The 55493-nt window shown below is 70.8% G+C and carries 58 protein-coding genes (2 of these 58 cut by a window edge); 38 read left to right on the top strand and 20 right to left on the bottom strand.

The features are described from left to right. Nucleotides 1-131, bottom strand: the 5' portion of a protein-coding gene (locus tag OG787_RS41770; protein ID WP_369032617.1) for a Rieske (2Fe-2S) protein. It extends 307 nt beyond the left edge of the window; 131 of the gene's 438 nt are visible here — the first part of the coding sequence; it begins with the start codon at nucleotides 129-131; its stop codon lies off the left edge, out of view. Nucleotides 132-246: 115 nt separating this feature from the next. On the opposite strand from OG787_RS41770, the gene OG787_RS41775 reads away from it, so the two are divergent. From OG787_RS41775 to OG787_RS41805, 7 genes are all read left to right on the top strand, one after another. Continuing rightward, nucleotides 247-1008: a HipA family kinase gene (locus OG787_RS41775; RefSeq protein WP_369032616.1), complete on the top strand. Its 762-nt coding sequence runs from the start codon at nucleotides 247-249 to the stop codon at nucleotides 1006-1008. Further along, complete coding sequence (locus OG787_RS41780) at nucleotides 1005-1388, top strand: DUF3037 domain-containing protein (RefSeq protein ID WP_369032615.1); 384 nt, start codon at nucleotides 1005-1007, stop codon at nucleotides 1386-1388. The genes OG787_RS41775 and OG787_RS41780 overlap by 4 nt, the downstream gene beginning before the upstream one ends. Before the next feature lie 158 nt (nucleotides 1389-1546). After that, nucleotides 1547-2308: a 3-oxoacyl-ACP reductase FabG gene (gene fabG, locus OG787_RS41785; RefSeq protein ID WP_369032614.1), complete on the top strand. Its 762-nt coding sequence runs from the start codon at nucleotides 1547-1549 to the stop codon at nucleotides 2306-2308. Nucleotides 2309-2325: 17 nt separating this feature from the next. Continuing rightward, nucleotides 2326-3084, top strand: a complete 759-nt coding sequence (locus OG787_RS41790) for an SDR family oxidoreductase (RefSeq protein ID WP_369032613.1) — start codon at nucleotides 2326-2328, stop codon at nucleotides 3082-3084. Nucleotides 3085-3452: 368 nt separating this feature from the next. Then, nucleotides 3453-5033 (top strand): ABC transporter substrate-binding protein, encoded by a 1581-nt coding sequence (locus OG787_RS41795; protein ID WP_369032612.1) that lies wholly within the window; start codon nucleotides 3453-3455, stop codon nucleotides 5031-5033. A gap of 103 nt (nucleotides 5034-5136) precedes the next feature. Next, nucleotides 5137-5820: a uracil-DNA glycosylase gene (locus OG787_RS41800; RefSeq protein ID WP_369032611.1), complete on the top strand. Its 684-nt coding sequence runs from the start codon at nucleotides 5137-5139 to the stop codon at nucleotides 5818-5820. 120 nt (nucleotides 5821-5940) lie between these two features. Next, the gene (locus OG787_RS41805; protein WP_369032610.1) at nucleotides 5941-6540 is read left to right on the top strand and encodes a hypothetical protein; all 600 of its coding nucleotides are present in this window, start codon (nucleotides 5941-5943) and stop codon (nucleotides 6538-6540) included. A gap of 92 nt (nucleotides 6541-6632) precedes the next feature. Here OG787_RS41805 and OG787_RS41810 read toward each other — a convergent pair whose 3' ends face one another. Together OG787_RS41810 and OG787_RS41815 are read right to left on the bottom strand one after the other, a co-directional pair. Continuing rightward, nucleotides 6633-7133: a hypothetical protein gene (locus OG787_RS41810; RefSeq protein ID WP_405538765.1), complete on the bottom strand. Its 501-nt coding sequence runs from the start codon at nucleotides 7131-7133 to the stop codon at nucleotides 6633-6635. A 152-nt stretch (nucleotides 7134-7285) separates the two neighbouring features. After that, nucleotides 7286-7807, bottom strand: coding sequence for a DinB family protein (locus OG787_RS41815; RefSeq protein ID WP_369032608.1), 522 nt, complete (start codon nucleotides 7805-7807; stop codon nucleotides 7286-7288). Between the two features lie 99 nt (nucleotides 7808-7906). On the opposite strand from OG787_RS41815, the gene OG787_RS41820 reads away from it, so the two are divergent. Further along, nucleotides 7907-8818 (top strand): Gfo/Idh/MocA family protein, encoded by a 912-nt coding sequence (locus tag OG787_RS41820; RefSeq protein ID WP_405538766.1) that lies wholly within the window; start codon nucleotides 7907-7909, stop codon nucleotides 8816-8818. Here the strand turns inward: OG787_RS41820 and lnt are convergent. Next, on the bottom strand, nucleotides 8736-10310 hold the full coding sequence (gene lnt / locus OG787_RS41825) for an apolipoprotein N-acyltransferase (RefSeq protein WP_369032606.1): 1575 nt from the start codon (nucleotides 10308-10310) through the stop codon (nucleotides 8736-8738). The two genes, OG787_RS41820 and lnt, sit on opposite strands and share 83 nt — an antisense overlap. Nucleotides 10311-10485: 175 nt before the next feature. Beyond that, on the bottom strand, nucleotides 10486-10956 hold the full coding sequence (locus tag OG787_RS41830) for a nuclear transport factor 2 family protein (protein ID WP_369032605.1): 471 nt from the start codon (nucleotides 10954-10956) through the stop codon (nucleotides 10486-10488). Between the two features lie 90 nt (nucleotides 10957-11046). Between OG787_RS41830 and OG787_RS41835 the strand changes: the two genes are divergently transcribed. Together OG787_RS41835 and OG787_RS41840 are read left to right on the top strand one after the other, a co-directional pair. Next, complete coding sequence (locus tag OG787_RS41835; RefSeq protein ID WP_405538767.1) at nucleotides 11047-11694, top strand: DUF4291 domain-containing protein; 648 nt, start codon at nucleotides 11047-11049, stop codon at nucleotides 11692-11694. A gap of 35 nt (nucleotides 11695-11729) precedes the next feature. Beyond that, on the top strand, nucleotides 11730-12473 hold the full coding sequence (locus tag OG787_RS41840; RefSeq protein WP_405538769.1) for an SDR family NAD(P)-dependent oxidoreductase: 744 nt from the start codon (nucleotides 11730-11732) through the stop codon (nucleotides 12471-12473). Between the two features lie 100 nt (nucleotides 12474-12573). Here OG787_RS41840 and OG787_RS41845 read toward each other — a convergent pair whose 3' ends face one another. Together OG787_RS41845 and OG787_RS41850 are read right to left on the bottom strand one after the other, a co-directional pair. Beyond that, on the bottom strand, nucleotides 12574-12753 hold the full coding sequence (locus tag OG787_RS41845) for a hypothetical protein (RefSeq protein WP_369032603.1): 180 nt from the start codon (nucleotides 12751-12753) through the stop codon (nucleotides 12574-12576). A gap of 102 nt (nucleotides 12754-12855) precedes the next feature. Further along, on the bottom strand, nucleotides 12856-13731 hold the full coding sequence (locus OG787_RS41850) for an undecaprenyl-diphosphate phosphatase (RefSeq protein WP_369032602.1): 876 nt from the start codon (nucleotides 13729-13731) through the stop codon (nucleotides 12856-12858). 349 nt (nucleotides 13732-14080) lie between these two features. Here OG787_RS41850 and OG787_RS41855 point away from each other — a divergent pair, with 349 nt between their 5' ends. From OG787_RS41855 to OG787_RS41865, 3 genes are read left to right on the top strand one after another with little or no spacing between them, the layout of a single operon-like run. Then, the gene (locus tag OG787_RS41855) at nucleotides 14081-15301 is read left to right on the top strand and encodes a Gfo/Idh/MocA family protein (protein WP_405538771.1); all 1221 of its coding nucleotides are present in this window, start codon (nucleotides 14081-14083) and stop codon (nucleotides 15299-15301) included. Then, nucleotides 15298-16233 carry a PmoA family protein gene (locus OG787_RS41860; RefSeq protein WP_369032600.1) on the top strand — a complete coding sequence of 312 codons (936 nt, stop codon included), beginning with the start codon at nucleotides 15298-15300 and terminating at the stop codon, nucleotides 16231-16233. Before OG787_RS41855 ends, OG787_RS41860 begins: the two co-directional genes overlap by 4 nt. Continuing rightward, nucleotides 16227-16979: a cupin domain-containing protein gene (locus OG787_RS41865; protein WP_405538772.1), complete on the top strand. Its 753-nt coding sequence runs from the start codon at nucleotides 16227-16229 to the stop codon at nucleotides 16977-16979. Before OG787_RS41860 ends, OG787_RS41865 begins: the two co-directional genes overlap by 7 nt. Before the next feature lie 34 nt (nucleotides 16980-17013). Here OG787_RS41865 and OG787_RS41870 read toward each other — a convergent pair whose 3' ends face one another. Then, nucleotides 17014-17790 (bottom strand): TVP38/TMEM64 family protein, encoded by a 777-nt coding sequence (locus tag OG787_RS41870; protein ID WP_369032598.1) that lies wholly within the window; start codon nucleotides 17788-17790, stop codon nucleotides 17014-17016. Nucleotides 17791-18229: 439 nt separating this feature from the next. Between OG787_RS41870 and tuf the strand changes: the two genes are divergently transcribed. Both tuf and OG787_RS41880 read left to right on the top strand, forming a co-directional pair. Then, complete coding sequence (tuf, locus tag OG787_RS41875) at nucleotides 18230-19399, top strand: elongation factor Tu (RefSeq protein ID WP_369032597.1); 1170 nt, start codon at nucleotides 18230-18232, stop codon at nucleotides 19397-19399. A 99-nt stretch (nucleotides 19400-19498) separates the two neighbouring features. After that, nucleotides 19499-20344: a spermidine synthase gene (locus OG787_RS41880; RefSeq protein WP_369032596.1), complete on the top strand. Its 846-nt coding sequence runs from the start codon at nucleotides 19499-19501 to the stop codon at nucleotides 20342-20344. A gap of 28 nt (nucleotides 20345-20372) precedes the next feature. Here OG787_RS41880 and OG787_RS41885 read toward each other — a convergent pair whose 3' ends face one another. Both OG787_RS41885 and OG787_RS41890 read right to left on the bottom strand, forming a co-directional pair. Continuing rightward, nucleotides 20373-21674 (bottom strand): MFS transporter, encoded by a 1302-nt coding sequence (locus OG787_RS41885; protein ID WP_369032595.1) that lies wholly within the window; start codon nucleotides 21672-21674, stop codon nucleotides 20373-20375. A gap of 201 nt (nucleotides 21675-21875) precedes the next feature. Then, nucleotides 21876-22964, bottom strand: coding sequence for a hypothetical protein (locus OG787_RS41890; protein WP_405538774.1), 1089 nt, complete (start codon nucleotides 22962-22964; stop codon nucleotides 21876-21878). Between the two features lie 86 nt (nucleotides 22965-23050). On the opposite strand from OG787_RS41890, the gene OG787_RS41895 reads away from it, so the two are divergent. Both OG787_RS41895 and OG787_RS41900 read left to right on the top strand, forming a co-directional pair. Next, nucleotides 23051-23488 (top strand): DUF4442 domain-containing protein, encoded by a 438-nt coding sequence (locus OG787_RS41895; protein ID WP_369032640.1) that lies wholly within the window; start codon nucleotides 23051-23053, stop codon nucleotides 23486-23488. Between the two features lie 51 nt (nucleotides 23489-23539). Further along, a complete protein-coding gene (locus OG787_RS41900; protein WP_405538775.1) occupies nucleotides 23540-24202 on the top strand; it encodes a formylglycine-generating enzyme family protein in 663 nt (220 codons plus the stop codon). Nucleotides 24203-24217: 15 nt separating this feature from the next. On the opposite strand, the gene galU is transcribed toward OG787_RS41900, so the two are convergent. Then, nucleotides 24218-25168, bottom strand: a complete 951-nt coding sequence (gene galU, locus OG787_RS41905) for a UTP--glucose-1-phosphate uridylyltransferase GalU (RefSeq protein WP_405538776.1) — start codon at nucleotides 25166-25168, stop codon at nucleotides 24218-24220. Nucleotides 25169-25702: 534 nt separating this feature from the next. Between galU and OG787_RS41910 the strand changes: the two genes are divergently transcribed. From OG787_RS41910 to OG787_RS41920, 3 genes are all read left to right on the top strand, one after another. Continuing rightward, entirely contained in the window at nucleotides 25703-27610 is a 1908-nt protein-coding gene (locus OG787_RS41910) for an RICIN domain-containing protein (protein ID WP_405538778.1), read from the top strand. Between the two features lie 68 nt (nucleotides 27611-27678). Further along, nucleotides 27679-29301, top strand: a complete 1623-nt coding sequence (locus OG787_RS41915; RefSeq protein ID WP_405538779.1) for a carboxylesterase/lipase family protein — start codon at nucleotides 27679-27681, stop codon at nucleotides 29299-29301. Between the two features lie 54 nt (nucleotides 29302-29355). Further along, entirely contained in the window at nucleotides 29356-30006 is a 651-nt protein-coding gene (locus tag OG787_RS41920) for a DedA family protein (RefSeq protein ID WP_405538781.1), read from the top strand. 60 nt (nucleotides 30007-30066) lie between these two features. Here the strand turns inward: OG787_RS41920 and OG787_RS41925 are convergent, their stop codons facing one another. Then, nucleotides 30067-30594, bottom strand: coding sequence for a gamma carbonic anhydrase family protein (locus OG787_RS41925; protein ID WP_369032588.1), 528 nt, complete (start codon nucleotides 30592-30594; stop codon nucleotides 30067-30069). A 107-nt stretch (nucleotides 30595-30701) separates the two neighbouring features. Here OG787_RS41925 and OG787_RS41930 point away from each other — a divergent pair, with 107 nt between their 5' ends. After that, nucleotides 30702-31469, top strand: coding sequence for an acyltransferase (locus OG787_RS41930; RefSeq protein ID WP_369032587.1), 768 nt, complete (start codon nucleotides 30702-30704; stop codon nucleotides 31467-31469). Nucleotides 31470-31558: 89 nt separating this feature from the next. Here the strand turns inward: OG787_RS41930 and OG787_RS41935 are convergent, their stop codons facing one another. After that, nucleotides 31559-32416, bottom strand: coding sequence for an EamA family transporter (locus OG787_RS41935; protein ID WP_369032586.1), 858 nt, complete (start codon nucleotides 32414-32416; stop codon nucleotides 31559-31561). 143 nt (nucleotides 32417-32559) lie between these two features. On the opposite strand from OG787_RS41935, the gene OG787_RS41940 reads away from it, so the two are divergent. Continuing rightward, nucleotides 32560-33132: an XRE family transcriptional regulator gene (locus OG787_RS41940; RefSeq protein WP_369032585.1), complete on the top strand. Its 573-nt coding sequence runs from the start codon at nucleotides 32560-32562 to the stop codon at nucleotides 33130-33132. Nucleotides 33133-33175: 43 nt separating this feature from the next. Next, nucleotides 33176-33739 (top strand): YbaK/EbsC family protein, encoded by a 564-nt coding sequence (locus OG787_RS41945; RefSeq protein WP_405538783.1) that lies wholly within the window; start codon nucleotides 33176-33178, stop codon nucleotides 33737-33739. 28 nt (nucleotides 33740-33767) lie between these two features. Here OG787_RS41945 and OG787_RS41950 read toward each other — a convergent pair whose 3' ends face one another. After that, complete coding sequence (locus OG787_RS41950; RefSeq protein ID WP_405538785.1) at nucleotides 33768-35003, bottom strand: 4-hydroxybenzoate 3-monooxygenase; 1236 nt, start codon at nucleotides 35001-35003, stop codon at nucleotides 33768-33770. A 148-nt stretch (nucleotides 35004-35151) separates the two neighbouring features. Here OG787_RS41950 and OG787_RS41955 point away from each other — a divergent pair, with 148 nt between their 5' ends. Both OG787_RS41955 and OG787_RS41960 read left to right on the top strand, forming a co-directional pair. Continuing rightward, nucleotides 35152-36618 carry an alginate lyase family protein gene (locus OG787_RS41955; RefSeq protein ID WP_405540742.1) on the top strand — a complete coding sequence of 489 codons (1467 nt, stop codon included), beginning with the start codon at nucleotides 35152-35154 and terminating at the stop codon, nucleotides 36616-36618. Between the two features lie 217 nt (nucleotides 36619-36835). Next, on the top strand, nucleotides 36836-37351 hold the full coding sequence (locus OG787_RS41960) for an SgcJ/EcaC family oxidoreductase (RefSeq protein WP_369032582.1): 516 nt from the start codon (nucleotides 36836-36838) through the stop codon (nucleotides 37349-37351). A gap of 104 nt (nucleotides 37352-37455) precedes the next feature. On the opposite strand, the gene OG787_RS41965 is transcribed toward OG787_RS41960, so the two are convergent. Genes OG787_RS41965 through OG787_RS41975 form a run of 3 tightly spaced genes read right to left on the bottom strand, consistent with a single transcriptional unit; the run spans nucleotide 37456 to nucleotide 40192 of the window. After that, a complete protein-coding gene (locus OG787_RS41965; protein ID WP_405538786.1) occupies nucleotides 37456-37995 on the bottom strand; it encodes a hypothetical protein in 540 nt (179 codons plus the stop codon). Further along, nucleotides 37992-39503 (bottom strand): ATP-binding protein, encoded by a 1512-nt coding sequence (locus OG787_RS41970; protein WP_405538787.1) that lies wholly within the window; start codon nucleotides 39501-39503, stop codon nucleotides 37992-37994. The genes OG787_RS41965 and OG787_RS41970 overlap by 4 nt, the downstream gene beginning before the upstream one ends. After that, nucleotides 39500-40192, bottom strand: a complete 693-nt coding sequence (locus tag OG787_RS41975) for a response regulator transcription factor (protein ID WP_405538788.1) — start codon at nucleotides 40190-40192, stop codon at nucleotides 39500-39502. The genes OG787_RS41970 and OG787_RS41975 overlap by 4 nt, the downstream gene beginning before the upstream one ends. 187 nt (nucleotides 40193-40379) lie before the next feature. Here OG787_RS41975 and OG787_RS41980 point away from each other — a divergent pair, with 187 nt between their 5' ends. From OG787_RS41980 to OG787_RS41995, 4 genes are read left to right on the top strand one after another with little or no spacing between them, the layout of a single operon-like run. Beyond that, entirely contained in the window at nucleotides 40380-41339 is a 960-nt protein-coding gene (locus OG787_RS41980) for a hypothetical protein (protein ID WP_369032578.1), read from the top strand. After that, entirely contained in the window at nucleotides 41336-42805 is a 1470-nt protein-coding gene (locus tag OG787_RS41985; RefSeq protein WP_405538789.1) for a peptidoglycan-binding protein, read from the top strand. Before OG787_RS41980 ends, OG787_RS41985 begins: the two co-directional genes overlap by 4 nt. Beyond that, complete coding sequence (locus tag OG787_RS41990; protein WP_405538790.1) at nucleotides 42802-43578, top strand: ABC transporter ATP-binding protein; 777 nt, start codon at nucleotides 42802-42804, stop codon at nucleotides 43576-43578. Before OG787_RS41985 ends, OG787_RS41990 begins: the two co-directional genes overlap by 4 nt. Beyond that, nucleotides 43575-44825 carry an ABC transporter permease gene (locus tag OG787_RS41995; protein WP_405538791.1) on the top strand — a complete coding sequence of 417 codons (1251 nt, stop codon included), beginning with the start codon at nucleotides 43575-43577 and terminating at the stop codon, nucleotides 44823-44825. Before OG787_RS41990 ends, OG787_RS41995 begins: the two co-directional genes overlap by 4 nt. A 58-nt stretch (nucleotides 44826-44883) precedes the next feature. On the opposite strand, the gene OG787_RS42000 is transcribed toward OG787_RS41995, so the two are convergent. Further along, on the bottom strand, nucleotides 44884-45741 hold the full coding sequence (locus OG787_RS42000) for a helix-turn-helix transcriptional regulator (protein WP_369032637.1): 858 nt from the start codon (nucleotides 45739-45741) through the stop codon (nucleotides 44884-44886). A gap of 153 nt (nucleotides 45742-45894) precedes the next feature. Between OG787_RS42000 and OG787_RS42005 the strand changes: the two genes are divergently transcribed. After that, complete coding sequence (locus OG787_RS42005; protein WP_369032574.1) at nucleotides 45895-46845, top strand: NADP-dependent oxidoreductase; 951 nt, start codon at nucleotides 45895-45897, stop codon at nucleotides 46843-46845. Nucleotides 46846-47240: 395 nt separating this feature from the next. After that, the gene (locus OG787_RS42010; RefSeq protein ID WP_369032573.1) at nucleotides 47241-48152 is read left to right on the top strand and encodes a hypothetical protein; all 912 of its coding nucleotides are present in this window, start codon (nucleotides 47241-47243) and stop codon (nucleotides 48150-48152) included. Between the two features lie 85 nt (nucleotides 48153-48237). On the opposite strand, the gene OG787_RS42015 is transcribed toward OG787_RS42010, so the two are convergent. Beyond that, nucleotides 48238-48651, bottom strand: a complete 414-nt coding sequence (locus OG787_RS42015; RefSeq protein WP_405538793.1) for a CoA-binding protein — start codon at nucleotides 48649-48651, stop codon at nucleotides 48238-48240. A gap of 138 nt (nucleotides 48652-48789) precedes the next feature. On the opposite strand from OG787_RS42015, the gene mftR reads away from it, so the two are divergent. Continuing rightward, complete coding sequence (gene mftR / locus OG787_RS42020; protein WP_405540744.1) at nucleotides 48790-49431, top strand: mycofactocin system transcriptional regulator; 642 nt, start codon at nucleotides 48790-48792, stop codon at nucleotides 49429-49431. A gap of 242 nt (nucleotides 49432-49673) precedes the next feature. Here the strand turns inward: mftR and mftG are convergent, their stop codons facing one another. Beyond that, nucleotides 49674-51197 (bottom strand): mycofactocin system GMC family oxidoreductase MftG, encoded by a 1524-nt coding sequence (gene mftG / locus OG787_RS42025; protein ID WP_405538794.1) that lies wholly within the window; start codon nucleotides 51195-51197, stop codon nucleotides 49674-49676. 79 nt (nucleotides 51198-51276) lie between these two features. On the opposite strand from mftG, the gene mftA reads away from it, so the two are divergent. The 6 genes from mftA to mftF all read left to right on the top strand — a co-directional run. Then, the gene (gene mftA / locus OG787_RS42030; protein WP_405538795.1) at nucleotides 51277-51414 is read left to right on the top strand and encodes a mycofactocin precursor MftA; all 138 of its coding nucleotides are present in this window, start codon (nucleotides 51277-51279) and stop codon (nucleotides 51412-51414) included. 8 nt (nucleotides 51415-51422) lie between these two features. After that, a complete protein-coding gene (mftB, locus tag OG787_RS42035; protein WP_369032569.1) occupies nucleotides 51423-51719 on the top strand; it encodes a mycofactocin biosynthesis chaperone MftB in 297 nt (98 codons plus the stop codon). Then, complete coding sequence (gene mftC / locus OG787_RS42040; protein ID WP_405538796.1) at nucleotides 51716-52972, top strand: mycofactocin radical SAM maturase; 1257 nt, start codon at nucleotides 51716-51718, stop codon at nucleotides 52970-52972. The genes mftB and mftC overlap by 4 nt, the downstream gene beginning before the upstream one ends. Beyond that, on the top strand, nucleotides 52965-54176 hold the full coding sequence (mftD, locus tag OG787_RS42045) for a pre-mycofactocin synthase MftD (RefSeq protein WP_405538798.1): 1212 nt from the start codon (nucleotides 52965-52967) through the stop codon (nucleotides 54174-54176). The genes mftC and mftD overlap by 8 nt, the downstream gene beginning before the upstream one ends. Nucleotides 54177-54178: 2 nt before the next feature. Beyond that, the gene (gene mftE, locus OG787_RS42050; protein ID WP_405538799.1) at nucleotides 54179-54910 is read left to right on the top strand and encodes a mycofactocin biosynthesis peptidyl-dipeptidase MftE; all 732 of its coding nucleotides are present in this window, start codon (nucleotides 54179-54181) and stop codon (nucleotides 54908-54910) included. A gap of 286 nt (nucleotides 54911-55196) precedes the next feature. Beyond that, nucleotides 55197-55493, top strand: the start of a protein-coding gene (gene mftF, locus OG787_RS42055) for a mycofactocin biosynthesis glycosyltransferase MftF (protein WP_405538800.1). Its footprint extends 1101 nt past the window's final position; 297 of the gene's 1398 nt are visible here — the first part of the coding sequence; it begins with the start codon at nucleotides 55197-55199; its stop codon lies off the right edge, out of view.

A 55493-nucleotide genomic window follows, 5' to 3' on the forward strand; every position in this document is an offset into this window, starting at 1 on the left:
GTGGCGGAGTCGGACGCGTCGTCCTCCGACCCGCACGCGGTCAGCGCGACGGCGAGCCCCGCCGCGCCGGCCGCCGCCATGACCGTACGACGGGCCGGTCCCGATAGGGGCTGAAGCGAGGCGCTGCTCATGCTGGCGTTTCCTTCCGAAGGCGTTTTCAGGATCTGTGCGGAGATACGAACCCCGTGTGCGCGCCGTTCAGGCGCGCGGGCATCCGGCCGGGAACAGCCCCAGTAACCTGGGGCGATGCTCAAGGAAGTCATCGCGACCCGCTACATCACGCCCCTGCGTGAGGGCGGATCGCTGCCGGGACTCGTCGAGGCCGACGATCTCGGGACGTATGTGCTCAAGTTCAGGGGTGCGGGGCAGGGGCGTAAGACGCTCGTCGCCGAGGTCGTCTGTGGTGAGTTGGGGCGGCGGTTGGGGCTGCGGGTGCCGGGGCTGGTGACCGTCGGCCTCGATCCGGTGCTGGGGCTCGGCGAGCCCGATGAGCAGGTGCAGGGGCTGCTCAGGGGGAGCGGTGGCACCAATCTCGGCATGGACTTCCTGTCGGGGGCTCTCGGGTTCGACCCGCTCGCCTTCGAGGTGGGCGCCGAGGAGGCCGGGCGGGTGGTGTGGTTCGACGCGCTCGTCAACAACGTCGACCGGTCCTGGCGCAACCCCAACCTGCTGATGTGGCACGGCCAGTTGTGGCTCATCGACCATGGCGCCACCATGATCTGGCATCACCACTGGCCCGGCGCCCGGGCCTCCGCCGCCAAGCCGTACGACGTCTCCGAGCACGCCCTCGCGCGGTTCGGCCCGGACATCGCCTCGGCCGCCGCCGAACTGGCGCCGCTGGTCACCGAGGAACTGCTCGCCGAGGTGACCGCCGAGATCCCCGACGCCTGGCTCGCGGACGAACCCGGGTTCGACTCGCCGGACGCGCTCCGCCGGGCCTACGCGGAGCCGCTCCTCGCGCGCGCGGCCGTCATCCACGAGCGGATCACCCATGGGGGGAGCGCATGAGCGAGCGGGACGTCTTCGAGTACGCGCTGCTGCGGGTCGTACCGCGGATCGAGCGCGGCGAGTGTTTCAACGCGGGTGTGCTGGTGTACTGCCGCGCCAAGTCCTTCGTCGCCGCGCGGACGCATCTGGACGAGGGCAAGCTGCGGGCGCTGGACCCGGCGGCCGACGTCGACGGTGTACGGGCCGCGCTGCGTGCCGTCGAAGGGGTCTGTACGGGTGGGGTGGCCGCCGGTCAGGCGGCGCAGGACGATGCCGGACGGCGCTTCCGCTGGCTGATCGCCCCGCGCTCCACGGTCGTACAGCCGGGCCCCGTGCACACCGGGCTCACCGCCGATCCACGGGCCGAGGCGGAGCGACTGCTCGACCTGCTGGTCAGGTGATGACAGGCAATGACAGGTAATGGCTCACACCGGCCTGACATGCCGTTGACACGGAGTGTCAGGACTTCTAGCGTCACATGCACCGAAGGTACTAAGCGGTCGCTCACCTGAGGGCGTACCGTGGGCCGCAGGCTTTTCAAGGGCGAGGAGAACCAGCAATGTCCACCACTGAGCAGCGGGTCGCCGTGGTCACGGGCGGTGCGCGTGGCATCGGCGCCGCGACCGCCGTACGACTGGCGGCGGAGGGCCGCGCCGTCGCGGTGATCGACCTCGACGAGGCCGCCTGCAAGGACACCGTCGAGAAGATCACCGCCGCCGGTGGCAGGGCGATCGCCGTCGGCTGCGACGTCTCCGACGAGGCCCAGGTCGCGGCCGCGGTCACGCGCATCGCCGAGGAACTGGGCGGACCCACGATCCTCGTCAACAACGCGGGCGTCCTGCGTGACAACCTGCTCTTCAAGATGAGCGTGTCCGACTGGGACACGGTCATGAACGTGCATCTGCGCGGCGCCTTCCTGATGTCGAGGGCCTGTCAGAAGTACATGGTGGACGCCAAGTTCGGGCGGATCGTCAACCTGTCCTCGTCGTCCGCGCAGGGCAACCGCGGCCAGGTCAACTACTCCGCCGCCAAGGCCGGTCTCCAGGGCTTCACCAAGACCCTCGCCCTCGAACTCGGCAAGTTCGGCGTCACCGCGAACGCCGTCGCCCCCGGCTTCATCGCCACCGACATGACCGCGGCCACCGCCGAGCGCGTCGGCATGGGCTTCGAGGACTTCAAGGCCGCCGCCGCGACCCAGATCCCCGTCCAGCGCGTGGGCAACCCCGACGACATCTCCAACGCGATCGCCTTCTTCACGGGCGAGGCCGCCGGATTCGTCTCCGGCCAGGTGCTGTACGTCGCCGGCGGACCGCTCGACTAGGGCCGGGGGAAACGAACATGAGCACTGTGGAACTCTCGGGCAAGGTCGCCCTCATCACCGGCGCCAGCCGGGGCATCGGCTACGGCATCGCCGAGGCGCTCCTCGCGCGCGGTGACCGGGTCTGCATCACCGGACGCAACGAGGACGCCCTCAAGGAGGCTGTCGAGGCACTCGGTGCCGACCGGGTCATCGGCGTGGCCGGCAAGGCCCACGACGAGGCCCACCAGGCCGTCGCCGTCGAGCGCACCATCGAGGCGTTCGGGCGGATCGACCACCTCGTGAACAACGCCGGTACGAACCCGGTGTTCGGGCCGATCGCCGACCTCGACCTCAACGTGGCGCGCAAGGTCTTCGAGACCAACGTCGTCTCCGCGCTCGGCTTCGCCCAGAAGACCTGGCACGCCTGGCAGAAGGACAACGGCGGCTCGATCGTCAACATCACGTCCGTCGCCGGTCTCTCGGCCTCGCCGTTCATCGGCGCGTACGGCATCAGCAAGGCCGCGATGGACAACCTGACGCGGCAACTCGCGCACGAGTACGCGCCGCGGGTACGGGTCAACTCGATCGCGCCGGCCGTCGTGAAGACGAAGTTCGCGCAGGCCCTGTACGAGGGCCGCGAGGAGGAGGCGGCCGCCGCCTACCCGCTCGGCCGGCTCGGCGTACCCTCGGACATCGGCGGCGCCGCCGCGTTCCTGACCTCGTCGCAGGCCGACTGGATCACCGGCCAGACCCTCGTGGTCGACGGCGGCATCTTCCTCAAGGCCGGAAACAGCTGACGTGGACAACTGACGTAACCGGATCGGTACGAAGTGGGGCGGGCGCTCGTCAGGAGACGGGCGCCCGCTTCGGTTGCCGGTCCACCCGGGCTCGGACGGGTGTTCGTCCCGCCGTCGATTTTTACGTCTGCTTTGCCATTTACCGGAAGATGAGCGGCCAAAAGTCCCTATGTCGACTGACGCAAACTTATGCGCCCCGGCTGACAGAAAAAGCTTCGGTGTCGACGTGCGAGGTCACGCGGTCCGAGCACGGCGTTGTCCGATACGCGCTGATCAAGTGGCCTACCAGGAAGCTGGACCACCTACAGGGGCACTGCGGTATGGTCTGCCGACCGTTGGCTTGGTATGGCAGATCGAGGAGCGTGCACGTGTTCAACCGGAACCGGGGCCTGCGGCAGGTTGCGGCAGCCGCGTCCATATCCATGGTCGCCGGATGCGGAGTCTTCTCCTCCGACTCCTCCGGCGACGGGAAGCCCATCGTGGTGGGGACGACCAGTGAGCCCAGCACACTGGATCCGGCGGCGTCCTGGGACAACTCGTGGGAGCTGTTCCGCAACGTCCACCAGACGCTGCTCAACTTCGACACCGGCGGGTCCGAGCTCAAGCCCGACGCCGCCAAGAGCTGCGAGTTCACCGACAGTTCGAGCACGGTGTACAGCTGCGAGCTGCGCGAGGGCCTGACGTTCTCGGACGGGCACAAGCTGGACGCGAAGGCGGTCAAGTACTCGATCGACCGGATCAAGGCGATCAACGTCAACGGTGGCCCCGCCGGTCTGCTGACCAGCCTCGACCGGATCGAGGTGAAGGGTGACCGCGGGCTCGTCTTCCATCTGAACCAGGCCGACGCGACCTTCCCCTTCGTGCTCTCCACGCCCGCCATGTCGATCGTGGACCCCGAGGACTACCCCGCGAAGGCGCTCCGCGAGGACGGCAAGGTCAGCGGCTCCGGGCCGTACACGCTGGAGTCCTACGACGAGGGCGACAAGGCCGTACTCGTCAGGAACGACAGCTACAAGGGCATCGCGGACCCCAAGAACGACGCCGTCACCATCCAGTACTTCCAGCAGTCGTCCGAGATAGCCGACGCGCTGCGGGAGAAGAAGATCGACGTCATCTACCGCGGTCTCGCCGCCGCGGACGTCGTGGACATCGAGGACAACGAGAAGGAGGAGGGGCTCCAGCTCGTCGAGAACGCCACCACCGAGATCAGCTACCTGGTGTTCAACCCCAAGGACCCGTGGTCCAACAAGCGCTCGGTCCGCAGGGCCATCGCCCAGATCGTCGACCGCCCGGCGCTCGCCCACAACATCTACAAGGACACCGTCGAGCCGCTGTACTCGATGATCCCCAAGGGCCTGGTCGGCCACACCACGGGCTTCTTCGACGACTTCGGCAACCCCAGTGCCGCCAAGGCCAAGCAGATCCTCGTCGCCGACGGCATCACCGAGCGCGTCCCGCTCACGCTCTGGTACACGAGCGACCGCTACGGCTCCCAGACCAAGCCGGCCTTCGAGGAGCTGAAGCGCCAGCTGGAGGCCTCCGGCCTGTTCACCGTCACCCTGGAGAGCCGCCCCTGGAAGACCTACGTGGACGGCTACCAGAAGGGCGAGTACCCGGTGTTCGGGCGCGGCTGGTTCCCCGACTTCCCCGACGCCGACAACTTCATCGCTCCCTTCGTGGGCGAACAGAACGCGCTCGGTACGCCGTACACGTCACCCGAGATCACCGGCCAGCTGCTCCCCGCGTCACGCAAGGAGAGCGACCGCGGGGCCGTGGGCGAGGAGTTCGAGGAGGCCCAGCAGATCCTCCTCGACGACGCCCGACTGCTGCCGCTGTGGCAGGGCAAGCAGCATGTGGCGGCGAACGAGGAGATCGGCGGCGCCGAGGTGTCCATCGACCCGGCGACGATGATGGTGATGTGGGAGCTGTACTGGAAGACCAGCTGGTAGCGGAGCCGACGGTTCGAGTACGGCGGACTTCGGGGCCCGTTGTCAGTGGGCGCCGGTAGGTTCTTCGGTGAGTGGAACACACCGCACATCGGAGGAAGTTCACGTGACCGACATCGCCATGCTGCCCGAGTCCTGGCGCGGCGTCCTGGGTGACGAGCTGCAGCAGCCCTACTTCAAGGAGCTGACCGAGTTCGTCGAGGAGGAGCGCGCACGCGGTCCTGTCTTTCCTCCGCGCGACGAGGTGTTCGCCGCGCTCGACGCGACGCCGTACGACAAGGTGAAGGTCCTGATCCTCGGTCAGGACCCCTACCACGGAGAGGGGCAGGGCCACGGCCTGTGCTTCTCCGTCCGTCCCGGTGTGAAGACCCCGCCCTCGCTCCGCAACATCTACAAGGAGATGAAGGAGGAGCTGGGCACCCCCGTCCCCGACAACGGCTATCTGATGCCGTGGGCCGAGCAGGGCGTGCTGCTGCTCAACGCGGTGCTCACGGTCCGCTCCGGCGAGGCCAACTCGCACAAGGGGAAGGGCTGGGAGAAGTTCACGGACGCGGTGATCCGGTCCGTGGCCGACCGTCCCGACCCGGCGGTCTTCGTCCTGTGGGGCAACTACGCGCAGAAGAAGCTCCCGCTGATCGACGAGGAGCGGCACGTGGTGGTGAAGGGGGCGCACCCCTCGCCGCTGTCGGCGAAGAAGTTCTTCGGCTCGCGTCCGTTCACCCAGATCAACGAGGCGGTCGCCGGCCAGGGGCACGAGCCGATCGACTGGACGATTCCGAACCTGGGCTGATCCGGAAGGGGTGAGGCGGGTCGCCGGGCCGGTGCCGTACCGGCCCGCCTGACCGGGATTGTCAGTGCCTGCCGTTAGCGTCGCCAGGGACAGTGGGCAGCGGACAGGGCGGAGGGCGCGGTGACGGAGCGGCAGGAACAGGTGGTGCCGGACGCCATGATGACCCGGATCGGGCAGGCCGTCATGTTGCATCACGGCGGTGACCGCGAGGAGGCCAGGGGGCGCTTCCTGGGACTGTGGGCGGAGATCGGCGAGGACGGCGACCCGCTGCACCGCTGCACCCTGGCGCACTACATGGCCGACACCCAGGACGACCCCTCGGACGAACTGGCGTGGGACCTGCGGGCGTTGTCGGCGGCCGAGGAGCTGTCGGACGAGCGGGTCGCGAAGGTCGTCCAGCACGAGGGGGCGCTCGCGGTGCGCGCCCTGTACCCCTCACTGCATCTGAACCTCGCCGCTGACTACGTCAAGCTGGACCGCCCCGAGGCCGCCCGCACCCACCTCCGCCGGGCCCGCGGCGCGGCCGACGCCCTGGGCGACGACAGCTACGGCGACGGGGTCAGGGCGGCCATCGGGCGGCTGGAGCTGCGGCTGGGGGAGGGGGGCTCCTCCGGAGGGGCGGGCGGGGGAGCGGGCGGGGGTACGAGCGGCGGATCAGGAGGGAGACCGGGGGGCGGTTCGGGCGGGGACTCGTGGGGGCCGCCGCGACAGCGGCCCTAGGCTCCCCGGCTCAGGCCCGCCCTGAGGCGCCCTCGGCACATCCCCGGCCTGGGCGGCCCCGGCACCTCCCCGCCCTCGGGGCCCCGGACGCCTCAACGCCCGTACGCGTCCTTGCAGATGACCGTCTGAGGGCTGTCCTTGCCCCAGCCGCCGTACTTCCTGCCGAGGGCGCACACGTCCGTGTTCTCGCGTACCGGGCGGGACACGTCGGGGAGTTCGACGCGCGGCTGCGTGTGGCGGCGCTCCGGCTTCGGTGGGCGCTGCTTCGGCTTGGTCTGGCGGGGCGGGGGCGCCGGAGCGGCGGCCGGTGCGGGCGGAGGCGCCGCGGCTGCCGGGCGGTGCGGCTCTTCCGGGGCCCGCGGTGCCCGTACAGCCTGCGTGGGCGTGTGGTCGGGGCCGATCAGTTCCAGTGCCTCCCGGGCCGGCGCCTGCACGATCTGCGGTTCGGCCAGGTTCTCCGGGCGGGGCACCGACGCCTGGGACGGCGCCGGGGGCGGGCCGGGAGCGATCGGGTGCTGGACCGTGACGCAGCCGGAGAGAGCCGTGACAGCCACGGTGACAAGGAGCGTTGCGGTGGTCGTCGTTCGATGCACCCGCGCAACTCTGCTGTGTCCGGCCCGATTCGGAACCCGTGGACCAGCGGAGGATGCCCCACACGGGTGATCTCCGGCCCCGTACGGAGGGTGCGGAGCGGCCCCGGCTGACGTCCGTCACCGCCCCGGGGCGCGCCCGCCGCAGGCCGGGCTCAGTCGCCGATCGCTCCGTCGAGCCGTTCCCGGATCAGGTCGGCGTGGCCGTTGTGGCGGGCGTACTCCTCGATCATGTGGGTGTAGAGCCAGCGCAGATTGAACGGCTCGCCGGTGTGCCGGCTCTTGCCACGGGTCAGCTCGTCCAGGCCGAAGTCCGCGGCGTTGCGCCGGGCGACCTCGATCTCGGCCTGCCAGGTGTCGTACGCCTCCTGCCAGCTGTCCGCCTCGGTGAGATGGAACTCGCCGTCCCGGTCCTCCTCGGTGTAGTAGATCGGCCCCGCGTCGTCGCTCACCAGCACCCTGCGGAACCAGCTCCGCTCCACCTCCGCCATGTGCCGCACCAGGCCCATGAGGGACAGTTCGGAAGGCTCCACCGAGGCGGTTCTGAGCTGGGCGTCGGTCAGGCCCTCGCACTTCCATGCCAGCGTCTGCCGGTGGTACTCCAGCCAGCCCTCCAGCATGGTGCGTTCGTCGGCGTTGAGGGCGGGTTCACTGCGCTGCGTCTGCGGCTCTGTCATGCAGGCATGGTGCCCTGTCTCGACCGCCCCCACCACGCGTTTTCCGGCGCCCGTATGCTTCCGGCAGGACCCCGGCAGGCAACCGCTGAAGGAGACCCCGTGAAGGTCGGCTGCATCGGACTCGGTGACATCGCGCAGAAGGCGTATCTGCCGGTGCTGGGCAGCCGCCCCGACGTCGAACTGCACCTCCAGACCCGCACACCGGAAACGCTCACCCGGGTCGCCGACAGCCTTCACCTCCCCCAGGAGCGGCGCCACACCGACCTGGACGCCCTCCTCGCCCAGGGCCTCGACGCCGCCTTCGTGCACGCGCCGACCGTCGTGCACCCGGAGATCGTGACCAGGCTGCTGGAGGCGGGCGTACCGACGTATGTCGACAAGCCGCTCGCGTACGAACTGGCCGAGTCGGAGCGGCTGGTGGGGCTGGCGGAGGAGCGCGGGGTCTCGCTCGCCGTCGGGTTCAACCGGCGCTTCGCGCCCGGGTACACGCAGTGCGCCGACCATCCGCGCGAGCTGATCCTGATGCAGAAGAACCGCATCGGACTGCCCGAGGAACCCCGCGCGATGATCCTCGACGACTTCATCCATGTCGTGGACACGCTGCGGTTCCTCGTTCCGGGCCCGGTCGACGACGTGACCGTGCGCGCACGCACCGAGGGCGGACTGCTGCACCACGTGGTGCTCCAGCTCGCCGGGGACGGGTTCACCGCGCTCGGGGTGATGAACCGGCTCAGCGGCTCGGCCGAGGAGATCCTCGAGGTGTCCGGGCAGGACACCAAGCGTCAGGTGGTCAACCTCGCCGAGGTGATCGACCACAAGGGCCAGCCGACGGTACGGCGGCGCGGCGACTGGGTGCCGGTGGCACGGCAGCGCGGTATCGAACAGGCGGTGCTCGCCTTCCTCGACGCCGTGCGCGCGGGCAAGGTGCTCAGCGCCCGGGACGCACTGGCGACCCATGAACTGTGCGAGCAGGTGGTACGAGCGGTGCGGGAACGGATCGACGCCGCCTGACCCCGCGTCCGCCCTCGACGCAGCCCAGGAGCAACAGGACGAGCACGGCCGCGTACACCGGCCACGCGCCGAGGCGGACGTACGGCGTGACACCCCGGGCCAGCGGTACGTCGTACACCGCCGCGGTGCTCTCGTCGGTGCCGAGCCAGGAGCCGACTCGCTCGCCGCTCGGGCCGTAGACGGCGGAGACTCCGGTCAGCGTGGCGTGCACCATGGGCCGGCCGGTCTCGGCGGCGCGCAGGGCCGCGATCGAGGCGTGCTGCTCGGGGGCCCAGCTGGACTGGAACGAGGAGGTCGACGACTGGGCGATCAGTACGTCGGCGCCGTCCTTGGCGAGGTTGCGGCTCATGTCCGGGAACGCGGACTCGAAGCAGACCATGGGCCCGACGCGCAGCCCGTCCCCGACGTTCATCACGACCTGCGCGCTGCCGCGCCTGCGGTCCTCGCCCGCCGCCTTGCCGACGGAGGTGGCCCAGCCCAGCAGCGAACGCGCCGGAATGTACTCACCGAAGGGCACGAGTCGCATCTTGTCGTACCGGTCACCGGTGGGGCCGTCGGGACCGACGAGCACCGAACTCTTGTAGATGCCGGGCTGGTCGGAGCGTCGTGCGTCCACGTTGACGAGGATGTCGGTGCCGGTCGTGCGCGAGAGCGCGGCGAGCCGTTGTGCCAGATCGGGCCGGTCGGCGAGGTCGTAGCCGACGCTGCTCTCGCCCCAGACGATCAGATCCACGTCCTGACCGGCCAGCCGGCGGGTGAGCGCCTCCTCGCGCGCGAACCGCTTCTCGGCGCTGCCGGACCCGTCGACGATCCCCGGCTGGACGACCGCGATCCGCACCCGGCCGTCCGCCTCCGGACGCGGTGACCACACCCAGGCCGCGGAGGTCACGGCGGCGGTGGCGACGAGCCCGGCCACCGCCGGGACCCGGGACTCGCGCACCGCGACCAGGACGGCGACCGCGACGTTCACGGCGACCACCAGGAAGCTGAGCAGCCACACCCCGCCGACCGAGGCCAGCCGCAGCGCGGGCGCGACCTGCCACTGGCTGGATCCGATCATGCCCCAGGGCCCGCCCAGCCCCTGCCACGAGCGGACCAGCTCGACCATGAGCCACCCCGAGGGCAGCACGACGAGCGCGGCGGCGATCCGCCCGGCCGGGGGCCGCCCCGCCAGGAACCGGCGTACGAGGACACCCCAGGGCGCCCACAGCGCGCCCAGCAGCGCCGCGATGACGAGCGTGAACACATGCAGGCTCGGCAGCAGCCAGTGATGCACGGCCAGCATGAACCCGAGTCCGCCGAACCAGCCGTCGTACGCGGCCCGTCTGCCGGTCGGCGCGGACCGGACGAGCAGGATCCAGGGCACGAGCGCGACGTACGCGAACCACCACAGGGCCGGCGCGGGGAAGGCGAACATCGGCAGCGCACCGGCCAGCGCGGCGGCGACGGAACGGCGCCACGGGGAGGCGATCCAGTGGCCGGGCAGTTTCATACGGCGCCTCCTACCAGTCGGTTCCCCGGACAACTACCCAGTCGGTTACCCAGCCGGTGGGTCCAGTGTGCGCGGTGGAGACGATCTCGGGCCAGCAGGACTCCGGCCAGGGACGGCGGATTCCTCGTATTGGCGTACGGAAGGTCGCCCGGGGGAGGCGCACGAGGCCGGTCGGTCAGCGTTTCGGCGTGCGCCGCCACTTCTCCTGGACGACCACCTCGCGCAGCCGCCAGCCGTCCCGCGTACGGACCAGCCCGAAGGCGTACCGGCCGCCACAGACGAAGTCGGGGGCGGTGGAGCCGGTTTCGCCGTCCCGGTCGGCGAGGCGCATGGGGTTGATGTAGTCGGCCTGGACGCGGGCGGTGTCGCCGGTGTCCTGCTCCAGTAGGTCGAAGCCGACCCGGCGGTTGACGATCAGATGCTGCCGCATCGGGAACAGCTCCATGCTCTGCGCGAGCCACCCGGCGACCTGCCGGGCCTCGCCCTCGATACCGCCGGCCGAGCGGTAGTCCGCCCGCCCGTCCGGCGCGAACAGTCCCACGTACGCCTCCCAGTCGCCGTCGTCCACCGCCACCGCGTACTCGGTGACGAGTCCGTCCAGGGAGAGCCGGTCCATCACGGTCGCTAGCTCCACACGCTGCGTCATCGGCTCAGTGTTGGGCACGGGGCGGGCGGAGCCAAGACCATCGCGGATATTCGGTGGCCGACGGGCGTGTCCGCCTCCGAAGCTGGTCACGTGAACGATCAGACAGTCGAATTGTCCGACGAGCAGGAATCCACCGCCTCCGCCGAACAGGAACCCAGATTCCGCGTACGCGCCCGTCATACGGCGTCCACGGTGACCGTTTATCAGGCCTACGGCCCGGAGATCGGACTCGCGGCGGCGCGGGACGGCCGGTTTCCGGCGGCGTGGAAGCGGGACCGGATGACATGGATCAAGCCGTCCTTCACCTGGATGATGTACCGCTGCGGCTGGGGCGCGAAGGAGGGCCAGGAGACCGTGCTGGCCGTCGAGATCAGTCGGGAGGGGTTCGTCTGGGCGTTGCGGAACGCGTGCCTTTCGCATTACGTCCCCGGTCTGCATGGGGACCAGGCCGGCTGGAAGCGGCAGCTGAGGCGGGCCTCGGCGCGGGTGCAGTGGGACCCCGAGCGGGATCTCCGGCTCAATCCGCTGCCGTACCGGTCCTTGCAGTTGGGGCTTTCGGGGGAGGCGGCGGCGCGGTACGCCGACGAGTGGATCGTCGGGATCGAGGATGTGACGGCACTCGCCGCCGAAATCCATGGGCTCGTGCGAGCGGGGCAACTGGACCTCGCGGCCGGGTTGTTGCCGGTGGAGCGGCCCTACCCCCTCGACGAGGACGTGCTCGCGCATCTGCGACCGTAGATCCATCGCTCATCGCGGAAGAAGGAGGTACGTCCTTGAGAGGGGCGCTGGTCACCGTGGTCACCGGGGGGAGTCGGGGGATCGGTGCCGCCACCTGTCTGCGGCTCGCGGCGGACGGGCATGACGTCGCCGTGGGGTACGTGCGGGACGTCCGGGCCGCCGAGTCGGTCGCCGAGGGGGTGCGGGCGGCGGGGGTGCGCTGTGTGACCGTCGCGGTGGACACCTCCGTCGAGGCTGATGTGGAGCGGCTGTTCGACACCGTCGAGGAGCGGCTCGGACCCGTCACCGGGCTGGTGAACAACGCCGGGGTCACCGGTCCGTTGGGCAGGCTCGTCGACGCGGAGTCCGCCGATCTGCGGCGCGTCGTGGAGGTCAACCTGCTTGGCACGCTGCTCTGTTCGCGTCGGGCCGCGCGGTCCATGACGGCGCGGGGGACCGGCGTCATCGTGAACGTGTCCTCGGCGGCGGCCACCCTCGGTGCCCCCGGCGAGTACGTCCACTACGCGGCGACCAAGGCGGCCGTCGACGCGCTGACCGTGGGTCTGGCCAAGGAACTCGGTCCGGACGGCATCCGCGTCAACGCGGTGGCCCCGGGCGTCATCGACACCGAGATCCACGCGGCGATGGGCGATCCGGACCGGGCGAAACGCGCGGCCTCGACGATTCCGCTCCGGCGGGCGGGGCTGGCCGAGGAAGTCGCGGCTGCCATCGCCTGGTTGATGTCGCCGGATGCCTCGTACGCGACGGGCGCGGTGCTGCGGGTGTCGGGCGGGCGGTGACGCCGCGTGAGGAGAGCGGGTGGTGGCTCAGAGTCACCGCCGGGCGGCGTACGAGCCTGTCGGGCAGGGCGTCCCGGCCTTCTGGCGTCCGCCCCGGCGGTCATGCCGCCTCGATGACCTCGCCGCGTATCGCCGCCGCCCACCTGACCACCAACAGCTCGTACTCCTCCCGCTCTTGGGCCGAGAGGGAACCGCCCGCGCGGAGCCAGAGCGCACGGATCTGCTCGTTCAACGCGGCAGCGGACCGCACGGAACCAGGGGTCAGGGAGTCGGGGGACATGCGCACCAGCGTAGGGGCAAGGACTGACACTGCGCTACCGGGTGGCTACTGGATCGGTATGTGGTTGGTCACGGTCTCCGGAGTCGTACGGATCGTACGGACTCAGCCCGACGACTCCGCCGCGTGCGGGCTCAGCGCGCCCGTCGCCACCAGGGCGATGATCACGATGCCGAGCGCGATGCGGTAGTACACGAAGGGCATGAACGACTTCGTCGAAATGAACTTCATGAACCATGCGATGACCGCGTATCCGACCGCGAAGGCGATCACCGTCGCGAACGCCGTCGGGCCCCAGGAGACATGGCCGCCCTCCGACGCGTCCTTGAGCTCGAAGACGCCCGAGGCGAGCACGGCCGGCATGGCCAGCAGGAAGGAGTAACGGGCCGCCGCCTCACGGGTGTAGCCCATGAACAGGCCGCCACTGATGGTCGCGCCGGACCGCGAGACACCGGGGACCAGGGCCATCGCCTGGCACAGGCCGTAGATCAGGCCGTCCCGTACGTTCAGGTCCTGGAGTCCCTTGCGCTCCTTGGCCGCCCGGTGCTTCCCGCCGGCCTCGTCGCGGGCCGCGAGCCGGTCGGCGACGCCGATGACGATGCCCATCACGATCAGCATCGTCGCCGTGATCCGAAGGTCGCGGAAAGGGCCCTCGATCTGGTCCTTGAGCGTGACCCCGAGAACGCCGATCGGAATCGAGCCGACGATCACCAGCCAGCCCATCTGCGCGTCGTGGTCGCTGCGCATCGCCTTGTTGGTGAGTGAGCGGAACCACGCGGAAAGGATCCGCCCCACGTCCTTGCGGAAGTAGATCAGCACCGCCGCCTCCGTGCCCAGCTGGGTGATCGCGGTGAAGGCGGCACCCGGGTCCTCCCAGCCGGAGAACGCGGCCGTCAGGCGCAGATGCGCGCTGGAGGAGACGGGGAGGAACTCGGTCAGCCCCTGGACGAGTCCGAGGATGAGGGATTCAAACCAAGACATGAAGTTACGTGGTCCAAGCGCTGATCGTGGAAGGGCCGACGGACACACCGGGCCGCCGTTCGCGAGGCGAAGATCGGCGGAGATCACGTGTGTTGGGGGCAGCCTAGCGGCCTCCGGTGACAGGCCGAGCACAGGGGGCGGGGTCAAGGGTCGGCAAAGGACGGGGTCCGCCCTGCCGCTCGCCCGCGCCATCCACCCCGTGGACACCCCCGTCGTGGTGTTGACCGACCGCTCGGACGGAACATACGTTGCCAACGATGGGAAAGCGCTTGCTGCCCCCGGCGGGTCCGGAGCAGTCACGCGTTGGCCCGCGTCAGTCACCGCGTCCGATGGAGTGCTGAACACGACCATGGCCACACCCGCATCCAGCTCCGACACCACACCCGCCCCACACGGGTCCCCCGCTCCGCTCCCGCCCCTCGCCGGCCGTCGTATCCGGGCCGCGATCGTCGGGGTGGGTGCCATCGGACGGGGGTCGCATCTGACGGCGCTCACCGAGCTGGCCGGCGAGGGCGAGACCGAGGTCGTCGCGGCGGTCGACATCAACGCCGACGCGGTGAAGGCGTTCTGCGCGGAGAGCGGGATCCCGCACGCGTACACCGACCTGGAGCAGATGCTCCGGGAACAGCGCCCCGACCTGGTGACCATCTGTACGCCGCCGACCCTGCACCGCGAGCAGACCGTGGCCGCGCTGCGCGCCGGGGCCTGGGTGTGGTGCGAGAAGCCGCCGGTGCCGACGCTCGCCGACTTCGACGCCATCGAGGCGGAGGAGGGGCTCGGGGGCGGCCCGTACGCCTCGATCGTCTTCCAGCACCGCTTCGGCTCGGCCTCCACCCATGTACGGCGGCTGCTCGCCGAGGGCGCCATGGGCCGGCCGCTCGTGGCGCACTGCCAGACCACCTGGTACCGCGACACCGCCTACTACGCCGTGCCCTGGCGCGGGCGTTGGGCGACGGAGGGCGGCGGCCCGGCCATGGGGCACGGCATCCACCAGATGGACCTGCTCCTCGACCTGCTCGGGCCGTGGAGCGAGGTGCGCGGCATGGCCGGGCGGCTCGTGCACGACGTCGAGACCGAGGACGTCTCCACCGCGCTCGTCCGGTTCGCGAACGGCGCGCTGGCGACCGTCGTCAACAGCGTGCTCAGCCCCGACGAGGTCAGCCGTATCCGCATCGACTGCGAGCGCGCCACCGTCGAACTCACCCATCTGTACGGGCACTCCAACGCCAACTGGACGATCACCCCGGCGCCGGACGTGCCGGAGGCGGAGGTGGCCGCCTGGCGCGACTTCGGGCCGGACGTGCCGAGTTCGCACACCGCGCAGCTGCGTGAACTGGTCGCGAGCATGCGCGCCGGTGAACGGCCGCGCAGCAGCGGCACCGACGGGCGGACCAGCCTGGAGCTGATCACCGCGCTCTACAAGTCCGCGTTCACGGACACGACCGTCAAGGCCGGGGACATCGGCCCGGGTGACCCCTATTACGCGGCGCTGCACGGCGGGGCACCTGGCTGGGCGCCCGCCGAATCGGCCAAGGTGTCCGGATCCGTTACCGAGGAGGCGTCCGCGTGACCACGTCCACCGACCTGCGCATCGTCCACGCGCACGGCGACCGCATCACCGTGACCGAACCCGTCACCGGGGTCGAGCTGTTCAGCTATGTGTACGGGGCCGAGGCCGCCTGGGAGGCGCCGAAGCCGTATCTGCACCCGATGCGGACGCTCGCCGGAAACGTTGTCACCGACTACCGGCCCAACGACCACCGCTGGCACAAGGGCCTCCAGCTGACGGCCTCGCACCTGTCGGGGGCGAACCTGTGGGGCGGCAACACCTATGTGCACGGCGAGGGATATCTGGAGCTTCCCGAGCGCGTCGGCTCGATGGCGCACGTCGGTTTCGACGAGGTCGCCTCGGACGCGGGCCGGGTCGTCATCGCGGAGCGGCTCACCTGGCACCCCTACAGCGGGGAGCTGTGGGCGGAGGAGGAGCGGCGGGTCGAGGTGCACGACGTCGATCCGGCGGCCGGGTCCTGGGCGCTGACCTGGACGAGCGCGATCACCAACCGGCGTGCCGAGCCGCTGCTCTTCGGCAGCCCGACCACCGCCGGGCGTGAGGCGGCGGGCTACACCGGCCTGTTCTGGCGCGGCCCGCGCGCCTTCCGGGACGGGCATGTCCTCGGCCCCGACTCCGAGGGACCCGAGCTGATGGGCGAGCAGGCGCCGTGGCTGGCGTACTCCGGCGAGTTCGACGGCGCCGACGGACACGCCACGCTGGTCTTCGCACACGCGCCCGAGAACGACCACCTGGGAGCCGAAGGCGCCCACCCCGCCCACTGGTTCGTGCGGAACGAGCCGTTCGCCGCCGTCGCCCCCTCCTGGGCCTTCTACGACGAACTGGAACTGGCGCCCGGCGACACCCTCACCCGCCGCTACCGGGTCGTCGTCGCCGACGGGGAGTGGGAGCGGGAGGGCGTCGCCAAGTACCTGGAGGAGCACCCGTGGTGAGCCCGGGGCCGGACGGAACCGGCGGAACGGCCTTCGCCGGGCTGCCGGGCGGCGTCGCCGTCTCGCATCTCTCCGTCTACGACTGGCCGGCCGTCGACGGTGTCTGCGGCGGAACTCCCCATACGCATCTGACCTGTTCGGAGGCGTACGTCGTCACGGGCGGGCGGGGCGCGGTGCAGACGCTCACGACGTCCGGGTACGAGGTGACGCCGCTCGCGCCCGGCACGGTCGCCTGGTTCACGCCGGGCACGATCCACCGGCTGGTCAACGAGGACGAACTGCGCATCACCGTCCTCATGCAGAACAGCGGGCTCCCGGAGGCCGGGGACGCGGTGCTCACGCTGCCGCCGAAGTACCTCGCCGATCCGGAGACGTACGCCGCCGCGACCATGATCCCGGCCGACGCGCCCGTCGCCGAGCAGGAGCGGGTCGCCCGGGCCCGGCGCGACCTCGCCCTTGAGGGGTACCGGGCGCTGCGGGACGCGCGGGGGCCGGAGGCGCTGGCCGCCTTCCACGAGGCCGCCGCCGCTCTCGTACGCCCTCGGCTCGCCGACTGGCGCGAACGCTGGCGGCGCGGTGCGGAGGCGGCGGCCGGTGCGACCGGCGATCAGCTGGACCGGCTGGAGCGGGGCGACACGTCACACCTCGCCGAGGCCGTCGTACGGGCCGAACAGCCTTCGGCGCACGGCAAGTTCGGGATGTGCGGGCGGCTGGACGTGTACGACGTGTACAAGGGCGCCTCTTAAGGGGCGCCCCCAGGGCCTGGGGAGGCTGCGAGGCTCAGTGGCCGCGCAGGTGATGTCGCTTGCGCCAGGCCACCACGGTGCCCAACACGGCCGGTACGGCGATGAAGGCCATCGCGATCAGGAAGGCCGGGGAGGTCGGCGACGAGGCGCGCGCGCCCGCGACGACGTACGCGGCGGTGTTCGGGATCGACCCGAGGGCCGTCGCGATCAGGAACGGCAGCCAGCCCATGCGGGAGACGGCCGCGCAGTAGTTGGCGGCCCAGAAGGGCACCCCGGGGAACAGCCGCGCCGCCATCATCGAGCGGAAGCCGTGCCGGCTGAGCTGGCCGTCCGCCGCCCGGAGCCAGCGGGCGCGCAGCAGCGGGCGCAGCGCGTCCTGGCCCAGGACGCGGCCCAGGCCGAAGGCGGCACCGGCGCCCAGCACCGTGCCCGCGAGCGCCGTGGCGAGGCCCACCTGGGAACCGAACAGCGCGCCCGCCGCGAGATTCAGCAGCGGGCGTGGCACGAACGCCACGGTGCACAGTCCGTACGCCGCTCCGAAGACGACCGCCGCCGCGGCACCGCCGACCTGGGGCGGCCAGCCGTCGGCGAGCAGCCGCTGCGGTTCGAAGAGCAGGACGCACGACGCCGCGGCGCCGAGCAGCGCCACGAGGAGCGACAGCCGCGACCACGGCGAGAGCAGTGCTCTCGTGCAGCGCGCGGCGAGACCACTCGGTGGGGTGACGATGATGACGGCCGGGGAGAGCTCCGTGGCGATGGCCGGGGGAGTGGCCGTGGCGGTGCCCCCAGAGCGGGTGGTGGCATCGAGCATTCGGCGACACTAACCGACGTGTATGTGTGATCGCCGTATGGTTCGTCTCAACGGGGGAACAACGAGGGGAACTCCCGGCGCGCCGAGTGACACGTGCGCCCACACCCTGCGGAAACGGTCCGTCGGTGACATGCGCCACTGGTCCGCGGAGAACCGGCGGAAAACCATTCGACGTGCGGTGACGCGTCGGCGATGATCGGCCTCATGTTCCGGTACGCCTTCCTCCTCGCAGCATCCGCGGTCGCGGATGCCCCGAAGGCTGCCGTCCCGATCATCGTGGCCACCGTCGACGGCGCCCGAAGCTGACCCTTCCCGGATCGTCCGGCGGACCCCGCAGGGGGAGGGTCGGCGAACTTCCCCGGGGTCCCCGTTCCGGCCGCGTTCTCCGCGCCCGGGGCCATCACTGAAGTACCGCAGGCAAAGGCTTCGAGGTACCGCCATGTCCAAGACGGCATACGTCCGCACGAAACCGCATCTCAACATCGGCACGATGGGCCACGTCGACCACGGCAAGACCACCCTGACCGCCGCCATCACCAAGGTGCTCGCCGAGCGCGGCTCCGGCACGTTCGTCCCGTTCGACCGGATCGACCGCGCCCCGGAGGAGGCCGCGCGCGGCATCACCATCAACATCGCGCACGTGGAGTACGAGACCGACACCAGGCACTACGCCCACGTCGACATGCCGGGTCACGCCGACTACGTCAAGAACATGGTCACCGGGGCCGCGCAGCTCGACGGGGCGATCCTCGTCGTCTCCGCGCTCGACGGGATCATGCCGCAGACCGCCGAGCACGTCCTGCTGGCCCGGCAGGTGGGCGTCGACCACATCGTCGTCGCCCTCAACAAGGCCGACGCGGGCGACGAGGAGCTGACCGACCTGGTCGAGCTGGAGGTGCGTGACCTGCTCACCGCGCAGGGGTACGGCGGCGACGCGGTACCCGTCGTACGGGTGTCGGGGCTGAAGGCCCTTGAGGGGGACCCTCGCTGGACTGCCTCGATCGACGCGCTGCTCGACGCCGTGGACACGTATGTGCCCATTCCCGAGCGGTATCTGGACGCGCCGTTCCTGTTGCCCGTCGAGAACGTGCTCACCATCACCGGCCGGGGGACGGTGGTCACGGGTGCGGTCGAGCGGGGCACGGTTCGGGTGGGTGACCGGGTCGAAGTGCTCGGCGCGGGGCTGGAGAGCGTGGTGACGGGGCTGGAGACGTTCGGCAAGCCCATGGAGGAGGCGCAGGCGGGGGACAGTGTGGCGTTGCTGTTGCGTGGGGTGCCGCGGGACTCCGTCCGGCGCGGGCATGTGGTCGCGGCGCCGGGCAGTGTTGTCCCGAGCCGTCGCTTCTCCGCGCAGGTGTACGTGCTGTCGACACGGGAAGGTGGGCGTTCGACGCCCGTCTCCACCGGGTATCGGCCCCAGTTCTACATCCGTACGGCCGATGTGGTCGGGGACGTGGACCTGGGGGAGGTCGCCGTCGCGCGGCCGGGGGAGCGGGTTTCCATGACCGTCGAACTCGGGCGCGAGGTGCCTCTGGAGGCGGGGCTTGGGTTTGCCATCCGTGAGGGTGGGAGGACTGTGGGGGCGGGGACTGTTACCGCCGTCGAGTGAGGGTGGTTTCTGTGCGTGGGGGGCTGCCGGCCGGGTGTGGCTGGTCGCGCAGTTCCCCGCGCCCCTAACGGGGCGCTGTAGTGCGGGCACAATGACGAGGTGACCGAGTCCCTTCCCGTTGCCCGTGCCGTCGATCATGGGTTCGCCAAGCTCATGCCCGACGTCGATCGCGCGCGGGCCTGGTTGCTCACCGTCGATGGGGCTCCTCAGTCGTATGTCGATCTGGATGAGCCGACCTACCTGGAGTTCGAGTACGCGCGGCGGCTTGGGCATGTGCTGGACACCGTTGCCGAGGCGGGGCGGGCGTTGGACGTGGTGCATCTCGGTGGGGGTGCGTTGACGTTGCCCCGGTATGTGGCCGCCTCTCGGCCCGGGTCCCGGCAGGATGTCGTCGAGGCCGATCGGGGGCTGCTCGATCTGGTCGTGGAGCATCTGCCGTTGCCCGTCGGTTCGGGGATCGTCCTGCACGCGGACGATGCCCGGGCCTGGCTCGAAAGTGCCCCCGACGACTCCGCCGATGTGCTTGTCGCCGATGTGTTCGGTGGCTCGCGGGTCCCGGCGCATCTGACGTCCCTCGCGTACGCCGAACAGGCCGAGCGGGTGCTGCGCGGGGACGGGGTCTATCTTGCCAATCTGGCCGATGGCGCGCCCTTCGCCTTTCTGCGGTCCCAACTCGCCACGTTCTCCGCGGTGTTCGAGGAGCTGGCGCTGATCGCCGAGCCGGGTGTGCTGCGGGGACGGCGGTTCGGGAACGCGGTGCTCGTCGCCGCGCATCGGCCTCTCGACGCGGCAGCGCTGGCCCGGCGCGTCGCCTCCGACGCCTTTCCGGCGCGGCTCGAACACGGGCCCGCGCTGAGGGAGTTCATCGGGGGCGCCGCGCCCGTGCGGGACGAGGACGCGGTGCCGTCACCGGAGCCGCCGGAAGGGGCCTTCGGCATCGGCTGACGGTCGGTGGGCCAGGGCGGTGGGCGGATCAGCCGCCGGTGTTCTCCAACTCGCCCTTCACCGGGGCCTCTTGGGCCGTGTCCCGGGTTGTCTTCGAAGTGCGCCGGGTGAGGTTCCGTACGTCCGGTACGCACAGGGCCGCCGCCGTCACCAGCACGACCAGGACCGCGCAGCCCCACAGGGACGCCGTACGGCCGAAGGTGTGTTCCGCCGGGCCCGCCAACGCCATGGCGAGGGGGAGCATCGCGACCGAGCCGAACCAGTCGTACGCGGCGACACGGGAGAGCTTGTCCTCGGGGATCTCCTGGTGCAGCGCGGTCATCCAGCTCACGCCGAACACCTCGATCGTCAGGCCGGTCACGAACATCACCGCGCAGAGCACGGCCACCGGGACCGGAACGGCGAGCGCGGCCGGGGGCAGGGCCAGAGGGAACACGCAGAGCGTGCCGGCGAGGAGCAGACGGCGTGGTTTCCAGCGCATCATCAGCAGGGCCCCGGCGACCGTGCCCGCCCCGAACATGGACAGCGCCAGTCCCCAGGGCCCCGCCCCGCCGAGGCTGTCGCGGGCCACGAGCGGGCCGTAGACCGACTGGGCGGCACCGATCACCGCGTTGGCGACGGCGAACTGGACGACGATCGCCCACAGCCACGTCCGCCCGGAGAACTCCCGCCAGCCCTCGCGCAGATCGGAGAGCATCCCGCCGCCCGGTTCGCGCGCCGGGATGTGACTGACGTCGAGGAAGGAGCGCAGTGCTCCGGCGACCGCGAACGCCGCCGCGTCCACCGCGAGGACCCAGCCGGGCCCCAGTGCGGCGACCATCGCGCCGCCGAGGGCCGCGCCGCCCATCGCCGCGCTCTGCATCGCCATCCGGAACACCGCGAAGGCCCGGGCGGCCTGCTCGCCCTCGACCGAGGACAGCAGCATGCCCTCGGACGCCGGGCCGAAGAACGCGTGCGCGGTGCCGCCGAGCCCGGTCAGGAGCATCATCTGCCACAGCTGTGGCTCGCCGGCCAGGACGAGCACCGCGAACGCCGCCTGCGAGAGGCAGTTGACGGCGTTGGCGGCGACCATCACATGGTGCCGGGGGAGTCGGTCGGCGACCGCGCCGCCGATCAGCAGGAACAGGACCAGCGGCAGTGTCCGTGCCGCCGCCACCAGCCCCACGTCGCCGGCGTCGCCGCCCGCCTCCAGTACGGCGAACGCGGCGGCGACCAGTGCCCCGTTGTTGCCGAGGTTCGTCACACCCGCCGAGGCGGTCAGCAGGATGTAGTTGCGGCCGGCCCAGGAGGGGCGCCGCGGGCGTATGGCGGGGGAGTCGGCGGAGGTCACCGGGCGACTATCGCGGCCCGCCGCCGACTTGCCAATCCGTTTTCCGACCCTTCGCGACCGGGACCGGCCGGTTTCAGCCGGTCACCGGTGCCAGGTCGTGTCCGCCAAGTCCCGTCGTCCGCCCGGAGGGCGGGCCCGGCGGCGTCCGGTGCGTCTGGTGCGTGCATCAGCCGCTGCCGCGGCAGGCCCCAGCCCCGCCCCTCAGGCCCCCGTCGGGTCCCCGTGGAGCCGTACCGTGCTCAGGATCTGCATGATCGTCTTTTCGGGGACCTCGCCGGTGACGCCCGTGGCGCCGTACAGGCTCCACGCCACGTAGTCGCCGGCCGAGTTCTTGAAGCCGAAGGTGATGGCCTTGCCGTCGCTGGCGCACTTGCCGGTCTGCGGTGTGTTCTTCGAGTGGGCCCGCGCGAGGCTGCCCGTGACGCCGGACTTCGTCGTGTACGGCGTCGCCTTCTCGTCGAAGACCAGGCTCTTCCTGTCCGGCTGCGTGTAGCCGCCGTAGACCCACCAGGGCACCTGGTTCAGCGCGACCTCGTCGGCGTTCTTCGCGCCGCTCGCGCCCTTGGTGCCCACGGCCGCCAGCGCGGTGTCCGACGTACGGCCGTCCTTGTCGTCGTCCGACACGCACCACTTCGACTTGTAGTACGCGGGCGCCGACATGGTGATGAGGGGCTTGGCGTCGGTGTCCTCGAAGCCGATCAGCGTGCCCGGCGACTTCACCTCCCACTCCGCCGGTACGTCGAAGGCCGTGCCCCACTTCGGATTCACGACCACCTTCCAGCCCGCGACGGTCGGCTGCTCGGCCTGGGAGTCCCGCGGGTTGTCGTCCGAGGCCGGCGCGGAAGCGGATGCGGAGGCGGACGCCGAATCGGCGGGGTCCGTGGAAGGCGAGGCGGGGGCGGACTGGCTCGACTGCCTGCCCTTGTCGCCCGAACTCGCCGTCTCCTCCTTGTCGCCGCCCAGGACGAGGAACCCGGTCACCCCGGCGGTGATCACGACCGCGGTGGCCGCGACGATCGCGGTGATCTTCGTCCGGTTCCCGCCCCCGTCCCCGCCCGACGGCGGCTGCGGTGTGCCCATCGGCGCCGGAGCGCCCCATCCGGGCTGGGGCTGGGGATAGGGGTTGGGCTGCGGATACCCGGTCTGCTGGTACCCGGGCTGCTGGTACGGGTTCGGCTGTTGATAGCCCGGCTGCTGGTAGGGATTGTGCGGCGGGACCTGCGCGTGCTGCGGACTGTGCGGGTCCTGCGGGTTCTGCTCGCCCCCGGGCGGCTGCTGTTCTGGCCACATGGCCGGTAACGATACGGGGATCGACCCGCCGTATCTGGTCAGAATTGGCTACTCGTGGGTAACATGCGGGCATGAGCGCAGACCAGATGTCGATCGGCGAACTTCTCACCGCCACGGTGCCGATGGTTCGTACGCTGAACCTCGAGTACCTGGAGACCACCCCGGAGAAGGCCGTCCTGGCGCTGCCGGACCAGGGCGAGTACCGCAACCATGTCGGCGGACCGCACGCCGGAGCCATGTTCACGCTCGGCGAGTCGGCCAGCGGCGCGATCGTGCTCGCGGCGTTCGGCGATCAGCTGTCCCGGGCCGTACCGCTGCCCGTCACCGCCGAGATCGCGTTCAAGAAGATCGCGCTCGGCCCGGTCAAGGCCACCGCGACCCTCGGCCGCCCCGCCGCCGAGGTCGTCGCCGAACTCGACGAGGGCAAGCGCCCCGAGTTCCCGGTGACCGTCGCCATCCAGCGCGAGGACGGCGCCGTCACGGGCGAGATGACCGTCATCTGGACCCTGCGCCCGAACAGCTGACGCCCACTCAGAAGTCGTTCGTGGGGCGGTCGTTGATACGATCGGCCGCTCATGGACGCCAGCCCGGAACCCGAGATGATCGCCGTCCCGCCGGGACGCGTGACGCTGTCCGACCGGCGCACACAGCGCAGTTGGCCGGTGGACCTGACCCCTTACCGGCTCGCGGCCTGTCCGGTCACCCGGAGCCGGTACGAGCGGATCGCCGGCCGCCCGCCGAGCACCGCGCCGGGCGACGGACTGCCCGTCGAGAGCGTCTCCTGGCTGGACGCGGTCCGGTTCTGCAACGCGCTCTCCGAGAGTGAGGGACTGGCCCCCGCGTATCGGCTGGACGCCGACGACGTCGCATGGGACACCTCGGCCGACGGATACCGGCTGCCCACCGAGGCCGAGTGGGAACACGCCTGCCGGGCCGGTACGGACGGCGCCCGCTACGGCCCGCTCGACGACATCGCCTGGCATCGCGGCAACTCGGACGGGCGGCTGCGCGCGGTGGGCGGCAGGCAGGCCAACGCGTGGGGCCTGTACGACATGCTGGGCAATGTGTGGGAGTGGTGCTGGGACCTCTACGACCCCGAGGTCTACGGCACCTACCGGGTGCTGCGCGGCGGCGGGTGGTTCGACGAGCACTGGAGCTGCCGGGCCTCGGTACGCCGCCGAAGCCACCCGACCTTCCGTGTCGACGACGTCGGCTTCCGCGTCGCACGGTCCGGCTGAGCCGGCCGGGACCTCTCAGGCCGCGATCCGGTTCCTGCCGTCGTCGTCGGCCACCCGCTCGCTCCCGCCGTCGAGCCCCGCCACGAACTCCTTGAGCCAGGACGCGAATTCGGGGCCCAGGTCCGGGCGGTCGCAGGCCAGGCGGACGACCGTGCGCAGATAGTCCGCCTTGTCGCCGGTGTCGTAGCGGAGGCCGTCGAAGACGACACCGTGGACCGTGTCGCCGGTGGCCAACTCCTGGAGGGCGTCGGTCAGTTGGATCTCACCGCCCCGGCCGGGCGGGGTGCGCTCCAGGACTCCGAAGACGGCCGGGTCCAGGACATAGCGGCCGATGACGGCGTACCGGCTCGGCGCGTTCTCGCTTGACGGCTTCTCCACCAGGCCCGTGACGCGTACGACCCCGTCCTCGTCGGTCGGCTCCACGGCCGCGCAGCCGTAGAGGTGGATCTGCGCCGGGTCGACCTCCATCAGCGCGACCACGCTGCCGCCGTACCGGGCCTGCACGTCCAGCATCGAGGAGAGCAGGGTCTCGCGCGGGTCGATCAGGTCGTCGCCGAGGAGGACCGCGAAGGGCTGGTCGCCCACGTGGTTGCGGGCGCAGAGCACCGCGTGGCCGAGGCCCAGCGGGTCGCCCTGGCGGATGTGGTGGATGTTCGCCAGGCGGGCCGGATCGCGCACCGCGTCAAGCCGCACGGTGTCGCCCTTCGCGGCCAGCGCCTGTTCGAGTTCCGCCGCGTTGTCGAAGTGGTCCTCGATGGCCCGCTTGTGGCGTCCGGTGACCATCAGGATGTCGTCCAGTCCGGCCGCGGCGGCCTCCTCGACGACGTACTGGATGGCGGGCTTGTCGACGACCGGCAGCATCTCCTTCGGTGTCGCCTTCGTCGCGGGGAGGAAGCGGGTGCCGAGACCGGCGGCCGGGACGACCGCCTTGCGGACGGTCCTGGGTGAGGTGTGGGGGACGATCATGCGGCTCATGCTGGCGCACGGGGATGAGAAACCCCCGAAAGAACGGTGGGAGCACCCTGTGGGCCCGCCGTGAGTCGTTCACAGGTCGGCTTCGGTGACCTGCACCTCTGACCGGGCCCGAAGTTGAAGATTGTGTGTGCCATCGGAGCGCTCATGCACACAACTTGGCGCCCATCCGGGTTCGATTTCGAAAGCCGGTGCGGATACCGGTGGTAACACATCTGAATTCTCTTCGTTTTGAACTTCGGTCACTCGAACTCCTTGTTTCCTGTGAGACGGGTGTGCGAGTGTGAGCCTCCTCGCGCGGGGGCGGAGGTCAGACCCCCTTTTCCCGCTCGGGATTACGTGCCGGTCGACCCGAGTCCCACAGGTGACGAGTCGTAGGTACGAACCAATCAGGCACCTGCTTTCCGGTGGATGTGCAATTCGCTCGCGCCGTCCTGCGGCTTGGAAGGAATTGGTTCTGTGCAATCCCCTCACCCACCGCGCCCGCCCTACCCGCCTCGTCCTGGCGCGAGCCCCGGGGAATCCGACATGAACCTCGCCGCGCGACTGCGCGGGCGGGCGGAGGGCGAGAGCGCGTACGCCGTCGCGCTGCTCCTGGCACGGCACTGGCAGGCGACGTACGACTACGCGGCCATCTGCCTCGCGGTCGAGGGGGACCTCGCCACCATGGCGGCCACCTCGGCCTTTCACCGGGTGCTCGGGCGGCTGGAGCGCAGCGAGTCGAATCAGGCCGTGCGGCCCCAACTCCTCGTCGCGGTACGGGAAACGGTCCGGGAGTGGTCCGCCGAGGACGGAATTTCGGTGCTGCTCCCGGAACTCCGCAAAACCACCGGCGCGCGTGGTCTACGCGCGGCGAGAGCCCGGACATCCGAAAAGCGGCAACTCGCCGAGCGGTCATTCGGCGTCCTGCCGAGAGCGGCTCAGTGCCTCCTCTGGCACACCGAGGTCGAGGCCGAGCCCATTTCCGTACCGGCCGGTCTGCTGGGGGTGGACTCCGGAAGCGCTTCGACAGCGCTGGAGCAGGCGCGCGAGCAATTCAGGACCGCACTTGTACACGCGCATCGCGAACTCGCGCCGACGAAGGAATGCCGCTTCTACAACCGTCTCCTGGACGTCCCGATCCGCCGCGGCGGCGCCCTGCTGCCCGATGTCGAACAGCATCTGCTGGCGTGCCGTCACTGCCGGCACGCGGCCGAGCAACTCAGCCATTTCGAGGGCGAACTCGGCACCCTGCTCGCCGAAGCCGTGCTCGGCTGGGGAGCCCGCCGCTATCTCGACTCCCGCCCGGGCCGCGGCGGCCCGGGCGCCTACCCCCGCAAGCAGTCCGGCCGGGGCGGCGGGCGTCCCGGCGGCGGTGGCCGCCATCGCCTCATGGCCCATCTCCCGCTGCCCGACGAGCGGTTCGGCCTTCCGCGGCGGCGCACCCGGGCCGTGGCCGTCGGGGTCGGCGCCCTGTCCCTCGCGCTGCTCGCGACCGTGCTCACCGCCCGGAACTGGTCGGACGAGAACACGGTACCGATGGCCACCTGGGGCGCGGCGAGCGGCTACTCGGCCGACCCGGGATCCGCCTCCCAGGACCCCACCGCCCAGGGACGGGACTCCCAGTCGCCGAGCGACGGCACGCCCTCGGCCTCGGCCGCCGCCTACCCCGGCATGGCCGAACGCGGCAGGCTGCGCCATGTCGCCACGGGCCTGTGCCTGGACATCCGGGGCGGCCGGGTCGTGGCCGGCGCCGGCACCCGGCTGGCCGTGTGCTCGTCCGCCGCGACCCAGCAGTGGTCGTACGAGTACGACGGCCTCCTGCGCAGCCTCGCCGAACCCAGCCTGTGCCTCGACTCGCACGCCGCCGACGGGGATGTCGTCCTCACGGGCTGCGTCGGCGCCGACGCAGCGGACGCCGACGAGGTCCGCTACGACCTCACCGTCCAGGGCGAACTGCTGCCCCGCTGGCGCGAGGAACTGGTCGTCGTGCCCGTCTCGCTCCGCGCCGGCGCGGACGTCGTTGTCAGGACGAGGACCGGGGCGGCGGGGGAGACCTGGACGCTCGACTCCGAGTCGTCCGCGTCCGACGACTCCAGCAAGAAGAGCGAGGGGGCGAAGGACGGCAAGGGCGACAAGGCCGACAAGGACACGAAGGGCGGGGAGTCCGGGCAGCAGGGGCCGAAGTCCGATGCCGGGGAGGGGAGTTCGGGGCCGGCCGGGTCGCCCGCACCTGCCCCCACATCCACGCCTTCGCCCGAGGCCACCTCCGACGAGCAGTTCGAGACCCGCTTCGTCGTGGACGACTGCTGCGACGAGCCCGCCCCGGACCCCGCCCCCGCCACGGCCGCACCGCCGCAGCCGCTGGACGCGGCGGAGCCGGTCGTCGTCGCGGTCGTACAGACGGTCGGCTCGATCACGGGGGCCGTCGGGTCGCTCCTGGGCCCAGGTGATTGACACGAGTCACTGTCGGTCCTAGGTTCCCCGGCGCGATCACCTTCCCCCCACAGAAGGAGCGACGGCCCATGACCCACATCGACTACCGAGGCGAACGGGAACGGGGCGGAGGTGGTCGCGGGCTTCGTCGGCCGGCGGTCGGTCTCCTGGCCGTCGCCGCCCTGCTCGTGACCCCCGTCCCGGCGGCGCAGGCAGCGCCGGGCGGCACCCTCGTCCGTACCGACGCGGGCTGGGTACGAGGCGAAGTCACCGCCGAGGGACGGCAGTTCCTCGGCATCCCGTATGCCGAGCCACCCGTCGGCGCCCTCCGCTGGCGGGCCCCGCGGGCGGTCGAACCGTGGCTAGGGGTGCGTACGGCGGGGGAGTTCGGCAACAGGTGCGTACAGACGTCGAGTTGGGACCCCGGCTACGAGCAGCCGAGCCACACCGAGGACTGCCTCGACCTCAATGTGTACGTCCCACCAGGCGCCGTACGTACTCCCGTGCTGGTCTGGCTGCACGGCGGCGGGCTCACCGCGGGCGCCGGTGAGGACGTCGTGCCGGACACCTTCGCCCGGCGTACCGGCGCGGTCGTCGTGACCGTCAACTACCGCCTCGGAGCCATGGGGTTCCTCGCCACGGACGCCCTCGACGGCGAGGCTCGCGGCGGGGTCTCCGGCAACTTCGGCATGCTCGACCAGCAGGCGGCCCTGCGCTGGGTGCGGGCCAACATCGGTCGTTTCGGGGGCGATCCGGGCCGGGTGACCATCGCCGGTGAGTCGGCCGGCGGCCGTTCGGTGTGCACGCAGCTGGCCTCGCCGACCTCAACGGGCCTGTACCGGGCGGGAATTGTGCAGAGCGGGGCGTACAACGACTGCTCGGCGCGTCCGCACACGTCGGCGACGGCACAGGGCGCGGCCTTCGCCGAGAGGCTCGGCTGCACCGGTGCCGGCGCTCTTGCCTGCCTCCGGTCCAAGTCCGCCGCCGAGGTCCTGGCCGCGCAGGGCGGTTTCGACTGGGCCCCGGTGACCGGCGGGGCCTTCCTGCCCGTGCAGCCCTACGAAGCGTTCGCGAACGGGGCCGCCGCGCGGGTGCCGGTGCTCAACGGCGCCAACCGGGACGAGGGCAGGATGTTCGCCTTCGCCGCCTTCGACGCGAACGGCACCCCGCTCACCGCCGAGCGGTACCCCACGGTCATGCGGGCCGCCTTCGGCGACCGTGCCCTGGAGCGCTACCCGCTGTCGGCCCACCCCTCGCCGAGCATCGCCTACGGCACCGCACAGGGCGACGGACTGTTCGCCTGCCCCGCGCTGCGGCTCGACAGGGTGCTCGCGAAGCGCGGCCCGGTCTACACGTACGAGTTCGCCGACCGGACCTCGCCGCCGTTCGCCTCGCTGCGGAACCTGGGTACGGACTTCGACTTCGGGGCGACCCATGTGAACGAGGTGCAGTACCTCTTCAAGCACTTCGGTCTGGAGTCGCCGTTCGACGCCGAGCAGCGGGTGCTGTCGCGACAGATGGTCGAGTACTGGGGGTCTTTCCTGAGGGGTGGTGTTCCGCGTGCGGAGGGGCAGCCGACGATGCCGGGTCACCCCGGCGTGGTGCTCTCGCTGCGGACAAGTTCGGCGGGTGGGAACGTCCTGAGGGGCGAAGTCGGGCGGGAACACCAGTGCGATCTGTGGGACGCGGAGACGTCTTCGGTGTCACCGTGACCCGGTAGGCTTCGGGCCTACCAGACGTACGACGAGATCGGAAGGACACCGGCGTTGCACGTGCAGGAGTGGCTGGAGACGATCCCGGCGGTCAGTATCTACGCGCTGGTGGGACTGGTCATCGGGCTGGAGAGTCTGGGCATTCCGCTGCCGGGCGAGATCATTCTGGTCTCCGCCGCGCTGCTCGCCTCCCAGCACGGTGAGATCGATCCGTTCGTCCTCGGGGCGTGCGCCAGTGCCGGTGCGATCATCGGTGACTCGATCGGCTATGCGATCGGTCGCAAGGGTGGTCGGCCGTTGCTGGCGTGGCTGGGTGGGAAGTTCCCCCGGCACTTCGGGGAGGGGCACATCGCCACGGCTGAGCGGTCCTTTGAGAAGTGGGGTATGTGGGCCGTCTTCTTCGGGCGGTTCGTTGCCTTGCTGCGGATCTTCGCGGGGCCCCTCGCGGGGGTGCTGCGGATGCCGTACTGGAAGTTCCTGATCGCCAATGTGCTCGGTGGGATCGTTTGGGCGGGTGGGACTACCGCCGTCATCTATTACGTCGGAGTTGTCGCCGAGTCTTGGTTGAAGCGGTTCTCTTGGCTGGGGTTGGTTCTGGCTGTGGTCTTGGGGCTGACTTCGATGTTGGTGCTCAAGCGCAAGGCGAAGAAGATGGGTGCTCCGCGGGAAGCCGAAGTGGAGAGCGCCGTGGGGGCTTCTGAGTGAGTTCGGGCGCGGGCCGTCCGTGGCTTGTCGCGCAGTTCCCCGCGCCCCTGGGTGGGTCGCCTACTCGTGGGTTTCTTTGTGGGCCTTGGCCAGCTGGGCGTAGTGGGTGCCGTTCAGGGTGACTCCCTGTTGCTCTTCCTCCGTCAGTTGCCTGCGGACCTTTGCTGGTACGCCTGCCACCAGTGAACCCGGGGGGATCTGCATGCCCTGGGGGACCAGGGCCTGGGCTGCTACCAGGGAGCCTGTGCCGATCACCGCGCCGTTGAGGACTGTCGCGCCCATGCCGATGAGGCAGTCGTCCTCGACCGTTGCGCCGTGGACGACCGCGTTGTGGCCCACGGAGACGCGTTCGCCGATGGTGACCGGGAAGCCCGGGTCGGCGTGCAGGGTGCAGTTGTCCTGGATGTTGCTGTCGGCGCCGACCGAGATGCGCTCCACGTCGCCGCGCAGCACCGCGCCGTACCAGACGCTCGCGCCCGCCTCCAGGGTCACGTCCCCGATCACCGTGGATGTGGGTGCCACGAAGGCCCCCTCGTCCACTTTCGGTTCCCTGTCGCCGATGCCGGTGATCAACGCCTTGTGCGCCATCTCGCCTCCTGGTCCTGGATTACCCCAGACCGTACGCCACCTCCGTGGGGTGAAGATCACAGGTCCCGCGCATGCTGGGCCCGGCCGGCCGTGAGTACGGTGAGCGGGTGCCCAAGCCCAAGAACACGTTCTCGTCATGGCGGCGTCGGCTGGCGCAGCGCGCGGTGCACGCCGGCTGGGCCTGGGTGCAGCGCACGGGTTCCGTGACCGCCGAGAACCCCGGGCGGCTGGCCTTCCGGGCGATGGGAACAGGTACCAGGCTCGCCTTCCCGCTGGGCACGGTCTTCGGTGAACCCTGGATCGAGCTGGGGTCGCACTGCATCGTCGGGGAGCAGGTCACTCTGACGGCCGGACTGATGCCCGACCTCGACATGGGGCCGGACGCGATACTCCGCATCGGCGACGGAGTCGTCCTCGGCCGTGGCAGCCATGTCATCGCCGACACGACGGTCACCATCGGCAGCGACTGCTACTTCGGGCCGTATGTGTATGTGACGTCCACCAATCATTCGTACGACGATCCGCACGAGCCCATCGGCAAGCAGTGGCCGCGCATGGAGCCGGTGGAGATCGGCCCGGGCTGCTGGATCGGCACCGGTGCGGTGATTCTGCCGGGGGCGCGGATCGGGCGGAACGTGGTGGTGGCGGCCGGTGCGGTGGTGCGCGGTACGGTGCCGGACCACGCCGTGGTGGCGGGGGCTCCGGCCAAGGTCGTGCGCCGGTGGACGCCGGACGGTGGGTGGCGGCCGCCGTTGCGGACGCCGGCGCCGATTCCGATTCCCGATGGGATCACTCCGGAGCAGTTGCGGGCGTTGGCGGAGTTGGACGCGGGGGCGGCGGCGCGGCTCGCCGAGTTGGATGCAGGGGAGTTTTGACGCGGTTCGGTGTGAGGCTGCGGGTTCGGTGGGGGCTGGGCGCGCAGTTCCCCGCGCCCCTGAACGGGCGCCCCTTCGGGGCTGCCCGTTCAGCCCGTTGCCAGCATGAGTGTGCCCACCAGGGCCAGGCCCGCTCCCGTTGCCTGGATCGCGCGTAGGCGTTCGCTGAGGAAGCCGCGTGCTGCCAGGGCCGTGACCACCGGGTAGAGGGAGGCGAGTACGGCGGCCACCGTGACCGGGCCGTGCTGGGCGGCGATCGAGTAGGTGCCGTTGGCGGCGACGTCGGCGAGGCCGACGAAGGCGAGTGCCGGGAGGGACTGCCAGGGGAAGCCGCCCGTCGGGAGGGCCGCGCCGCCCCGGCGGACCGAGACGTACAGGGCGGCGCCGCCGACGGCCACGTTCGTGACGCGCTGGACGAAGAGCGCGAGGAACAGTCCGGTGAGGGTGGTCGACGCCTCCGCGATCAGGGCGAACACCGTGCCGAAGCCGAACGCCGCGAGCAGGGTGAGGAGAATCGCCTGGCGTTGCACGGGTGCGCCCCTGAGCTGCGGTCCGCCCGCGAGGACGACGCCGACGACGGCGACCGCGATCCCGGCGAACTGGATCAGCCCGGGACGCTCGCCGAGGAAGAGCCCGACGCTGATGGGGACGGCGACGCCGAGGGAGCCGAGTGGGGAGACGACCCCCATCGGGCCGAGGGCGAGCGCCTTGTAGAAGGAGAGCAGGGCCACCGGTCCGACCAGGCCCGCGGCGAGCGCGAACCACAGCCGTGGACCGGCCTCGCTCCAGCCGCCGGTGAGGACCACGATCGTGCCGAGCACGACCGCCGCGATCGACTGCGAGACCACGACCACCGTCAACGCGGACATGCGCCTGGTCAGGAGGCCGCCGCCGAAGTCGGCCAGCCCCCAGAGGAGGCTGGTGGCCAGGGCGAAGAATGCGGTCATCGGGACGCCTCGCAGTACAGTGGAGTGAACGATTCGGTTCACCACACCGTAGTGCGGTGAAGTGGACTCTGTCATTCATAATTTTGTACCAGTAGTCTCGTGTATCAGTCTTGTGCTCGGAATCTTGTCCTCAGGGTGGAACGTTGTCGGATCTCGACCTGCTGACCCAGTCGCTGGCGCGCAGCGTGAAGCGCTGGCGCGCCGAGCGCGGTTTCACCCTGGAGACGCTCGCCGCGCGGGCCGGGGTCAGTCGCGGGATGCTCATCCAGATCGAACAGGCCCGCACCAACCCCAGCCTCGGCACGGTCGTGAAGATCGGCGACGCGCTCGGCGTCAGCATCACCACTCTGCTCGACTACGAACAGGGGCCGAAGGTCCGTATCGTCCCCGCCGACCAGGCCGTACGGCTGTGGCACACCGACGCCGGCAGCTACAACCGGCTGCTCGCGGGCACCGAGGCGCCGGGGCCACTGGAGCTGTGGGACTGGCGGCTCATGCCCGGCGAGAGCAGCCCGTCCGACCCGCACCCCGCGGGCACGTTCGAGATCCTCCACGTCACGGCGGGCGAACTGACCCTCACGGTCGACGGGGTCGAGCACCGGGTCCCGGCGGGCGCGAGCGCCACCTTCGAGGCCAACGTCCCGCATACGTACGGCAATGACGGCGCCGTTCCGCTGGAGATGATGATGTCTGTGTCGGTCCCGCCCGTGAGCTGAGCCGTCCGGCCGGCGGTCACTCAGGGGCTGTTAGCGTGCCGTCATGCGTGCACCCATCGGAGACTTCGACACCGCGACCCCGGCCCCCGACTGCCTCGACGAACTCGTCGCTCCGGTCGCCGACGCCGTACGCCGGTGGGCCGGCAGCACTTCCGCCGACCAGATCCTTTACGTCGACACCGACCCGGAGTGGGCCGACACCGCCGTCTTCGTGCAGCACTACGGGCGGGAACTGCTGGAGCAGTCGGCGAACTGTGTGGTCGTGGCCGGGAAGCGCGGCGGCGAGACCACCCTCGCCGCGTGTCTCGTCCTCTCCACCACCCGGGTCGATGTGAACGGGGTGGTGCGTCGCCAACTCGGCGCGCGCAAGGCCTCGTTCGCGCCGATGGACACGGCCGTCGGAGAGAGCGGGATGGAGTACGGGGGCATCACACCGATCGGACTCCCGGAATCCTGGCCCCTGTTGGTCGACTCGGCCGTCGTCGACCTGTCCTGGGTGCTGGTGGGGAGTGGTCGTCGGCGCGGCAAGCTGCTCGTGCCGGGGAAGGCGTTCGCCGAACTGTCGAGTGCGGTGGTGGTGGAGGGGCTCGGGCTGGGCGTCAACTGACCTCAGTGGCCTGCCTGGTGAGCCCGTGTCAGTGGTCGGCGTCCCTGCCGATGTACACGTCGGCGAACGCGGCTGCCGCCGCAGGGGAGTTGAGGATGCGGCGGAGGCGGGCCAGGGTCGTGCCGGAGCGGAACGGGTCGCCCGACGACGCCCCGTGGTAGATGTCCGACAGCCACAGGGAGAACTCCTGGTACTGCCAGACGCGGCGCAGACACGCGTCCGAGTAGCCGTTCAGGGCGTCCGGGTCGCCCTTCGTGAGGTACTCGACGAGTCCGTCGCCGAGCAGGAAGGCGTCGTGCAGGGCGAGGTTCATGCCCTTGGCGGCGATGGGCGCGGTGAGATGAGCCGCGTCGCCGGCCAGGAACAGCCGACCGAACTGCATGGGTTCCACCACGTAGTTGTGCATGTCGAGGACACGCTTCTCGATCAGGCGGCCCTCGTTGAGCGGGGGCGCCCCCAACGCGCTCAGTCTTTCGTGGAGTTCGGCCCAGACGCGGTCGTCCGGCCAGTTCTCCGGGTCGTCGCCGGGCGGGCACTCGAGGTAGTAGCGGGTGACCTCGGGACCCCGGGCCATGTGCCCGGCGAAGCCGCGCGGATGGATGCCGAACATCACGCAGTCGTTGGACGGCGGCGCCTCGGCGAGCAGGGCCAGCCAGCCGATGCCGTAGTCGTGCCGCGCGACTCGGGCGTGCGCCGCCGGGATCGCCGTACGGGTCACACCGCGCGCGCCGTCGCAGCCCGCGATGAACTCGCCCTGTACGTACTCCCGTTGGCCCGTCTCGGCCGAGATGTACGACACCGAGGGCTGGTCGGTGTCGAGGTCGTGGACGAGGACGTCCTTGACGCCGAAGCGGATGTCGCCGCCGCGTACGTCCGCGTACTCGCGCACCAGGTCCGTCACCAACAGCGGCTGGGGATAGGCGAAGTGGCGGTGGCCCGACAGTTCGGCGTACTCGAAGCGGTGGCGTCGGCCGCCGAAGCGGAACTCGCACTTCGTGTGCGTACCGGCCCGCTCCAGCAACGTGTCGGCCAGGCCCCGCTGTTGGAGCGCGCGGACCGCCCACTCCTCGATGAATCCGGCCCGGGGGTGCTGTTCGATGAACGCCCGGCTCTCCGTCTCCAGCACCACACAGTCGATGCCGGCGGCCCGCAGGATGTTCCCGACGGTGAGCCCGGCGGGTCCGGCGCCCACGATCACGACCGGAAAGCGTTGCGTGGACGAGGAGTTGGGCGTCGTGCCTGGGGGAGGTGAGGCGAAGGTCACTCCAGCATTATGTCGACCGCTCGCCCTGGTTGGGTAACCCGCACTTTTCGTTATCGGCGGTCCTGAGGCGCGTCTCCTCTCCGTACGCGCCTCACCCCCCTCCAAATCAAGGACCGCAGCTTTGAACACACAGATCAGCCGTCGCGGCATGCTGAAGTTCACCGGCGTGACGGCGGGCGCCGTCGCCATCGGTACGACCGTCGCCGCCCCGCAGGCCACGGCGGCCGGCGCGAGCCTCGTACACCCGGGCCTGCTGCACACCCGTACGGATCTGGACCGGATGGCGAAGAAGGTGAAGGCCGGGGCGGCGCCGTACACGGCGGGCTTCGCACGGCTGACCGCCAACCGGCACGCGCAGAGCGGCTGGACGGCCAATCCGCAGGCCACGGTCTACCGGGGCTCGGGCTCGCCGCAGAACTACGTGATCCTCTACAACGACATCCACGCCGCCTACCAGAACGCCCTGCGCTGGCACATCACCGGTGAGAGCGCGTACGGCGACACCGCCGTCGCGATCCTGAACGCCTGGTCGGCGAAGCTGACCTCGTTGCAGGGTTCCGCCGACCGGTTCCTCGCGGCGGGTCTGTACGGGTACCAGTTCGCCAACGCGGCCGAACTCGTCCGCGACCACGCCCACTTCGACCTCGCCCGCTTCCAGAAGATGATGCTCGACGTCTTCTGCCCGCTCAGCGAGGACTTCCTGGCGGACCACAACGACGCCGTCGTCACCAACTACTGGGCCAACTGGGACCTCACGGCGATCGCCTGCGTCCTGGCCGTCGGCATCCTCTGCGACGACCGCGCCAAGATCGACCGGGCCGTGGAGTACTTCAAGCACGGCGCGGGCATGGGCTCGGTCAAGAACGCCATGCCGGTCGTGTACGAGGATCAGGGGCTCGCCGAGTGGGTCGAGGCCGGCCGCGACCAGGGCCACGCGCTGCTCGGCGTCGGTCTGATGGGCACGGTCTGCGAGATGGCCTGGAACCAGGGCATCGACCTGTACGGCTACGACGACAGCCGGTTCCTCAAGGGCGCCCAGTACGTGGCCAAGTGGAGCATGGGCGGCGAGGTGCCGTACACGGCGAACACCCGCAGGAAGGGCGCGATCAACGGCTGGTCGGGCAGCGAGACCGCGACCGCGGCCGCCGCCGTGGACCCGGCGATGACCCGCCCGATCTGGGCCATGATCGCCAACCACTACACCAAGCGGCGGGGCCTGTCGGCGACCTATCTGACCCGTATCGCCGCCCAGGCGGCACCCGAGGGCGGTGGCGGTGACTACGGGCCCAACAGCGGTGGTTACGACCAACTGGGCTTCGGGACGCTGGCGTTCAGCCGGGACCGGGCCAGTGCGAGCGACAGTGTGGGGGCGGGCGTGAGTCCGAGTCCTGCTGCCAGTGCGAGTGCCAGTGCCAGTGCGAATTCGGGTGCTGGGGCGACCCCGAGTGCCAGTCCGGGTGGGGGCGCGACTCCTCAGGGCGGCACGGGCGACGACCTGGCCGCGACCGGTACGACGGATGTCGTCGCCTGGACCGCCGCGACCGGGATCACCGCGCTCGCGGGCGGACTTCTGCTGCTGCGCAGGCGTAATCGATCCGGCGGTGCTGCACAGTAAGGGCGCCGAAAAGTCGAACTTTGGTCAACTCGCAGAGGAATTTGGAGTGATTGAGAGGGATTTCGGCTCTGTCCCTCGGTATCCGCATGATCGCTGTCCGTTATTTGGAACTTCCTTGTCCATTTAGAGGACATGTGATGGCCCGGCCTTTACCGCGGCTCCGTGAAAGTGACAACCATTCCTGCCCCCAACAGGAGTCCCTCGAACAGGAGTTGTGATGAAGCATCACCTGCGCGGCCGTGCCGCGATAGCCACCGCCGCAGCGCTCGTTGCCGCGGGTACCATCACGGCCGGTGTCAGCGCCGCGTCGCCCGAGCACCACACGTCGAAGCCGAAGAACACGCTGCCGAGCAAGGCGGAGATCGCGGGTCTCTTCGACCACTGGAACGCCACGCTCCAGACCGGTGACCCGGAGAAGGTCACCGCCCTCTACGCGCCGAACGCCGTGCTCCTGCCTACGCTCTCGCCGAAGATCCGCACCACGCACGCCGAGATCGCGGACTACTTCGTGACCTTCCTGAAGAAGAAGCCGGTGGGCGAGAAGCTCCAGACGATCATCAACATCCTCGACGACAACTCGGCGATCGACACCGGGCTCTACGAGTTCCACGTCACCGACCCGACGACCGGTGCGAAGTCGACGGTCGAGGCGCGCTACACGTACGAGTACGAGAAGATCGGCGGCAAGTGGCTCATCCAGAACCACCACTCGTCGGTCCTGCCCGCGGAGTGAATGTCGTGGGGTGAACCGGCCCCAGTGTCACCCGAGCCCGGCCCACCGGTCCGTACCGGTGGGCCGGGCTCGTTCGCGTCAGCCGAGGTGGCGGATCTCCGGGTCTATGCGGGGCAGGTCGCGTCGTGGCCTTCGGCGCTCCACTGGGTCTTGGTGCCTCTCACGGTGGCCGTGATGAGCACCTCCACCGATACGACGTCCGGGTCTTCGGCGTGGCGGGCGCCGGCGGCGGTGCAGACCACCTGGGTGAGGGCATCCCCGACCATTGGCTTGACGGTCGCCGGGAAATCCGCCGGGTCGTCGAAGCGCAGTTCGATCGACACCTTGGCGACATCGGTCCGGACCGTCGGATCCTTCTTCAGCTTCCGCAGCAGGCTGCCCACACCTCTGCTCAGTTCGGATCTGGTCGGGCCCTGGAACAACAGCCGTACGGCCGCCGCGACGTCGGGCCGCTGGGGGAGCCTGCGGGGGACCGCGACCAGGCCGTCCTCGCCCGTGAAGTAGAGCGTGGTGGTCGACCGGATACCAGTGGCGGGCTCCCCCGAGCCCACGACACCGGTCGTGGGGATGCCGCAGGCGCCGAGCAGGAGCACACCCGCGAGCAGAAGCAGCGCGGGCCGGGCGGCCCGGTGGACAGGGCTCACGGATGGCTCCCCTCGGCCGGGTCGGCCGGGTCGGCCGGTTCCGGTGGTGGTTCGTCCTGTCGCAGGGGGAGTTCCACGGTGAAGACGGCGCCGCCGTGCGGGCCGTTCGCCGCCTGGATGGTGCCGCCGTGCAGGTGGACGTTCTCCGCGGTGATGGCGAGTCCGAGGCCGCTGCCCTCGGTCCTGGTGCGGGCCGTGTCCGATTTGTAGAAGCGGTCGAAGACATGGGGGAGGACGTCTTCCGGGATGCCGGGTCCGCTGTCCTGCACCTCGATGACCGCCCGTCGGCCGTCGTCCGCGTGTTCCCACCCGTAGACGTGCAACCGTACGGGGCGTCCGCCGTGGCGGAGGGCGTTCCCGACCAGGTTGGCGACGATCACGTCGAGGCGGCGCGGGTCGAGGCTGCCGCGGAGTGTGCCCGGCGGTGGAAGCCGGGTCTCGACCGTGTCCAGCCAGGCGCGGGAGGCGAGGGTGCGCCGGACGGAGTCCGCGAGGTCGATCTCGTCCAGGTGCAGACCGGCCGCGCCCGCGTCGAAGCGGGAGATCTCCATCAGGTCCTCCACCAGGCGGGCCAGCTTGACGGTTTCCCCGCTGATGAGCCGTACGGCCGTGGCGGTGTCGGGATCGAGATGGGCCGCGTCCTCGTCGAGGATGTCGGTGACCGCCGACATGGCGGCCAGCGGGGTGCGCAGTTCGTGCGACACGTCGGCGGCGAAGCGGCGGGCGCGTGCCTCCATGCGGCGCAGCTCGGTCACCGACTCCTCCAGGGCGGCGGCGGTCTCGTTGAAGGTGTGGGAGAGGGCGGCGAGTTCGTCGGAGCCGTTGACGGCGAGCCGGGTGTCGAGGTGGCCCTCGGCGATGCTGCGGGTGGCCCGGCGCAGCTCGCGTACCGGCCGCAGTACGCCACGGGCGGCCAGCAGTGCGAGCAGGACGGCCAGGACCAGCGCGGGAACGGTGGCTCGCTCGATGGCGGGGACCAGGGCCTGGACGTAGGCCTGTTCGGTGGTCTGCGGGACCGTCAGGAAGACGGCGAGTCCGGACGGGTCGGACGTGGGCCGCTCCGCGGTGCCGAAGGTGACCGGCAGGCCGACGACGAGTGCGGGGCTGCCGTGCCGTGTCACCCGCTGGAAGACGGTGCTCCCGTCGGAGGCCACGGCGGCGCGCAGGTCGGACGTCAGCTGTTCGAAGGGGTCCTGTGGTGTTGAGGTGGCGCTCAGGCCGCCGTAGGTGGCCAGCACGCGCCAGTCCTTCGACGGTTCGGAGCGTGCCAACTGCTGTGCGAACACGTCCAGTTGCTTCTGGTCCGGGGGAAAGTCGAGGTCGGCGGCGAGGGTGCCGACATGGTCGCGGAACTGCGCGATCACTCCGTCCTGGCTCTGCTGGAGCACCCCCGTGCGCGCTTCCCGGAATGTCAGGGCGCCGGTGGTCAGGGTGGCGACTCCGGCGACCAGCAGGAAGGCCACCAGCAGTCGGACGCGCAGGCCGCGCAGCGGCGGGGGCGCCTTCACCGGGTTCTGAACTGGTAGCCGAAGCCGCGCACTGTCTGTATGTAGCGCGGCTGTCCAGAGGGCTCGCCCATCTTGGTGCGCAGCCGTTTGACGCAGGCGTCCACCAGCCGTGAGTCACCGTGGTAGCTGTGTTCCCAGACGGCTTCCAGGAGCTGCTGCCGGCTGAACACCTGACCGGGCGAGGCGGAGAGGGTCAGCAGGAGCCGTAGTTCGGAGGGGGCGAGGGCGACTGGTGCGCCCTGGTGGGTGACGGTCAGCGCGGCCCGGTCGATGGCCAGTTCCCCGTGCGTCTCGGTCTTCGGCGCGGCTCCGTCGGCGGATGTGCCGCCGACCCGGCGCAGGACGGCACGGATACGGGCTTCGAGGACGCGGGCCTGGACGGGCTTGACGACGTAGTCGTCGGCTCCCGCTTCGAGTCCGACCACGATGTCCACGTCGTCGCCCCGGGCCGTCGCCATGATGATCGGAACCTGGTCGTCGGCCCCGCGGATCCGGCGGCACACGTCGAGCCCGGACATGCCGGGCAGCATCAGATCGAGGACGACGACGTCCGGCCGGAACGACCGCAGCTGATCCAGCCCGTCCTCGCCCGTCCCGGCGGCGGCGACGTCGTGCCCCTGGCGGCGCAGCGCGAGTTGGACACCCTCACGAACGGCGCGGTCGTCTTCGATGAGCAGGACACGTGGCATGTGCTCAGTATCCGTACAACACCAGGCCGGGCCGGTGCTGTTACCGGACGATCACATACTCGCGGGCGGGAGTGCGGACCCGGCGTCCTGTCGCCGCGGCATCGGCTGTTGCCGTTTGATCACACTCCGGGCCAGTTCCCATCACACCGCGGGGCCAGCCTGATCCACCATGAACACACACCCGAACATGCCCAAGAGGCTCCGTGTCTCCGTGGCCACCGTCCTGGCGATCGGCCTGCTGCCGCTCCTGGCCGCCTGCGGCGGTTCGGACGACAAGACCGGCGCGAGCTCCGGTTCGTCGGGCGGCAGCGAAGCGAACGCGGCGAACGACAGTACGACGAACGCCGACGGGGCGGTGCAGCTCACCGTCCCGTCCGGCGCGGACGACGACACCAAGAAGCTGTACATCACGGAGAACACCATCGCGGCCTGTATGAAGAAGCAGGGCTTCACCTACACACCGCACGTGGTGACGGCGAGCGGCGACGACTCCTTCGCCGGGCTGGACGCGGAGGACTACGCGGCGGCGAAGAAGTCCCGGGAGAAATACGGGTTCGGCAACTACGCCGCCGCCGTCTACCCCGACGACCCCAATGCCCCCTTCAGCAACCCCGGAGGGAAGGCGGGACAAAAGCGGACCGACGCCGTCGCCGACGACGACGAGAAGGGGCTCACCCCCGCCCAGCAGAAGGCGTACCAGGAGGCGCTGGCGGGCCCCCAGGCCGAGTCCAAGGCGGACGAGAAGATCGGCGGCTGCGAACTCAAGGCGTCGACAGCCGTGAACGGACACGCGCTGAGCGCCGCCGAGCAGAAAAAGGCGGAGAACGCCAAGGCGGAGGCGAACCGCGCGAACGGTCTCGAGCTCAACGGCGACGCCCAACTGGTGCAGCTCGCACAGGACTTCGCCGCCTGCCTGAAAGCGCAGGGCATCCCGGTCAGCACCACCCAGCCGACCGGCATGTCCGACATGGTGCGGCTGGAGCAGAACGTTCCGGACAACCACTTCAGCATGAGCAAGGAAGAGGCGCTGCCGCTGCTCACCAAGGAGATCGGCATCTCCCTGAAGGACCTGGAGTGCGGCAAGAAGTTCCGGGCCGCGTACTTCCCCAAGGAGAAGGCCCACCCGTACTACGGAGACAACGCATGAGCCGACTCAGCAGCCGTAAGCAACTGGGCGCGCTGGTCGGCGCGGTGGTCCTGGTCGGCGCGGGCGGATGGATCGCCGGTACGCAGGTGCGCTCGCCCGCCGACGCCGCCGCCGCGCACACCGCGCCGAAGGCCGGCCCGGTGACCGTGGCCGTCCAGCGGCAGTCCCTCACCGCGACCGTGGTGGCGTCGGGGTCCGTCGAGTTCGCCTCGCCGCGTCCGCTCGCGCTGGCCGGCGCCGTCGGCACCGGTGCGGCCGCGTCCGCGGGCGGCGAGGGCGCGGAGCAGCGGATCACCAAGGCACCGGTCGCCGGTACCAAGGTCAAGGAGGGCGACGTACTGATGACGGTCAACGGCCGTCCGGTGTTCGCGCTGAGCGGCTCCGTACCGATGTACCGCGCGTTGGGCCCGGGCGCCTCCGGCGACGATGTGAACCAGCTCCAGAGGGCGTTGCGGCGGCTCGGCTTCGATCCCGGGTCGATCAGCGGCACCTACCGCCAGGGCACCGCGGCGGCGGTCACCAGCTGGTACACGAGCAAGGGGTACGAGGCGCAGAAGCCCAGCGCGGACGACGAGCAGCAACTGGGCCAGTTGCAGCAGGCGGTGTCCGCCGCCCAGCAGACGCTGCTCACGACCGACAGCGCGAGTGCCGGCAGCGGCGGCACGGAGACAGGGGCGGGGGCGAACGCCAGTACGGGCTCGCCGAACCCGCAGTCCAGCACCGACGCGCAGATCCACCTACTACAGATCGAATCCGCGAGGAAGTCGCTGGACATGGCGAACGCCGCGCTCAGCACCTTCCAGGCCTCCTACGGGACGAAGGTCCCGGCCGGTGAGGTCGTCTTCTTCCCGAAGCTGCCCGTACGGCTGAACAAGGTGACCGTGAAGACAGGGGACACCGCGTCCGGTCCGATCGGCACCGTGACCAGCTCCGACCTGGAGGTGCAGGCGGTCGTCCCCGGCGCGGACGCCGAACTGCTGAGGAAGGGCATGGCCGTCGAGCTGACGACGACGGACGGCAAGAAGGCGGCGGGTACGGTGTCGGCCCTCGGCGCCGACGCCACGTCCTCGACGACGGGGGCGACGGGCTCGGGCGAGGACAGCGAGGGAGCCGGGGGGACGGCGGCGGAGGGCACCGAGGACGAAGCCTCCGGCACCTCCGCCACCGGCTCCTCGGCCCCGGTCCAGCTGCGGATCTCCGTGCCCGACTCCGGCGAACTGGCCGACGAGGCCGAGGCCGCGGTGAAGGTGACCATCAAGATCGGGGCCTCGGACGGCAAGGTGCTGGTCGTGCCGCTCGCCGCGATCCGTACCTCGTCCGACGGAAAGGTACGGGTGCAGGTCGAGCGCGGCGGCAGGCTGAGCGACGTCCATGTCACCGTCGGGCTCTCCGCGGCCGGTCTGGTCGAGGTGAAGGCGACCAGCGGCACGCTGGAGCAGGGCGACAAGGTGGTGGTGGGCGAGTGACCTCGGCCCCCGGTCCCGGGCTCGCTCCCGCCGTCCCCGGCCCTGCCGATGCCGATGCCGACGTCGTCCCTGGCCCCGCCGATGTCGACGCCGTCATCCAACTCACCGGTGTGGAGCGGACCTTCGACTCCGAGCCCCCGGTGCACGCACTGCGCGGCGTGAATCTGACCGTTCGGCGCGGCGAGCACCTCTCGATCGTCGGCCCTTCCGGCTCGGGGAAGTCGACGCTGCTCAACACGCTGGGCCTGCTCGACCGGCCCACCTCTGGTACCTACCGGCTCGACGGCGTCGAGACCACCGGGCTCGGCGACCTCGAACGCACCGCGCTGCGCGGCAGCCGCATCGGCTTCGTGTTCCAGTCCTTCCACCTCCTCCCGTACCGCACCGTCGACGAGAACGTCATGCTGGCCGAGGCGTACCGCAGGCCACGCCCGGGACTCGGGCGCGGTACCCGGCTCGCCCGCGCCCGGGAGGCGCTGGAGCGGGTCGGGCTCGGGCACCGGTCGGGCTTCAGACCCGACCGGCTCTCCGGCGGCGAACGCCAACGCGTCGCCATCGCACGGGCGTTGATCAGCGATCCCGCGCTGCTGCTCTGCGACGAGCCGACCGGCAACCTGGACAGCGAGAACACCCTCTCCGTACTGGAACTCTTCGACGACCTGTGCGCCCAGGGCATGACCCTGGTGCTCATCACCCACGACGAGACGGTCAGTCGCCGCGCGGGCCAGCGTGTCCGCATCACCGACGGCCGCCTCACCCTGGAGACCGAGTGAAACCCGCATCGGCCGGGGCCGGGGCACGTGTCGAACGCCCCTGGATGGACCCGCGTGACCTGTGGACGGAAGCTCTCGCGGGCGTCATGGCCCGCCCCGTACGGTCCGCCCTGACCACACTCGGCACCGTGCTCGGCATCACCACGCTGGTCATCACCATCGGGGTGGCCTCCACGGCCGGCAACCAGATCGTCGGCCGGTTCGACGCGCTCACCGCGACCTCGGTGACCGTGACCGTGCCGCCCGTGCCGGCCGGTTCGGACGACGAGCCGCTGGTGGACTGGTCGGGGATCGACGCGGTCCGGCGGCTGGCCGGTGTGGACTCGGCCGCCGCCCTCGCCGACTCCCCGCTGACCAACAGCGTCCAGGTGCGGTCCAACGACGTGAAGGCGCCCGGCGACGTCTCCGGCCAGACCCTGGCCGTGGTGGCCGCCTCGGCAGGCCTGCCCGCCGGCGTACGCGGCGCGATGACCTCGGGACGGTTCTACGACGCCGGCGACATCGCCCGGCACGCCCAGGTGGCGGTCCTCGGCGACCAGGCGGCACGGTTGCTCGGCATCAGCCGGGTGCAGGACTCCCCGGCGGTCTTCTTCCAGGGCCAGTCGTACACCGTCATCGGCATCCTCGGCGGTGTGAAGCGCGAGCAGCGCCTGTCCACCGCGGTGATACTCCCGCCCACCACCGCCGCGGACCGCCTCGGCCTGGAGGACGTCACCCAGGTGCTCATCAACACCGCGCTCGGCGCGGCCCGGCAGGTGGCGCGCCAGGCCCCGATCGCCCTGGCCCCCGGACAGCGGAACTCCCTCGCCGTGGCGGCGCCGCCGGACCTGTCCAAGGCCCGCGACGGTGTCCAGAACGACGTCAACGGCCTCTTCCTCGTCCTCGGCCTGGTCTCGCTGGTGGTGGGCGCGATCGGCATCGCCAACGTCACCCTGGTGACGGTGATGGAAAGGGTCGGCGAAATCGGGCTGCGGCGGGCGCTGGGTGCCTCGCGACGGCAGGTGGCCGGCCAGTTCCTCCTCGAGTCGACGACGATCGGCCTCCTCGGGGGCATCGTCGGCGCGGCCCTGGGCATCGCAGTCGTGGTGTGTGTCGCCGTCTTCAAGGAATGGACCCCGGTCCTGGACCTGAACCTCGCCCTCGGCGCCCCGCTCGCCGGGGCCCTCGTCGGCCTGCTCGCCGGTCTCTACCCGTCGCTGCGCGCGGCCCGGATGGAACCGGTGGACGCGCTCCGGGCACCTTCCTGAGGAACGGGCAGGGAACAGCTGTTCTCCCTGAGCAGGCCGTGCGTCGTCCGGTGAGCGGTCACGACTGTGATCGCGGCCCAGGCGACAGCAGGCCGGCGAGGAGTTGGAGTCGTTCGGCGTCGGGGCTGTTCTCGGCGGCGGTGCAGACGATGAGCACGGGGCCGGGGTTGCCCGGTATCGGGTAGGCGTCCCAGTCGAGGTTGAGTTCGCCGACCAGGGGGTGGTTGATGCGCATGTGGCCGCGGATGGCTTCCTCGACGTCATGGCGGGCCCACAGGGCGGCGAACTCGTCGCTGTGGACGGCGAGTTCACCCACCAGCTCGACGGCGCGCGGGTTCCCTGGATCGGCGGCGACCTGTGTCCGCAGCATTCCGATCAGCTCCGCGACGGTGGCTGCCCGGTCCGGGCAGGTCTGGTCGGCCTCGGGATGCAGGAACAGCGACAGCAGGTTTCGCCTCGTTGGGGGCTGGTGCGTGAAGTCGCCCAGCAGGGCGCCGGCGAGCGGGCTCCAGGCCAGCACGTCCAGGAAACTGCCGACGACGAGAGCGGGCGAGGGCATCGTGCGCAGCAGTCGCAGGGTGGTGTCCGGGACCTCCTCCGGCACGTACGGACGCGGGCTGCGGGCCGGGGTGCGTGCGGCGGCGGCGAGACTGTGCAGATACCGGGACTCCTCGGCGGAGAAGTTGAGGGCGCGCGCGAGGGCGTCCAGGACCTGCTCCGAGGGCCGTACGTCGCGTCCCTGCTCCATGCGCTGGTAGTAGTCCGAACTCACTCCGGCCAGCAGGGCCAGCTCCTCCCGCCGCAGCCCGGCGACTCGTCGCCTCGGGCCGGGTTCCAGGCCGACGTCCTGCGGGCGCAGGCGGGTTCGGCGGGTGCGCAGGAACTCGGCGAGTTCGCGCCTGGGGTCATCGCTCATGACGAAGGGGGCATCGGTCACGGCGTCAGTATGCCGCCGACGCGTCTGGTGAGGGTGGGTCTGGCGGACCCAGGAAAAGGGGAACGACCGTGATGCCGCGTGGAGGGTCCAGCATCGGATCAACCACACAGCGGGTCACGGAAGGACAGCGACATGAAGGCCGTTCAGATCACGAGTTTCGGTGCTGCGGATGTCTTGCGGGTCAATGACGTCGAACGTCCCGCGCCCGGAGCCGGCGAAGTCCTGGTGGCGGTCGAGGCGTCCAGCGTGAACGGGCATGACGTGATCGTCCGCGCGGGGGAGCTGAAGATGGTGTCGGGGCGGCGGTTCCCGATCGGTGTGGGCCTGGACTTCGCGGGCACCGTCGTCGAGACCGGCGCCGATGTCGCGGGTCACCGGGTCGGGGACCGGGTGTGGGGCATGGTGCATCCCCGGCAGCGGCACACCACCGGTGGAGCGGCCGAGTACGTCGTGGTGTCCGCGGACCGCGTCGCGCATGCCCCGGTGAACATCTCGCCGGTCGAAGCGGCCTCCCTGGTCGTCACGGGAGCCACGGCGCTGATCGCGCTGCGGGACAGCGTGCACGCGGTGAGCGGGGAGAGGGTCCTGGTCCGGGGCGCGGCCGGCGGCGTCGGCACGGCCGCCGTACAGCTGGCACACGCGCTGGGCTGTCACGTGACCGCGCTGGCCCGCGACCGCCATGCCCCGATCCTCGCGGAACTCGGCGCCGACGAAGTGCTGGACTACGGCTCCACCACCTCGGACCGGATCGGGCCGTTCGACGTCGTAGTCGACACCGTCGGCTCGGAACTGCACTGCTACCGGAGCCGGTTGGCCAAGGGGGGCCGGATGGTCACCGTCGGACTGTCGGCCGGTGCCCTGGCCGCGATCGCCGCGTCCAGCGTGCACGGCTCCCGCCGCATCCGCACCTTCAGCGCCAACCCCGACACCGCCGTGCTGCGTGACGTGGCCGGCCATGTCACTTCGGGTGCGCTGCGCCCGGTGGTCGACAGCGTGTACCCGTTCGCGGACATCGCCGCGGCGCATCAGGCGTTCGAGCGCGGCGGCGTCGTCGGCAAGCACGTGGTCGCGGTGTCCGCGTAGCTCGCAGCAGGAGCGACGCCCTGGCTGTGGGTGAGGGCGACCGCTTCGCGCGGCCGGGACCGGTGACGACGCCGGCGTCGGCGACCATGGCGACGGCGAGCATCGGAACGTCCGCCGCTCCCAGTCGGTGACCGCCGCCGAAGGGGACCTCGCCGTGCTGCGGTACACCGACCCGGCTGACCGCGCCGCCGGGGCGGACCATGCCCAGGCCCATCTCACACGTCCGGCAACACCTCGAGATTTACTCGGCGGTTGGGACAAATGACCCTGGCCCCGGAAGCGCTCCGTCTCCGAGTATGTGGCCTGTGGGGTTGCTGTGATTCAAGTGATGCCTCGCGGAGCCGGCGCGGCCGTCGAGACCACGGTCAACAAGATCGCGATCCAGGGAGCAAGCAATGGACATGACCCCACCGCCCGACGCTGGACGGGCGTCCGGCGTACGTGCGCACAAGCGGCGATCCCGGTTGCTCAGCGGGAAGTTCCTGGCGGTCTTCCTCGCCGTGGCGACACTGCTGGGCGGCGGAACGTGGTTCGTCACGTCGCAGGGACAGCGGGCGAGCGCCGCCGTCGACGACGGCAAGGTCTTCCAGTTCCCGACGGAGAAGCTGGACACCGCGATCGCCTACTGGATGAGCCGGGGCTTCCCCTTCGGCAGGCGGACCGACCGGATCGACATGTCCGACCCCAACGACCCCACGAACTCGGCGACGAACCGGGTCGGCTTCATCATGCGCGGAGGCTTCTTCCTCGACGCCGCGTCCGGGGATCTCACCGAGTTCATCCGGAACATCCCCGGGACGCAGGAGCCGCAGCTGCTCGAGTACGACATCGACATCCGGCCGACCCGGGGCACGAATCGCGGTGACGAGCGGATCGTCCGGGACAACGTCAACGGCTTCATCTTCTACACCCCCAACCACTACACGGACTTCCACCTCTATCAGTACCTGGAGGGTCCCAACGCATCGGACGTGACCATGCCCGTGCCCGCCCCCGTGTGCCGGGAGAGCGGGGGCGCCATCACCTGCCCCAACCCGACGGCTGGCGCCGCCGATCTGAAGGTCACGGAGGAGACGCCCACCGCCGAGGAACTGGCCGACCAGCCCGCCGAAGGGCCGACGACCCCCGGCCCCGACAGCAACGACGCCCCCGTCAACAACCCGGAGTTCGAATCGAGCAACAGTGACCTGCTGGGGATAGCGCAGCAGAGGGGCGACAACCAGGCGTCGGAGTGGGCCGTCCTCATCACCGCCCTCTGGAAACTGTTCCTGGACCCCAGCAACAGCAGCCCCAAGACCGAGCTGTGAGAGCCGGGCCGAAGGGGCAGCGCCGGCCCGATGGCCTCGCTGTCCTGCGGATGTGCATACGCATCCGCTTGCGCACGGACAGGAATCAACGTGCGGAGTCGAGTTCGATCGCCGGGCAGCGGTCCATGACCATGTCGAGCCCGGCGGCGCGGGTGCGGTCGTAGGCCGCCTCGTCGATCACACCGAGCTGGAACCAGACGGCCTTGGCGCCGATGGCGGCGGCCTCGTCGGCGACCGGACCGGCGAGGTCGCTGTTCACGAACACGTCGACGACATCGACGCCGATGTCGGAGGGGATGTCGGCCAGCGAGGCGTAGCCCTGCTCGCCGTGGACCGTCTCGGCCTTCGGATGGACGGGGATGATCCGCTTGCCGTGGCGCTGGAGGACCTTGGCCACGCCGTACGCGGCCCGCTGCTCGTTCGACGACAGGCCCACGATCGCCCAGGTGTCGCCCGCCTCGGTCAGGATCTTGCGGATGGTCTCTGGGTCGCCGTACACGCCCGGCCTCCTTGGGATTCGTACAACGGGATCCGTACAGCCGCTGCTGTGCCCGACAACAGTGGTCGGCCTGCGATGATTCCCCGATTCCCCGCGTTGCCGCCGGGGCGGGGTGTCCGGGGGCTCGTCCGATGCATGATGTGCGGTGTGGTTGCTGACACGGGACGGCGGGAGAGCGTGGCGGGTGGAGCGGCGGGGGTGAGCCGTACGGGGCGGCCCAGGGTGACCTCGCGGGCCGCGCTCGAACAGCTGGGGTTCGAGCTGTTCGCCCGGCAGGGCTTCGACGCCACGACCGTCGATGACATCGCGGCGGCCGCCGGCATCGGCCGGCGTACCTTCTTCCGCTATTTCGCGTCCAAGAACGACCTTGTGTGGGGCGACTTCGAGGATCAGCTGCTGAGGTTCGAGCAGTTGCTGGCGGGGACCGATCCGGACGCTCCGCTGATGGACGCGTTGCGTGGTGCGGTGGTCGAGTTCAATCGCTTCGATCCGGCGGTGGTGCCGTGGCATCGGCAGCGGATGATGCTCATCTTGCGGGTGCCGACGCTTCAGGCGGACTCGACGGTGCGATACACGACGTGGCGGGCGCATGTCACTGCGTTCGCGGCGCGGCGGATGGGGCGGCCGGTTTCCGATCTGCTGCCTCGGTTGCTGGGGCATGCGGCGTTGGCTGCGTGTATTGCCGCGTATGAGCACTGGTTGAGTGATGAGGAGGCCAGTCTTGGGGGGCTGTTGGATCAGGCGATGCGGCAGCTTGCGGTGGGGTTTGACGGGGTTTGATGTCGTCTGCGGGCCCGGTGGGGCTGGTCGCGCAGTTCCCCGCGCCCCTCAAAGACCCGTCCGTCCCGATTCCGTTGGCTGCGGGCCGGTGGGGGTTGCTCGCGCAGTTCCCCGCGCCCCTGAAAAGCAGGGGCTGCGCCCCGTGCTTTTCGGCCCGCAGGGCCAGGTCTTTTAGGGGCGCGGGGAACTGCGCGACCAGCCCCCACCGGCCCGCAGACGAAGAACCGCCCAACCAGCGGAGCTCACCGCATCGCCGCTCCGATCAGCTCGCCGATGAGGACCGCCGTCGCCGCCGGGCCCCGCAGGGGAGCCGACGGCAGGATCGAGGTGTCCGCGACCCGCAGGGCGCGGACGCCGTGGACCCTGCCGTACGGGTCGACCGCGGGGCCCATCGGGACCGTGGCGCAGGTGTGGTGGGACGTGCCCAGGTGGGCGTGGATCCAGGTGTCGAGTGAGCGGTCGTCGTCCAGTGTCTCGGGGGCCGGGTCCACCAGTCCTGCGGACACCTTGTCGAAGGCGGGGGTGGCGAGCAGCGCGGCGGTCGTGCGGATCGCCTCGCGCATCCGGCGGCTGTCCTCGGGGGTGCGCAGGTAGTTGTAGTCGAGGCGCGGGGGTACGGCCGGGTCGGCGGAGCGGGTGCGCATGCGGCCCCCGAGGGCGGGGGACTGGACCGACACGAGGAACGCGAGGGGGGCCAGCGGCTCGCCCGGGACGGTCACCGTGCCGCCGGTCAGGCCGGGCAGGGGGACGAGTGACTGAAGGATCTCCAGGTCGCCGTCCGGATGGGCGCCGTCCGACGACGGCAGGTGCAGGGCGCCGCCGAGCCAGGAGTCGGCCGGTTCCGGGAGGGGGGAGCGGGGCGTCCACTCCAGTACGACCTGGGGGTGATCGCCGAACCGGACCCCGACGGCGGGGGCGTCCCGGACGACGGGGATGCCGAGACGGTCCAGGTCGTCGCGCGGGCCGATGCCCGAGAGGTGGAGCAGATGCGGGGAGCGCAACGCCCCTGCGCACAGGACGACTTCGCCGCACTTCACGGTCTCGATACGTCCCTCGTGCTCGACTGTCACGCCGGTCGCGCGGCCGTGCTCCACGATGATCCGGTGGACCGTACTCCCGCCCCTCACCGTCAGGTTGGGCCGGTCGAGTGCCGGCAACAGATAGCTGACGCCGGTGTTGAGGCGTACCCCGTCGACCGTGTTGCTCGGGACCGGGCCGAATCCCGGTGCCTGCTGGGCGTTCTTGTCCGGCTCCGCGGGAAAGCCCAGGTGGTGGGCCGCCTCCCGGAACGCGGCTGCTGCGGGGTGCCGTAGATCCGTACGCCGGACCCGGACCGGGCCGTTCGCCCCGTGCGACTCGTCGGCGCCGTGGTCGAGGTCGGTCTCCAGGGCCCGGAGGAACGGCAGTACGCCGTCGTACGACCAGGCCGCACCGCCCGCCGTCGACCACCGGTCGAAGTCCTCGCGCCGGGCCCGGACGAAGTACCCGCCGTTGACGGTGGTCGAGCCGCCGAGGAAGCGGCCCCGGACGACCGTGTACGGCCGGTGGGGTGTGAGGTGCGCCGGGTACGGCTGGACCGCGGGGTTCCCGGGCTGGGCGCCGGGCACGAGCCGTGCGTCCAGCAACTCCGGTGGGAACGCCGAGAGTTGGCCCGGCACCGGGCCGGACTCCAGTACCAGCACGGTCCGTTCGGGGTCCTCGGTCAGCCGGGCCGCGAGTGCCGAACCGCTGCCGCCGGCCCCTATCACTATGACATCGGGGTGCATCGGTACGGACTCTTCACTTTCGGCACTTGGTGCCATTAGTCTCCAGGGGTCCGATGGGAGCGTTGCCAAGGAGAGTCGCATGAGCCAGCTTCACGCCACCTCGTCCGTCCCGGCCACCGAGATCCAGGACGAGGAGAACGCAGACGAACAGTCGCTGATCGAGGCGGACGACCTGATCGAAGAGGTCTCCATCGACGGCATGTGCGGCGTCTACTAGGCCCCGCCATGACCGCGACGGACTCCGCGACGGTCGTCATGGACCTCGACCGTGCCTGGGACCTGCATCCGCAGGTCTCCGTGCGCCCCGAACCCTTCGGGGCGCTGCTCTACCACTTCGGGACCCGCAAGCTCTCGTTCCTCAAGGACCGTCGTCTGCTGGCCGTCGTCCAGGCCCTCGGGGACGCGCCCACGGCCCGCGCCGCCTGTCTGGCCGCGGGCCTCGGCGAGAACGAACTCCCGCGCTACGGGCGTGCGTTGGCCGTTCTCGTCCAGTCATCGATGGTCGTCGGAAGGACCCCATGACCGACTCCATGACCGCGCCCACGTCACCGCCGCTGGTCGACCTGTTCGAGCAGGGGCTCGACGCGCCGATCTGCCTCACCTGGGAGCTGACCTACGCCTGCAACCTGGCCTGCTCCCACTGTCTGTCCAGCTCCGGCAGGCGCGACCCGCGTGAGCTGAGCACCGCCGAGGCCAAGGCCGTCATCGACGAACTGGAGGCCATGCAGGTCTTCTACGTCAACATCGGCGGCGGCGAGCCGACCGTGCGCGCCGACTTCTGGGAACTCCTGGACTACGCCACGGCACACCACGTGGGCGTCAAGTTCTCCACCAACGGCGTCCGCATCACCCCCGACGCCGCCGCACGCCTGGCCCGCAACGACTACGTGGACGTCCAGATCTCCCTCGACGGCGCGACCGCCGACGTCAACGACGCGGTGCGCGGGGCCGGTTCGTACGCCACGGCCATGCGGGCGCTGGAGAATCTCGCCGCCGCCGGAATGCGGAACTTCAAGATCTCCGTGGTCTGCACCCGGCACAACATCCCGCAGCTGGACGCCTTCAAGGCCCTCGCCGACCGCTTCGGCGCCCAACTGCGCCTGACCCGGCTGCGGCCCTCCGGACGCGGCGCCGACGTCTGGGACGAGCTGCATCCGACGGCGGCGCAGCAACGCGAGCTGTACGACTGGCTGTTGGCCCATGGCGAGAAGGTGCTGACCGGGGACTCCTTCTTCCATCTCTCCGCGTACGGCGAGGCGTTGCCCGGCCTCAACCTGTGCGGTGCCGGACGCGTCGTCTGTCTGATCGACCCGGTCGGCGACGTGTACGCCTGCCCGTTCGCCATCCACGACGAGTTCCTCGCGGGCAACGTCCGTACGCCGGGCGGCTTTTCGGGAGTCTGGCGCGACTCCGAGCTGTTCCGGCGGCTGCGGACCCCGCAGCACGGCGGGGCCTGCGCGTCCTGCGCCTTCTACGACACCTGCAAGGGCGGCTGCATGGCCGCCAAGTTCTTCACCGGGCTGCCGCTGGACGGGCCCGACCCCGAGTGCGTCCAGGGATACGGCGAACAGCTGCTGGCCCAGCGCGACGGAACCGGGGTGCCCAAGCCGTCCGGGGACCACTCCCGCAGGAGCAGGACGACGACGGTGGATCTCGTCCTCACCCGCCGGGAGCCGGGCGGGTCACCAGCCAGGCCGCCGGTGAGTGACTGCGCCGAACACCCGCTCGCCGGGCTGGACTTGACGCCCACCGGAAAGGACACGGCACATGCCTAGGAACCCCTGGTTCGAGACGGTCGCCGAGGCGCAGCGCCGGGCCAAGAGGCGGCTGCCGAAGTCGGTCTACGGCGCGCTCGTGGCGGGCTCCGAGCGCGGTCGTACGATCGACGCCAACCTCGCGGCCTTCGCCGAACTGGGCTTCGCCCCACGGGTCGTGGGCCACCACGCCGAGCGCGACCTGTCGACGACCGTCCTGGGCGTGCCCACCTCGCTGCCCGTGCTCATCTCGCCGACCGGGGTACAGGCGGTCCACCCGGACGGGGAGGTGGCCGTCGCCAGGGCCGCCGCGAACCGGGGCGTCATCATGAGCCTCAGCTCGTTCGCGAGCAAGCCGGTGGAGGAGGTCTCCGACGCCCAGCCGGACCTCTTCTACCAGCTGTACTGGAGCGGCACGCGCGACACGATGGTCCAGCGGATGGACCGGGCCCGTGCCGCCGGCGCCAAGGCCCTCATCGTCACCCTGGACTGGTCGTTCTCCCACGGCCGCGACTGGGGGAGCCCGTCCATCCCGGAGAAGCTCGACCTCCGGACCGCGCTGCGGTTCGCCCCCGACGTACTGCCCCGGCCCGGGTGGCTCTGGCAGTACGCCCGGTCCGGCCGCCTTCCCGACCTCACCGTGCCCAACCTGCGCGCCCCCGGCGGCGCGTCGCCCACCTTCTTCGGCGCCTACGGCGAGTGGATGCAGACCGCGCCGCCGACCTGGGACGACGTCAAGTGGCTGCGTGCGGAGTGGGGCGGGCCCTTCCTGCTCAAGGGCGTGACCAGGGTCGACGACGCCAGACGGGCGGTCGACGCCGGGGTGACGGCCCTGTCCGTGTCCAACCACGGCGGCAACAACCTGGACACCACCCCGGCCACCATCCGCGTGCTCCCGTCCATCGCGGAGGCGGTCGGTGACCAGGTCGAAGTCCTCCTGGACGGCGGCATCCGGCGCGGCAGCGACGTCGCGAAGGCCCTTGCCCTCGGCGCCCGCGCGGTCCTGATCGGCCGCGCCTACCTGTGGGGCCTGGCGGCCAACGGACAAGCAGGCGTGGAAAACGTGCTCGACATCCTGCGCGGCGGCCTCGACTCGGCCGTACTGGGCCTCGGCCACTCCTCTGTCCACGACCTGTCGCCCGAGGACCTGGTGATCCCGCCGGGCTTCCCCCTGACCCTGGGCGGCGGCGCAGCACAGTCCACCCCGACCGCCCCGGTCGTCTGACCATGACGGCGTACGTCCTGGCCGACGCCGTCTGGCCCGCCGTACCGTCCGGGGCGCTGGTCCTCGTCCCGGTCGGGTCCACCGAGCAGCACGGTCCGCATCTGCCGCTCGACACGGACACCGTCGTCGCGCGTGCCGTCGTACAGCGCACGGCGGAGACCCTGCCCGAGTCGTGGGTGGCACCGCCGATCACGTACGGAGCGAGCGGCGAACACGCGCACTTCCCGGGGACCGTCTCGATCGGGCACGAGGCGCTGCGGGCGGTGGTCGTAGAGCTGACGCGCTCCTTCTCCCTGTGGGCGGGCCGGGTCGTGTTCGTCAACGGCCACGGCGGCAACACCACCACCCTCGACACGGCCCTCGGCCAACTCCGCGCCGAGGGCCACGACATCGCCTGGACCGCCTGCGAGACACCCGGCGGCGACGCCCACGCCGGCCGCACGGAGACCTCCCTGATGCTGCACCTGGCCCCGGACCGCGTACGGCTCGACGCCGCCGTCGCGGGCGACACCCGCCCCCTGCCCGACCTCCTGCCGGACCTCATGACCCACGGAGTCCGCGCCCTCTCACCCACCGGCGTCCTCGGCGACCCGGCCGGAGCCTCGGCGGAGGAGGGCCGCCGGACGCTGGACGCGATGGTGTCGGCGACGGCTCGCCGCATCGGCGCGTGGACGGTCGACGGGCGGGGGCGCCTCGTCGATCCGGCCCGACGGTCCGGGATGGTGCGCCGATGAGGCTTTGCGTCGGGAGTGTTGTCGGTCGGTGGGTGGGTTGTCCGGGCGGGTGGGTTTTCGGCGGGGAGGCGCGCGATGGTGTCGGCCTTCGTTCGCCGGGGCGGCGCGATGTCGGTCGGCGAGCGGGGGCGTCGTTCCGATCCGGCCCGCGGGCCGGGGCGGCTCCTCGCCTGGGTAGTGGGCTTCCGGCGACCCCGTGCGTCATGGTGTCGGCCGTGGGCCGGTGGATCGTCGGTGGCTGTGGCAGCCTCGCCGCCCCGGTCCGCCGACCCGGGGCCGTACGCCGATGACACTCCCCGTCGGCGCGGGCGTCGTTGTGGTGTTCGATCGGCATACCCGGGTCGTCGACGGAGGGCGTGCTCTCGTCGGGGGGTTTCCCACCCGGCTGCTGCGGCTGACGCCGCGTGCCCGCAAGCTTCTCGTCGGGCGGACGGTTCCTGTGCGGGACGCGGCGAGTGCGGTTCTCGCCGAGCGGCTGATCGACTGTGGCCTTGCCCATCCCGTCGTCCACTCGCTACCCGTGCCCTCCGACCCCCGGTACACCGTCGTGATCCCGGTCCGTGATCGTCCGCGTCAGCTGGAG

The sequence above is a fragment of the Streptomyces sp. NBC_00075 genome (assembly GCF_045041225.1).
Classification (GTDB): domain Bacteria; phylum Actinomycetota; class Actinomycetes; order Streptomycetales; family Streptomycetaceae; genus Streptomyces; species Streptomyces adonidis.

Coding starts and splice junctions, on each gene's coding strand:
- OG787_RS41775 (WP_369032616.1), top strand. CDS start 247: ATGCTCAAGGAAGTCATCGCGACCCGCTACATCACGCCCCTGCGTGAG.
- OG787_RS41780 (WP_369032615.1), top strand. CDS start 1,005: ATGAGCGAGCGGGACGTCTTCGAGTACGCGCTGCTGCGGGTCGTACCG.
- fabG (WP_369032614.1), top strand. CDS start 1,547: ATGTCCACCACTGAGCAGCGGGTCGCCGTGGTCACGGGCGGTGCGCGT.
- OG787_RS41790 (WP_369032613.1), top strand. CDS start 2,326: ATGAGCACTGTGGAACTCTCGGGCAAGGTCGCCCTCATCACCGGCGCC.
- OG787_RS41815 (WP_369032608.1), bottom strand. CDS start 7,807: ATGACAGAGCCGCAGACGCAGCGCAGTGAACCCGCCCTCAACGCCGAC.
- lnt (WP_369032606.1), bottom strand. CDS start 10,310: ATGAAACTGCCCGGCCACTGGATCGCCTCCCCGTGGCGCCGTTCCGTC.
- OG787_RS41830 (WP_369032605.1), bottom strand. CDS start 10,956: ATGACGCAGCGTGTGGAGCTAGCGACCGTGATGGACCGGCTCTCCCTG.
- OG787_RS41845 (WP_369032603.1), bottom strand. CDS start 12,753: ATGTCCCCCGACTCCCTGACCCCTGGTTCCGTGCGGTCCGCTGCCGCG.
- OG787_RS41850 (WP_369032602.1), bottom strand. CDS start 13,731: ATGTCTTGGTTTGAATCCCTCATCCTCGGACTCGTCCAGGGGCTGACC.
- OG787_RS41855 (WP_405538771.1), top strand. CDS start 14,081: ATGGCCACACCCGCATCCAGCTCCGACACCACACCCGCCCCACACGGG.
- OG787_RS41870 (WP_369032598.1), bottom strand. CDS start 17,790: ATGCTCGATGCCACCACCCGCTCTGGGGGCACCGCCACGGCCACTCCC.
- tuf (WP_369032597.1), top strand. CDS start 18,230: ATGTCCAAGACGGCATACGTCCGCACGAAACCGCATCTCAACATCGGC.
- OG787_RS41890 (WP_405538774.1), bottom strand. CDS start 22,964: ATGTGGCCAGAACAGCAGCCGCCCGGGGGCGAGCAGAACCCGCAGGAC.
- OG787_RS41895 (WP_369032640.1), top strand. CDS start 23,051: ATGTCGATCGGCGAACTTCTCACCGCCACGGTGCCGATGGTTCGTACG.
- OG787_RS41900 (WP_405538775.1), top strand. CDS start 23,540: ATGGACGCCAGCCCGGAACCCGAGATGATCGCCGTCCCGCCGGGACGC.
- galU (WP_405538776.1), bottom strand. CDS start 25,168: ATGATCGTCCCCCACACCTCACCCAGGACCGTCCGCAAGGCGGTCGTC.
- OG787_RS41910 (WP_405538778.1), top strand. CDS start 25,703: ATGAACCTCGCCGCGCGACTGCGCGGGCGGGCGGAGGGCGAGAGCGCG.
- OG787_RS41915 (WP_405538779.1), top strand. CDS start 27,679: ATGACCCACATCGACTACCGAGGCGAACGGGAACGGGGCGGAGGTGGT.
- OG787_RS41925 (WP_369032588.1), bottom strand. CDS start 30,594: ATGGCGCACAAGGCGTTGATCACCGGCATCGGCGACAGGGAACCGAAA.
- OG787_RS41935 (WP_369032586.1), bottom strand. CDS start 32,416: ATGACCGCATTCTTCGCCCTGGCCACCAGCCTCCTCTGGGGGCTGGCC.
- OG787_RS41945 (WP_405538783.1), top strand. CDS start 33,176: ATGCGTGCACCCATCGGAGACTTCGACACCGCGACCCCGGCCCCCGAC.
- OG787_RS41955 (WP_405540742.1), top strand. CDS start 35,152: ATGCTGAAGTTCACCGGCGTGACGGCGGGCGCCGTCGCCATCGGTACG.
- OG787_RS41960 (WP_369032582.1), top strand. CDS start 36,836: ATGAAGCATCACCTGCGCGGCCGTGCCGCGATAGCCACCGCCGCAGCG.
- OG787_RS41975 (WP_405538788.1), bottom strand. CDS start 40,192: ATGCCACGTGTCCTGCTCATCGAAGACGACCGCGCCGTTCGTGAGGGT.
- OG787_RS41980 (WP_369032578.1), top strand. CDS start 40,380: ATGCCCAAGAGGCTCCGTGTCTCCGTGGCCACCGTCCTGGCGATCGGC.
- OG787_RS41985 (WP_405538789.1), top strand. CDS start 41,336: ATGAGCCGACTCAGCAGCCGTAAGCAACTGGGCGCGCTGGTCGGCGCG.
- OG787_RS42000 (WP_369032637.1), bottom strand. CDS start 45,741: ATGAGCGATGACCCCAGGCGCGAACTCGCCGAGTTCCTGCGCACCCGC.
- OG787_RS42005 (WP_369032574.1), top strand. CDS start 45,895: ATGAAGGCCGTTCAGATCACGAGTTTCGGTGCTGCGGATGTCTTGCGG.
- OG787_RS42010 (WP_369032573.1), top strand. CDS start 47,241: ATGGACATGACCCCACCGCCCGACGCTGGACGGGCGTCCGGCGTACGT.
- mftR (WP_405540744.1), top strand. CDS start 48,790: ATGTGCGGTGTGGTTGCTGACACGGGACGGCGGGAGAGCGTGGCGGGT.
- mftG (WP_405538794.1), bottom strand. CDS start 51,197: ATGCACCCCGATGTCATAGTGATAGGGGCCGGCGGCAGCGGTTCGGCA.
- mftA (WP_405538795.1), top strand. CDS start 51,277: ATGAGCCAGCTTCACGCCACCTCGTCCGTCCCGGCCACCGAGATCCAG.
- mftB (WP_369032569.1), top strand. CDS start 51,423: ATGACCGCGACGGACTCCGCGACGGTCGTCATGGACCTCGACCGTGCC.
- mftC (WP_405538796.1), top strand. CDS start 51,716: ATGACCGACTCCATGACCGCGCCCACGTCACCGCCGCTGGTCGACCTG.
- mftD (WP_405538798.1), top strand. CDS start 52,965: ATGCCTAGGAACCCCTGGTTCGAGACGGTCGCCGAGGCGCAGCGCCGG.
- mftE (WP_405538799.1), top strand. CDS start 54,179: ATGACGGCGTACGTCCTGGCCGACGCCGTCTGGCCCGCCGTACCGTCC.